Origin of the sequence: Flavobacterium sp. (assembly GCF_036759525.1) — a bacterium.
GTDB lineage: Bacteria > Bacteroidota > Bacteroidia > Flavobacteriales > Flavobacteriaceae > Flavobacterium.
The window spans coordinates 1-57,671 of the sequence record NZ_DAIOUN010000004.1; the positions used below are offsets into that span (position 1 = coordinate 1).

Below are 57,671 nucleotides of genomic sequence, written 5' to 3' on the forward strand. Positions count from 1 at the left end.
AGTTGCCTTTAAACAACGTACAAAGTCAGTTGGTTTTGGTACAGGTTCAAACGGTGGAGGGAAGTGTAAAAACGCATAAAGTTTGGGTTAATTCGTTTTAGTTATTCGTACATTTTTTTAAATCTATACTCAAATTAAATGATACTTCAGAAGCGAGTACTACTTTGGTACTCGTTTCTTTTTTAAAACTTATACTTATGTTTTCAAAACTTAAATTTTATACTCTAATGTTTGTTTTGTTTATGGGTCAATTAGCTTTAGCCCAACCGCCGGAAGGTAATGAAGAGATTGACCCGCCAGCAGCACGTTTAGATCTTTATCTGCTTGGTTTAGTGGTGCTTGGTGTTGTTTTAGCTTTTACCCTTTTTAAACGTGAAATCAAGGTACATAATGATTAAAACTTTTTTCAAATCTTAAAAAAAAGTTAAAATAAAAAGACTTATTTTTTAAGACTATCTCATTTTTTTTTAGTTTAAAAGTAAAAATTCTTCATATCACTGCCATTTGTTGATATTTAACACTTTACTTGTTTTTTGTTCAACTGTACATGGAACGTATTCAAAATAGTATTTCAGATTATGCAACACTTCCCACGCTAACCTTGAAGCGTAAAGAGGGTAATTTTTGGGTTACTGGAATTGCTAATTTTGATGCGGTTTGTTTGAAGCGGTTTTCCACCAAACCGTTTCTTTTAGAAACTTTACTAGCTACCGAAGAAGACAAACAACTGCTGCATCATATAATTGAATCTTTGCTTCCGGATACTTATGTCATAACCCGATTTATTCTCAACTCACAAGTTATGCCGTGTTCTTTAGGGAAGTCGGTTTTAGTGGTTTGCGAACTGGATGAAAATCTGGAGTTTAAATATACTTTAAAAATTATTCCAACGCGTTCTATTGAAGAGCTTTTGCTGCAGGAAACCCTAATACAGTTGCAAAATCAGAAAAATGTAGATTATGAAACGCTATTGGCCGTAAACTATGAAATTGCTTCTCTGTTTTTGGATTATGAAGATTGGTATCAGGTGTTAACTCAGGTCTTTGAGCTGGTTGGGTCTAATGTAAAAGCCGACCGTATTTATTATTTTGAGAACCATTGGGATACGGTTTCCCAACAGTACTTGTCGAGTCAGCGGTTTGAATGGGTTAAAGACGGAGTAGATCCTATGATAGACAATCCGGAACTGCAAAATCTTCCTTTTGATTTGTTTTATGAATTTATGGAGCCTTTGCTACAGGGCAGAGCTTTTGAAGCTATTGTTAGTAAGATGCCAGAATGCCAAACCAAAGTGATATTGGCCAGTCAGGAGATTCAATCTATTTTGGTTTTACCGCTTTTGATTAAAGGACATTTTTTTGGGTTTATTGGTTTTGACGATTGCCAAAGTGAACGCGATTGGACTTCTATAGAAATTAATTTTTTAAAAAGTATTACCTCCAATTTGGCTTCGGCCATATACCGAAGAAATGCTACCAAAGAAAAAGAAGCTTCTCTACTTGAAAAGAAAGTTATATTGGAAAGTATTGGAGATGCCTTTTTCTCGGTAGATGAAGATTGGAAAATCATTTATTGGAATTCTATGGCCGAGCGGATGTTTGGTTTTTCATCTCACGAAGTGGTTGGACAAAGCCTAACCCAGTTTAAACCTTTTTCCTTATCCAATAAAATCAAAGATCGGTTGTATCAAACCATTCAAACCGGCGATTCGTATAGTTTTGAACGTTATTATAAAGCCAAAAAACTCTGGTTGGAAGTTAGTGTTTATTCTTCCGGAACCGGATTCTCTGTTTATTTGAAAGACATAACCGACAGAAAAGCAGCCCATTTTAAATTGAAAGAACTCAACGAGCAATTGCATTTGAAAGCCAAAGAGTTGGAATTGAGTAATAGCGAATTGGAACAGTTTGCTTATATCGCTTCTCACGATTTGCAAGAACCCTTGCGAATGGTGTCGAGTTTTTTACAATTATTGGAAAAAAGATATACCGATATAATAGATGAAACCGGAAAAAAATATATTGATTTTGCCGTAAATGGGGCATTGCGAATGCGTCAGATTATAACCGATTTGCTTCAGTTTTCTCGTGTAGGAAAAACCAAAGAAACGGCAGAGCATATAGATTTTGCCGAACTCATTCAAGGTGTTGTGCATTTGTATGCCAAAAGTATTCAGGAGCATCAGGTACAGATTGAAATTTCCGAAATGCCTATTTTGCCCAGTTGGCGTTCCCCATTGCAGCAAATTTTCATCAATTTGCTAGATAATGCCATTAAGTACCGATCTAAAGATGTTGTTCCCTACATTCATTTTTCGGCTGTTAAAAAAGAAGGTTTTTGGCAGTTTTCGGTTACAGATAACGGAATTGGTATAGAAGCCGAATTTTACGATAAAATTTTTCTCATTTTCCAGAGATTGCACACGCGTGAGGAGTATGAAGGTTCGGGAATTGGATTGGCCGTTACCAAAAAAATCATTGAACATTTGGGAGGAAAAATTAGGGTAGAGTCGCAATTGGGGCACGGTTCTACCTTCCATTTTACATTGCCCTCAACTTAACTATAGTGCCCTAAAACTAAATATAATAAAACAAATACCACAAAACAAATGAAACCCACCGTACTCAAACCGATAAAGATAGTATTAATAGAAGATAATGAAGGCGATATTCTTTTAACCACAGAGATATTCAAAGAAGGTAAGTTGGCCCATTATTTGTTTACCCTAAAAGACGGTCAATCGGCCATTAAATATTTGGAAAAGAAAGATGAATATAGCCAGGCCGACACTCCGGATTTGATTTTGTTGGATATCAATTTGCCTAAAATAAACGGATTGGAAGTGCTGCAACACATCCGAAAATCTGACCATTTGCAGGGTATTTCGGTTTGCATGTTGTCGTCGTCAGATTCTGCTCAAGACATTCATACTTCTAAAACTTTGGGAGCCGATTTTTATTTTCAAAAACCCTTGAACTCGCAAGAATTGGTTAATGCCATTACCCAAAAAGGCCCTTTTTGGCTCAATCTGGTAAAAATAGAACGTTAAAGCCTATGCATTTACTATTGGTTGAAGATAATCCCGGCGATGTGTTACTTCTTACAGAGTACCTTAGGTTTTCATTTCCCGAAATTACCCTTTCCCAAGCGGCCACATTTGCAGAAGTAAAAGCCCAACTTAAGTCTAAAAAAACAAAAATAGATTTGGTTTTTTTAGATTTAATTTTGCCCGATCACCAAGGTAATGCTTTGTTGGAAGCCGTCATTCAGTTGGTTCCACGATCGGTTCCAGTAGTCATACTTACCGGTAACTCGAATGAATCTTTGGGACTTCAAAGTTTGCAATCGGGGGCTGCCGATTATTTGAATAAAAACGACATGAATCCCTACGTTCTCAAACGTTGTATCATGTATGCCTTGGAGCGAAAGAAATCCATTTTACGGCTGGAAGAATCCCATCAATGGCAAACTTTATTGTTTGAACAGAGTCCGCTACCTATGATTGTTTTGAGTGGAAAAAAGCAACAAATTATCCATGCTAACACGGCTGCTTTGGAAACCTACGGATATGCCAAAGAGGCTTTTTTACAACTCCAATTATCCGATTTGGTGGGTGTTCCTGATGGTAGTGAGCGGGAAACTTTGCACACGGTTTTGGATTTAATTCCTAAAACGGAATTTAACGGAATTTACATTCATCGAACCCGTTTGGGAAAAGTTTTGTATATGGGCATCAAAGAGCGTTCGATTTCTTATCATCACAAAAGTGCCAAAATTTTGGTTGCTACCAATTTGGGAGAGCGATTGCAATATATTGAAGAGATTTACCTGCAAAATAAAAAATTTAAAGAAATAGCTTGGTTGCAATCGCATGTAGTACGTGCCCCTTTGTCACGAATCATGGGCTTGGTTACTTTACTCAAAGATCGGGAACATTTGAGTGAAAAGGAAAACCATTATTTTTTTGAATCTTTATTGGCTTCGGCACACGAGATGGATGCTATTCTTCATGAAATAACCGAGAAATCTAGATTTTATCCCGATTTTTAAGGGTGGGATATTTTTGGGTAAACTAAAAATCATTTGAAGCTCTTCTTTATTTTCACGTACTTCTTAACTTAAGAATTGCAAATAAGCGTTGTATACTTTTGGTACTTCTTAAACTTTTTTAAGAAAATAGTTACTATTTTTGGATAATTGGATTCAAATACAGAGATATGTATGGCCTGTAAGTTGAAAAGCTTATCACTTTTGGTAAGCAATTCTCGGACTACTGATTGAGATTGGTTTTTGAGGGAACAGGAGCTTACCAGATGGTATTTGTGTTTTTCAGTATTTTAAATTGTAAAGCCCACGAAGGGATTACTTCGTCTGTTCGACTATTTTCTCGGGTCATAATCCAGAAGGCCTTTATTTTGTAAGTTTTACATCGCTCCGCAAAGTGTTTACAACAAATATCCTATGAAAAGCTCCGCGATCCCGAAAGCTTTCGGGACCTGACTTTGTGGAATTTTGGTGATGTTCCAAAGTTAGTAATGAAAAAAAAATCAACCATTTGCAATCACTACTGAAATAAAATTTAAACCCAAAAGGCAAGCGTAATAGTTTGCCTTTTTATACATTTGAAATATAAGGATTGATATGAAGTGAATTTCTCTGCTTAGAAAGTGATAAATTGCTAATTATTACATTAAATTGTAACTTTTTTGTACATTTGAGCGTACAATAATTGTATAATAAAAATTACAACTATGAAAGCAGTAACTATATCAACATTGAGAAAAAATATCAAAGGCTACTTTGATGAAGTTTCAGAGTCATCCGAAATCATTATTGTTCCTAGAAATGAGGAAGAAGATGCCGTTGTTATTATCTCACTCAAGGAGTATAATTCAATGACTGAAACACAACACCTCTTGTCAACCAAATCAAACAGAAGAAGACTTGCCGAATCTATTGAACAAGCAGAAAAAGGAGAAGTGATAAGTTTTGACTTAGATGAAGATTCTACCGGAAAAATTAAACTGTAGAAGTAAATTATGGATATAGTATTTACTTCACACGGATGGGAAGATTTCGAATATTGGTTGGAGAACGACCCTGATACAGTAGTAAGAATTAAAGACCTCATAAAATCGATAAAGCAAAATCCATTTCAGGGAATTGGAAAACCTGAACCTTTAAAGCACGATTTGAAAGGTTATTGGTCAAGACGAATTACAAGTGAGCATAGGCTTGTTTACAAAGTAACTGGCACTAAAGGAGACGACCAAAGATGTATTGTTATTCAATGCAAATTTCATTATGATGATTAATATTGCTGTCAGAAAATAGATTTTCAAAAAATAGATAAAATTTAAGCTCTCAAATCGAGAGCTTTTTTGTGCTTATTTAGTATTGAAAACTTAATCAACAATTTTTTTAAGTTATGTAGCTTTTTAACTACTTTCGTGATGAAGGAAATAATGTTGAGTGGACGTTCTGACTTTGTTGAGGTTTCAAAAAGGCGTATCAGTATAAGTACAATGGAAAGGAGTGGCAAGATGAGTTGGGGTTGAATGTTACAGCGATGGATTTTAGAATGTATGACAATGCATTGGGAAGATTTTACAACATAGATCCAATGACTGAAATAATGCCATCATTATCGCCGAATCGATTTGCTTTTAATAACCCAGTCGTTTGGAAAGATCCGAGTGGTCTCTTAGAGGTCAATGAAGATGAGATACCAGTAATTGCACTTGAAGAAGTTGTTGTTAGTGCTAAAGGGAAATCATCAAAATCTGTCCATGATACTGGATTGCCTGGTAATCATAATTATTGGATGATGCCCAAAAATTACAGAGCAGTCTCAACAGAATACTACAATAAAAAGTATGGAACAGATTTTAAAAGTTTTGATGATTGGTACTATCGAACGAAGTATTTGCCTTTCAAACAAGAAATGATATGCGAAATGCATGCAGCTCAAGCAAAAGCAGGACAAGCAGTCATGGCTTTAGTAGGCAGTGTTTTTGTATTACCTATTTTGGTGGCTTCGTCACCAGCAGCTATTTCAGCGTTTTCGGCAACTATTTCACATCCATTAACTCAATATTCTTTTTCAATGGGGTTGTCTAGTGCATTCAGTCAACAATTAGTAAATGGAGAAGTTGACCAAGCAGATGTAGCAGTTTCCATGATTCCCGGAGGTGCAGGGGTTCAGGCTTTAAAACCTATGTTTAGTGCAGCAATAGATTTTACCAATAGTAAAGGTTTTAATGTTGCTGGAATTAATAAGTCAAATACAAGTTTTTTTAGAGATGCGGCTACAGGGTATATTTTTCATGGACTAAGTTTTGGAGCGTCTCCGGCCAACGGTTTAAGAAATTTTGGAGAAGTTCCTTTGAATACCGTTTTAAACACAGGTTAGACAACTATGAGTAAAATGTTGGAAGAACAAGGAATCAAATAAGTTAACATTATGAAAAAAAAATATATTATTTTAATCCTGCTTTTTTTAATATGTTACCTTTTTTTTGGTTTCTTAGTAAAATATAAAATGAAAAATATTAAGACAAACGAAGTTTACACATTTGGAGAAGTATTAAAAATTTCTCATGTGCAAGGTAGTAGAGCTGCAGATTTTAGATATTTCATCGAAGGTAAAATTTTTACAGGTTCATCTATGGATTTTACTGATAATATTACTAAAGAAGGATCAAAATACTTTGTAATTGTCAATAAAAACAACTTAGAACAAGCATATATATTAGATTGTTGTCCTTATGATGAGAGCAAACATTTTGTTCCATCAGAAGGATTAGATAAAATACCTGATGCTGAACTTCAAAAGAAAGCAGATGAGGCTTTTGAAGAAATTTTTAATTCACCTTTGGGTAGGCTTTTGCCGCCCTATTGAATCTTTAACGCCCCGCTACCGCACGACCCGAGCGTAGCGAACAGACGAAGTAATCCCTTCGTGTGGTTGTAATAAATAAAGAAAGTTTTTTTCTACATTTGAATTAAAGCAAAATTATGAGTAGAAACTATAAATTTACTTCGTCTGTTAGACTATCGTCTCGGGTCATAATCCAGCAGAGGGTATTAGAGGAAGTGGTTATCATAGAATAGCAATCTTTCTTTAAGGTCATGGGAATGACTCACCTTTATTTGATATACTAGTTGATCAAATACAATTTAAAAAATTAAACAGATAATGAAAAGAATTTTAATTATAGTAGTAATTTTTTTTCAGTTTGGATGTTCTTCAGTGCATGAAGTAAAGGTACTCAATATAAAGTGTCAAGAGGAGGTTGATTTATGTGTTTTTCTTATAGAAAAAACGAAAAAAAACGAAAAAAAAGTTTATGAACTTGGAACGTTCCAATTTGATTCTTTTTCAATTCCAATACGAAAAATAAAAATTGGAGATGTTGTTAAATTAAAATTAGTTAAGGCTCCCAAACTTCGAATTTCTAAATATAAAATAGAAGAGGATAGATTTTATACTAATGAATCAAATGAATCTTTATTAATTGATGATAGCTATTATTCACCTGATATAGAGGGGAAGTATTATATAAGGATTCGGTAGTAGGGTAAAGTTTCAAATGTCATGGTTTATTATTTTTAAATACTTAGCCCTCAGCCCCCGCTACGCAAAGTGTTTAGAATAAATATCCTATGAAAAGCTCCGCACCCGAGCGAAGCCCAGCTACCGCACGACCCGAGCGTAGCGAACAGACGAAGTAATCCCTTCGTGTGGTTCTAGCAAATAAAAAAAGTTTTTACTACATTTGAAATAAAGCAAAAACATGAGCAGGAACTATAAATTTTATAACCCAGAAGGTCTTTATTTTGTAAGTTTTACTCATGCTTTTTTATTTGTTTTTGGTATTCGTGCATCCGCTTCGCTCAAGTGCCGTAGTGGGTTGGCTAGATGTTTTCACAAGAAATGAATACAAAGATTTGGTTTTAGAAAGTTTGGAATTTTGTCAAAAAAACAAGGGAATGGAAATTCATGCTTGGTGTATAATGACCAGTCATATTCATTTAATTTTCAGAAGTAGTACTAATCAAAAGCCTGAACTTTTATTAGGAGATTTTAAAAGATTTACAAGTCGAAGCGTTATTAATGCTATTCAAGAAAATCCAAAAGAAAGTAGAAAAGAGTTTTTATTAGATTATTTTAAAAAAGAGGCAAAAAAAACGTCAAACACAACAAATTATCAGTTTTGGAGACATGATAATAAGCCAATTGAATTGTGGAGTAATGAAGTTATTCAACAAAAGATTGATTATATACATAACAACCCTGTTGAAGAAGGAATTGTTTTTAGACCTGAAGATTACAAATATAGCAGTGCATTAGATTATGCCGGTGAAAAGGGTTTACTAGATGGTATTTGTGTTTTTCAGTATTTTAAATTGTAAAGCCACGAAGGGATTCGTGCGGCAGCGGGGGAACGTAATGAAGTTTCAGCGACTCCCATAGCTCAAGGCTTAGAGAATGCTGGTGCTACAGTTACAACAATTGACCATAGTCATCCTAATGGATATCCCACACCTTCAGGATATGACAGAGATTCTGGTTTGAATATTAGCACGAGTAATCCACAAGGGGATGCAAAGGGTGCTACAAAATATCCAACTAATTCTGCTGGACAACTTATTAACCGAAACGTATATGATCCAAAATCTAAAAAAGCTTACAGATATGATGCTACAAAATTTTACCCGCCTCAAGATTATTAGTATTTCATTATCTATGTTTTTCTTTGGTTGTTCTGTACAAAAGGAACCATCCGGAAAATCAGTAATATTTAATTATATTATAGAGGACTTTGTTTCAGAGTTTTCATCAAATACTCTGAAAAATCCAATTGCTATCCTTATTGCTAAATCTGATAGTTTAAAGATTACAATTAAGGATATTCCTGAAAGAGCATCTAATGGGTATCTCAAAATGAGTTTAGACGAAAATAATAATAATTTACGAGTTGGTATGATTTCAAATGTTATATGCATATATTACAGTGACGAATTTGCAATAAATGAAATTGAAATGAAAGATATTCCTCAACCCTTACTCGAAAAGGCAAAAACCATTAATAAACTCGTTCTAAATGGACAAGAGATACTAATCACGAATGATTTGATGGAGTGGCAGTCAACTTTTGAAATTGTTTATGATTTGCCGAATAATTCTAAAACAATTATTAATTATACCAATAAAGTTGAAAGAACCAAAGCCTTTTAATTGTATTTAAGAATCCCAGCTCCGCAAAGTGTTCAGCACAAATATCCTATGAAAAGCTCCGCACCCGAGCGAAGCAAACAGACGATGTAAATGTCTCCCGACTTTGCGGAATTTAAAAAAGAAAAAATAAAATAAGTAATAAACGAAATTTTACTATTTTTATTTAAAATTTACACGCCATGAAAGAAGGATATGTCATCAGAGACCAAAACTTGCCACATTTTTTACCTGCAACAATTGTTGATTGGATTGACGTTTTCTCCAGAAAATCATATTGAGATTCTGTTATTGAATGTTTAGACTATTGCATAAAAAACAAAGGAATGGTTCTATACAGTTATGTGATTATGACAAATCATATTCATATGATTGTGCAGTCAAAAGACGGGATGCTTTCAGATTTGATGCGTGATTTTAAGAAATATACATCCAAAACCATTTTAGAAAAAATTCAAAACGAACCAGAAAGTAGAAGAGAATGGATGTTAGAACGTTTTCAATGGGTAACAAAGACTCACAGCAGAAATAAAAACTTTCAGTTTTGGCAATTAGGGAATCACGCAGAAGAAATTTATTCCGAGAAGTTTATGTGGTCAAAAATTGACTATATTCATTTAAATCCTGTTCGTGCAGGATTAGTTGTAAAAGCGGCAGATTATATTTATTCAAGTGCTTCTAATTATGTTTATAGTACAGGAATAATTAAAATTGAGTTAGTTGACATTCCTTTAAATAGTGAAGTAAATCCCAATTCAATTATGAAAGATAATAGCTATGATTAAAATTCATTCCGCAAAGTCGGGAGACATTTGCGGAGCGTCGTACTGCTAAGAAGACTTTGCGGAGCGGGGCATATCAAATCGAAAGATGGTTTGGTAATGAAAAAAGAAATGAGAATTTATATCAATATTATTTGAAAATAGCTAATAAAAAAATTTAGTAATTATCAAATAAAAAGCTTTCCAGTTTTTTTTAATAATATTCAAAGAAAATAAAAATGAAAATATATTTCACAAAGAACATAACATTTAATAAGATTATTAACTTTTTTTTAATTTTCTTTTTATTTGTAAATTGTCAAAGTGATAAAGATGCGGATGTAAAGTTAGAAATTTTGAACAATGAAATTCTTTCTATAAATATTGACAGTGTTGATTTAAAAAGAAAATATTCTAATAATGAAGAAAGGATTTTAGCTTTAAATATTCTCAAGTATAGACTAACTAATAATTCAAATAAAAAGCTACTTTTTATAATTGATTTTGAAAATTTGAATGTTGATAATAGTTTCTATTTTAATGTTGTGGATTCTGTCAATTTAAAGAAATCATTAGTAATGCCAATAGTAAATTTTACAGATGAAGCAGTTCCATATTTAAATTTACTTAATTATCAAGATTCGATTAAGACATCAAATTATTTGAAATTAGGAATAAAAAAGGGGAATTTAGAAAAATATCTAAAATATATAAACTATTCGTTTGTTTTAAATCCTAAAGAATCAAAGACGATTGAATCATTTATATCTATGCCAATTATTGATGAATTAAATTTAACTACAGCATCTTACCCTGTATATTATGAAAATTTAGTTGATGGTGATCGTCTATTTTTGACCTACAATATGAATTTTTCAGATTATAAAAATATTCTTCAGAAATGGCAAATTGATGAGCTACAAGAAAATAATATTGAATTTTTTGAAGGTACTATTATTTCAAATTCATTGCCAATAAAGGTTCTAAGAGCTAATACCCAGTAATGTTCCATAATTATTGATGAAACAAAATTTGCAACTTAACCATTTGCAAAACCCAGCTCCGCAAAGTGTTTACAACAAATATCCTATGAAAAGCTCCGCACCCGAGCGAAGACATTTGTGGAGCGTCGTACTGCTAAGAAGACTTTGCGGAGCGGGGTTTCCTACCTATGCTAATTTTTATACTATACCAAAAGGACATAAAAAAGAAATAAGATCTGGTACATATGCACCTAAAGAGAATGCAATTAATAATTTAGGTAATTGGAGAGTCTTTACTCCAGATTCAAATCCTCCAACCATAATAAATAATTTGTATTTTACAACTTTAGGAAACATAAAATATTAAACTATGAAAAATAAAAATATAAAAACGCTTTTTTGTTCGATTGCTCTAACGACTATATTCATTTCCTGCAAAAATATTGAGGCTACTAAAAATGTCGAAAACTCTTTAAAAATTGAAAGCATCTATGCTGACATAAATTTATTTACTTTTCAACCTGTAAAATTTGATAAGATTGATAAAAATTATTATGTAACCATTGTTGATGGTGAGAATGAAAAAGCGATAACAGTTGTTAATGGTAAAAATAAAAACACAAGTGTGTATAAAAAAAATCTTAAAGGCTATTATTCAAATGTTATACAAACTAATACAGAAGAAAATAATCTAGGTTATAAAACCATGTCTTATTTTGTTTATAGCAGTAAAAGAATAGTTTGTTATAATTTACATGAATTTAGTGGAGAACCAATGAAGCTAATCAGTTATTGGATAATTCTTCCTTTAGAAAAAAATAATACTCAAAGGAAAATAAAATATCAAATAGAAGATAAATATATTAACAGTTTCGAAGAAATTGATTTCGAAAAGGACTTAAATATACCACTTACCGATAATTTTGAATATGAAATGATTTACGAATTTGATTTTAACAAGAAAACAGTTCATGAGTATTCTGTTCTTAGAGGAATAAAAAGTCTTAATGAGGTTTATGACATAAAAAATTCTAGAAATTTAGCAAGTCCGTTGAAAAATTATTGGAGGCCGTTAAAAAGGTAATTGGGGTAATGTTTCAAAGTTAGTGATACACCAAAACCCCCTGCTACGCAAAGTATTCAGAACAAATATCTTATGAAAAGCTCCGCAAACGTCTCCCGACTTTGCGGAATTTTTTTTATCTAATTTAAATTGTAATAGTATTTTTTTTTATTTCTTTTTGTTAAATTTATATCTCGCAAAGTCGGGAGACTTTTGCGGAGCGTTGTTGCTAAGAAGACTTTGCGGAGCGGGGGGCGTCGTACTGCTAAGAAGACTTTGCGGAGCGGGTTAGTTGACATTCCCTTAAATAGTGAAGTAAATCCCAATTCAATTATGAAAGATAATAGCTATGATTAAAATTCATTCCGCAAAGTCGGGAGACATTTGCGGAACGTCGTACTGCTAAGAAGACTTTGAGGAGCGGGGGCGTAAAAGTTCAAAAGCGGGTAGTCCAAAATGGAACTACAACTACAACCGATTATTTAAGCGGCTACCAGTATGTGGATGAAAAGCTACAATTTTTTCCGCATGCCGAGGGCTATGTAAAACAAAGCTTAACTAGATTTGAGGTTCCCTTTTTTAATTATGTGTATAATTACACCGATCATTTGGGAAATATCAGATTAAGTTATACTTTAGACCCACAAACCCACGTTCTTACTTTATTAGAAGAGAATCATTACTATCCGTTTGGGTTAAAGCATAAGAATTACAATACCACCAAGAAAAAATTTATAGACGAAACCGAGCTTAACCCCATTTTGATTGTAGAGACTCCTAATGCGGGGTATCAGTATAAGTTTAATGGGAAAGAATGGCAGGATGAGTTGGGGTTGAATGTTACAGCGATGGACTTCCGCCAATATGACAGTGCTATTGGGAGGTTTACATCAATTGATGTTTTATCAGAAATTTTCCAAGACATTACTCCCTATAATTTTGTATTAAATAATCCAAATGTATTTAGTGATCCAACTGGTTTATGTCCAGATTGTCCAGATCCTAAAAACGCGAAACAAGGCGATGTTTTTACCATTGAAAATGGTAGTGAATACATCTTTAACAATGGAGAATGGGAAAGAAAAACGGTAGAACAATTAGATGAAGTAGTTGTATCTGGTTCCAGTTCTTCAAATAGTGGTTCAACAGCTGGCGATGTTGCAACAGAAGTAGCTGATGTTGTGACGGACTTTATTCCTATTGTTGGATCAGTCAAAGATATTTACAACGGATTTGATAAGGGAGATGGTTGGCAAGTAGCAATGGGGGTTGGATTTTTAATAGTGGACGTAGCTACTTTAGGTAGTGGTACTATTGTAAAAGGAGCAGTTAAGCAGGGGATAAAACAAGGAACTAAACAAGCTGCAAAAAACTCTGTAAAAATTCACAAACATCATTTAATACCAAAAGCTACATTTAAAAAATATATGGAATTAGCAGATGTTATGAAAAGGGATGTTGGACAGAATCTAAAAAAATTACCAGCCGGATTTCATTGGAGTCACAAAAGTTATAATAAATATGTTGAAAAAAGAATTCAAGAAATGATTGATAATGGCACATTAAATGAACAAAACATAAAGGTTTTGCAACACAATTTATCAAAATTGATAAATCAAGCCTATGATAATTATAAGGTAACAGGAGAAAATTTAAATACATACTTTAAGGCTTTAAACGGAAATTAATATGCATAAAAAAATAACTGTTTCATCAGAACCAAAAATTATTGGGGTAAAAAATGGAATAATGCAAGTAGAACTTGATAGAAAAAATCTTTTAAACCAAGATGGTAGTCATAATAAATTTTACAAATACTTTGGAAGTTTTCCCTATTGGGCTAATCAAAACAATAAAATTGATTTTAATATCTCTGTTATTAATGCAAAACCACTAAAAAAAGCTAAAATGACAGACTTATTAGCCTACGGACCATACATAATGGCTTTTAAGTGGTTGATTAGTGAAAAGTTTTACAATATATTACAGGATTTTAATATTGGAGAACATACGTTATATGAAGTAAATATTGAAAATTGTGAAGAAAAATATTTTTTCCTAAAGTTAAAAACTATATTAAGGGATGAATTTGTTTTTAATAGAAATGTTTTAACTGTTTTAGAAAAGAATAGTTTTGTAGATTATACCTTTTTAAATAAAATAGAATATGATGATTTTATTTTAAATAATCCTTTATCTGAATACAAACATATTGCATTGAAACAAGAATTAGAAAAATATGACATAATTTACACACAAGGAGCTGGGGACTATTTTTCTGAAAGATTAATCAAAACATTCAATGAGAATGGCTTAACTGGTTTAAGTATTTATAATAATAGAAGTATTGAATTCGTTTAAATGAATGAGTGTTTTCATCAATAACCAAACCCCCGCTACCGCACGAATCCCTTCGTGTGGTTTTAATATATAAAGAAAGTTTTTACTAGATTAAATATACTAAAAGCATTAGTTGAAACTATAAATTTCATAACATCAGTCCCACTCCGCAAAGTCTTCGAGCCTAAAGTTTCTATGAAAGCTCCTCGATCCCGAAAGCTTTCGGGACCCGACTTTAAGGTATACATACAACAACAGACGAGCTACTCAAAGGTTTCAAAACCCGTACGAAGTAAAGCTTTATAGATTTCCGGAGATTCAAAAAACAAAGGGATAGTAGGGTAATGTCCTGAATTTGGAGTACGTTTTCATGTACGTTTTGTAAAAGAAGCCAATTTGCAGACCTAAAAAAAACGGATTAAGAACCTTAATCCGTTTCAATTCAAGACTTTAAATTTGTAGCGAGGACGGGATTTGAACCCGTGACCTTTGGGTTATGAATCCAACGCTCTAACCAACTGAGCTACCTCGCCTTTTTTTGCATTCCCCCTCTGGGTTAATGCGGGTGCAAAGATAGAAATAATACTAAATCTTCCAAATAGAAAACACTAAATTATTTTTATTTTTAGAAACCCTTTTTTTTTGACTTTTTATTCAATATATTTCCAAAAAATTTAGAATGGACACAAAAGTACGATACGAAATAGAGTTTCCTTTGAACTCTTCGCCGCAACTTCTTTACCAATACATTTCTACACCTTCCGGATTGTCGGAGTGGTTTGCCAATAATGTCAATTCAAGAGGAGAATTGTTCACATTCATCTGGGACGATTCGAAGGAACGTGCTCGCTTGGCCTCCAAAAAAACCGGAGAGCGTGTGAAGTTTAAATGGATAGACGATCAAGATAAAGACACCGATTATTTTTTTGAATTGCGAATCATGGAAGATGAAATAACAAAGGATGTTTCGTTGGTGGTTGTAGATTTTGCCTTTGAAGACGAGTTGGAAGAATCTAAGCTCCTATGGGAAAATCAAATTTCCGATTTAAAGCACGTTATCGGTTCGGTTTAATCTTGGAATAAACGTATATTTGCCCTGAAATTTCAGGGCTTTTTTTATGATAAATTGGAACGGAACATTGCAAGAACCTACAGAGGCTTTGGTTCATAATAGAGGTTTTTTATACGGCGATGCTGTATTTGAAACTTTAAAAGTGGTAGATGGTAAAATTCTTTATTGGGAAGATCATTATTTTCGGCTAATGGCTTCTATGCGATTGCTTCGTATGGTCATCCCCATGTCGTTTACTCTAGAATTTTTAGAACAAGAGGTAGTGCACGTTTTGGAGGCCAATAACCTCAAGTCATCGGCCCGTGTACGCCTTACTGTTTACCGTGAGGATGGCGGGTATTACACTCCGCAAACCCGAAACGTTGGGTATTTGCTCTCGGCCACAGCACTAGCTTCTCAAGCCTATGAATTGGCTACCGCACCTTATGAAGTTGAGTTGTACAAAGATTTTTATTTGCCAAAGCATTTATTGAGTACCTTAAAGACAACCAATAAAATGATTTCGGTATTGGCGGGCATTTATGCTTCCGAAAACGGTTACCAATCGTGTTTGTTGCTCAATGAATCCAAGAATATAGTAGAAGGAATTTCTGGGAATGTATTTATGTTGTCCGGAAACCGCTTGGTGACACCTCCTGTAACAGAGGGCTGTTTGCAGGGCATTATGAGAAAACAAATTTTGAAGTTGGCCTCAAAAATAGAGCATTTGGAGGTTGTAGAGCAGGAGATTTCTCCGTTTGATTTACAAAAAGCAGATGAATTGTTTTTAACCAATGTGATTGTGGGGATACAGCCTATTACGCAATACCGTAAGAAATCTTATTCGCATACGGTGGCGGCACAATTGGTGGCTTTGCTCAATGCCAATTTAGTTTAACATCGGATTTTCCGGAGCGTTGGACCATATGAGGTAATCGCCTCCCAGTTCTTTAATTTGGTCTTTCCAAAAATCGGCAGAGGATTTTTTGAGAATGGTTTGTTTGTAAATATTTTCAATTAAAATCCAAGAGTTGGCGTTCATCTCTTGTTCGAGTTGGTGGGCATCCCAACCGGTATAGCCTAAGAAAAACCGAATGGAGTCTTTAGCAATCCGACCTTCGTTTATCAAATCTCGTGTGGTATCAAAATTACCGCCCCAATAAATACCATTGGAAATTTCAATACTATCCGGAATCAAATCGGGAATGGTGTGAATAAAATACAAATTGTCTTGTTCAACCGGTCCGCCGTTGTAAATGGTAAACGAGGATTCGATTTCGGGAACCAAATCCATTAAGGTATAAGGTAAAGGTTTGTTGAGAATAAAACCTACAGAACCTTCGGTGTTGTGATCGGCCAGTAGAATTACAGATCTGTTAAAAGAAATATCGCCCAAAATGGAAGGTTCGGCGATAAGTAAATGACCTTTATTGATTTTTTCTGATATCATTTATGGGCAATTTTGAATAAATTTAACAAAATAGTTCCAAATAAACCAAATATTTTAACGTAAAAGTGAAAAAAAAGTCTTCCTTTTTGAGGAAGACTTCTTTTATATGGTTGCAATCAGATTAGTTTACAGTACCTTCTAATTCAGCACCAGCTTTGAATTTTACTACGTTTTTAGCAGCAATTTTGATTGTCTTTCCAGTTTGTGGATTTCTACCGTCTCTTGCAGCTCTTTTAGATACTGACCAAGATCCAAAACCTACTAATGAAACTCTACCTCCTTTTTTCAAAGTAGCTCCTACGTTTCCTAAAAATGATTCTAAAGCTAATTTAGCAGCTGCTTTAGTAATTCCTGCATCTGCAGCGATAGCATCGATTAATTCTGATTTGTTCATAATAATAGTTATTAATTGTTGGTTAAACATAAAGTTAATTATAACAAATTTAATAGGATTTCCTTACCGAGCAAGCATTTTCACTAGTTTTCGTTGTTTTTGTTGATAACTTGCGTGTTTTTGTTGATAAGGACGCTAAAAAGTTGCTATTTATCGATGCTTTTTCAGTGTTTTCAATGCCTCAGACTGCTTTTGTGTGTTCAGAAAAGGTCATTCCGTTGAGTAATTCGGCTGTCTTCATTTTCTTTTTACCTGGGAATTGCAATTCTTCAACGTTGAGGTATCCTTCTTTTACGGCTATTTTCATTTCTTTTTTGGTAGTACATACCGTTCCCGTTGTATGGCTATGTTGAAGCGGTTCCCATTGGGCTTTGTAAATTTTTACGCTCCATTCTTGGTTGCCGTCTTTAAATGTTGTCCAAGCGGTAGGGTAGGGTGAAAGTCCCCGGATGAGGTTGTAAATTTCTTCTCCTGCTGCATTCCAATTTATTTGACAGTTTTCTCTATGGAGTTTGTGTGCCATTTTTAGCGTTGGGGTATCTTCTTGTTTTTGTGGAAATGCTTTATGGTTGGCTATTAAATGTAGGGTTTCTATAACAGCTTCTTGTCCCAAAAGCATAAGTTTGTCATGCAATTCACCTGCTGTTTCATGAGGTTCTATTGAAGTTTCCTTGGCTAATATAATGGCACCGGTATCAATGTGTTCGTCAATAAAAAAGGTAGTTACACCGGTTCGGGTTTCTCCATTGATAATAGCCCAGTTTATGGGAGCTGCACCCCGGTATTGAGGCAATAGCGATGCATGTAAATTGAAGGTTCCCCATTGGGGCATTTTCCAAACGGCTTCCGGCAACATACGAAAAGCCACCACGACCTGACAATTCGCTTCTAAACTTTTTAATTCTTTCAAAAACGATTCGTCTTTTAAGTTTGTAGGTTGTAAAAGTTTGAGTTGGTGTTCTACGGCATAGTCTTTTACAGCAGAGGTGTTGAGTTTCATACCTCGACCGGCAGGTTTATCCGGAGCAGTGATAACACCCACTACGTTGCAATTGTTTTGTACTAAAGCATCCAAAATTCCCACTGCAAAGTGTGGGGTTCCCATGAATACAATTCTTAATTTTTCCATTTATAAGCACTTGTAGTTGCCATTGGGCAAAATTTCTATTTTTTCTTTTTCCAACAAAATTTGTAAAACCGAAATCAATTCGTCATCCGTAAGGTTTAGTTCTTTTTGAATAGTTCGGGAAGAAGCCGGATTTTTTTCTAAGAACAAAAGTATCTCTTTTTCCCGGGTTGACCAATGGTTGTTTTTTTTCTTTTGCGACAAACACGTGCTGCATTGACCGCAATTTTGATTGGTTTCTTCCCCAAAATAATGCAACAATAATTTGTTTTTACAAATTTCGGTGTTAGAAACATACCGCAAAACCTGTTTAACTTTGTTTTTTTTGTTTTCGTTTTGGGCTTCAAGGTATTTGCTAACTCTATTTATGGTACGTTCGTCTTCCCGAATTTCATGAAAACGGATGGAAGCATCGTTCCCTTTGGAAGTATAATCTACCAGTTCTCTTTGTTTGAGACGTTCCAATACTTGAAAAACTTCATCTTCGGTTGTATTGTTTTTTTGAGCCACCCATGCTGTATTTACAGCAATAGGCATTTCGTATAATCCCGGATAAGATCGCAAAAGTGTGAGTATAATTTCTTCATCGTTTGGATTCATACTCATGTAACGAATAATCTCTTTACTTTCGGCCAAAAATTGAACCGTCATTTTTTCTGAATATTCTTGAGTAAATGTGAGTATGCCTTGTCGGTCTAAAAATTGAATGGCCGCAAAAGTTTTAGCTACCGGGAGTTGGTATTGGCTGCAAAAATGATTTAAATGGATTGTAAAAAGTTCTTCGAGGCCTTCGCCATAAGCAATTTGAAGGTAGTTGCAAAGTTTTTTGAAAACCCAATTGAGGAAGTCTTTATCCGGAAGGCTGGCTAAAAACTGATTCTTCATTTGTTCCTCATCATTTTCTCCCAAAAGCAGAATGGCAAAGGCCGGATTTCCATTTCTTCCGGCTCTACCGGCTTCTTGGTAATAATTCTCTAAATTTTCTGGAAGTTGAATGTGAATCACTGTTTTTACATTGGCTTTGTCTATTCCCATACCAAAAGCATTGGTAGCTACCATGATGCGACTTTCTTCTCGCATCCAGCTTTCCATGTTTTTGATTTTGTCTTTTGCCGGTAAGCCGCCGTGGTAAAATTGGGCTTTAAAACCCAACTGTTTTAGTGTATGAGAAACTTCATGACACGCTTTTCGGTTGCGGACATAAATTATGGCGGGTTCGGGATTTTGGGTAAGCCAGTGTTCTAAAAAGTAAATTTTGTCTGTAGTTTTGTGAACCCAATAGGAAAGATTGGGTCTTTCAAACGAAACTTGAAATACTTTAGGTTGCTGCAATTGTAATAATTGCACGATATCTTCTTTTACTTTTGGCGTAGCGGTTGCGGTAACTGCTACAAATGGTACTTTAGGAAAGTATTCTTTAAGGCGAACTATTTTTAGATAGGCCGGTCTGAAATCGTGTCCCCATTGCGAAACACAATGAGCTTCGTCGATGGCAATAAGTTCAATGGGAAGGTTTTTTAGTTTTTCGATTACCCATTCTTGTTGCAATCTTTCGGGAGACAGATACAAAAATTTATAGTTTCCGTATTGGCAATTGTCCAGTAAAATTAGGGTTTCATCTAGGGTTAATCCACCGGTTAGAGCCATAGCTTTGATGTTGCGTTTCATCAAATTATCTACTTGATCTTTCATTAAAGCAATAAGCGGAGAGATTACCAAACATATACCCGGTTTGAGAAGGGCCGGAACTTGAAATGCAATAGATTTTCCTCCACCGGTAGGCATTATTCCAAGGGTGTCTTGGCCACTGAGGATGCTTTCAATAATTTCTTTTTGAGGGGTTCTAAACGAATCGTATCCCCAGTATTTTTTTAAAACAGATTCGGCGTTTACCATTTTTATTTGGATATGGCCTCTAAGATAAAAAGAATTCTGTTATCTAGCGTATCTTTTGGAACTTCAATAAGCTTGTACCCAAAGGATTGGTAAGTTTCTTTCAGGTGGTTGAAAATAAGGTTGGCTTGTTCAAAGTTTTCATAGCGTTCTTCATCGCATTTGTAAATTTCTTCCCAAGGGGGGAGCAAAAAAACTTTTGTGTACGTGTTGCTACGACATTCCTCTTCAAAAAAGGACGGATAACTATCGCCAATGTAATGCATGTAGGCCAAAATATCGGGAATGCCTCTATCTAGAAAAAGTATGGGGTTGGGGTGTTCCAGAGCTGCGGTGTATTGTTTTTTTCGGCCTTCAAGAAGGAGTTCACTAAAGAGCAAAGGATTTTCCAGAAACAATTGTTCGATTCCCTGTTTGCGGGCTTCGTTGATTATTTCACGGGAAATTTCGGGAAAACACGTATATCCTTTTTCTATTAATCCCTCGATGATAGTTGTTTTTCCGGTTCCCGGTCCTCCGGTTATGACTATGATATCTTTACTCAAACTAAAAAATTAAGGGGCAAATTTAGAGAATTCTTGGGTTTAAATACAAACTTTAGAACTTAAAATCAGAAATAGATTTTGGTGTTGTTTGGTTTTGTGAGTCTGTCGAATTGGTAAGGGGTTAAGCTGGTGCTCTTAAAAATTCTAAAATTCGGATATAATGTGTAAATATAAATTGCAATGCTGTATATTTGCCTGTAATAAGACGAATCATGGATAAAAGGACGGAAGAATTTTACGAAAGATTAAAAGAAGAACTACGCACCACATCAGAATGGCCTACGTTGTATTTGTATAAATTTATTGTTCCTACAGATGCTACCAAGATTTTGGCTGTAGAGGATGCATTTAACAATATGGGTGCTGTAATCCATACCACTCAGTCTCGTACCGGAAAATTTACAAGTGTTTCCGTAAATGTAAGCATGTTGAGTCCGGAGCATGTGGTGGCCAAATACCAAGAAGTTTCTACTATAGAGGGAATTATTTCACTGTAATATTCAATACGATGCAGAAATTAAACGCACAAGATGTGGTACATTTATTGGAATACAATGCCGAGCGACCGCATTTGATGATTCCCGAATATGGAAGACATCTACAAAAATTAATCGATCAGGCTACTTTAATTGCCGATCGCGAAGAACGCAATAAAGCGGCTCGATACATTATTAAAGTTATGGGAAGTCTGAATCCGCATTTGCGAGATGTACCGGATTTTCAGCATAAATTATGGGATCAATTATTCATTATGTCCGATTTTAAATTGGATGTAGACAGTCCTTATCCTACACCCACGCGAGAGGTTATCAATTTGAAACCGGAACGATTGGATTATCCGCAAAAGAATCCGAAATACCGCTATTACGGAAACAATATCAAGTATATGATAGATGTGGCCAATAGTTGGGAAGAGGGAGAATTGAAAAGTGCCTTGATCAAGGTGATTGCCAATCACATGAAAAAATCCTATTTGAGTTGGAATAAAGATACCGTAGACGATCAAGCCATTTTTGATCACTTATTGGAACTTTCGGATGGGAGAATTAATTTACATCAAAGTAGTGAAGAGCTTTTGAATACATCTGATTTGATGCGAACGAATAAAAAGTTATCCAATAAAAATACACCGGTTATTCAAAAGAATCAATCCAACAAAAAAAATAAAAACAAGATAAAGCCTTTTACCAAAAATAACAATTCAAAATAACCACATTAGTAAAATATGGGAACATTTAAAATAGAAGGAGGTCATCGTTTGCAAGGTGAAATCCATCCACAAGGAGCCAAAAATGAAGCCTTGCAGATTTTATGCACAGTATTGTTAACTCCTGAAAAAGTAACTATTACCAACATACCTGATATTATAGATGTAAACAAACTGATTACGCTATTGGGAAATTTGGGTGTTAAAATGCAAAAAAACGGCCCGGGTTCTATTACGTTCCAAGCAGATGAAGTAAATGTGGGTTATTTAGAAACGGAGGCTTTTAAAAAAGAAGGAGGCTCATTACGCGGTTCTATCATGATTGTAGGTCCGCTTTTGGCTCGATTTGGAAAAGGGTATATCCCTAAACCGGGTGGTGACAAAATAGGAAGACGTCGTTTGGATACTCATTTTGAGGGCTTTATTAATCTAGGGGCTCAATTTAGATACAATCGAGAGGATCATTTTTACGGCGTTGAGCGTACCGGACGTTTGAAAGGCACCTACATGTTGTTGGACGAAGCTTCGGTAACCGGAACGGCAAATATTGTAATGGCAGCCGTTTTGGCCGAAGGTACCACCACTATTTACAATGCAGCTTGTGAGCCTTATTTGCAACAATTGTGTAAAATGCTCAATTCGATGGGAGCCCAAATTACCGGTGTGGGTTCTAACTTACTTACTATTGAAGGGGTTGAATCGCTAGGGGGATGTACCCACCGTATTTTGCCGGATATGATAGAAATAGGAAGTTGGATTGGCTTGGCTGCCATGACGCGTAGTGAAATTACTATAAAAAATGTGAGTTGGGAAAATTTAGGTGTTATTCCAACAGTTTTCCGAAAGTTGGGCATTACATTAGAACGCAGAGGAGATGATATTTATATACCGGAACACAAAGACGGTTATGAAGTAAAAACAGATATTGATGGTTCTATTTTGACCATAGCCGATGCTCCTTGGCCGGGTTTTACTCCTGACTTATTGAGTATCGTTTTGGTAGTAGCCACACAAGCCAAAGGCGATGTGTTGATTCACCAGAAAATGTTTGAAAGTCGATTATTCTTTGTTGATAAATTGATAGATATGGGAGCTAAAATTATTTTGTGTGATCCACACCGAGCGGTTGTTATTGGTCATAATTTCAAATCGCAATTGAAAGCTACAACCATGTCGTCTCCGGATATCAGAGCCGGTATATCACTTTTGATAGCGGCATTATCTGCCAAAGGAACCAGCACCATTCAAAATATTGAACAAATTGACAGAGGTTATGAACGCATAGACGAACGTTTGAGAGCTATTGGAGCTCACATTGTTCGGGTTTAAAACCTGTGTATAAAAAAAGAGTCACCTTGGTGACTCTTTTTTTAGTTTATAATATTTAGAAATTTCAAACCTATGATGATTCCGTCACCGTTAAAGTGAGAGCCACTGTAACTTCTACTATAGTCTAAACGCAACACTTTAAATTTCCCAAAGCCTAATTTGTCCAGACCAATAGTAAACTCCTGATAGGGTTTTGTGTCCGGAATTGCGAGTTGATGGTACCCTAAAACCAAGGTAGATTTTAACTTGTTTAACAGCGGAATTTTATTCATAATGTATCCTTCAAAGTTGTGCTCCAGATGGGTTTCAAAATATTGATTGTTGGTGCTGTATTGGTAATACGGCATAAGATTAAAAACAGAAAGGTAAGCCTCAGAAGTTCCTATTCGGGTTTGATTGCCGTTGAAGTGTTTGAAATCTGCAAAGGAAATAGTTTCGGCATTAAAAAATTTACCGGCTTTAAGATTAAGAGCTAATGTCCCTTTGTTACCCAGTGTTTTTTCATAAAAAAGTCGAGACATAATCAAACTGTAATTCCATTGATCCTCGTTTCCGGCAAACCCTATTTCATAACCCAGCCAAAGGGTAGGATAGTCAGAGTTGGGGATGTTGAATTTTCCATCGGGTCTTGACAGGTATTTTTGACCCCAATTGATTCGGCTATTCAAGTTGAATTTAATTAGGTTGTGTTTTTCAAAAGGAATAGAACCTTCAACCGTTGGGTTTAAGGGATTGTTGGAGGTATAGGGTTTTTGTTTTTGAAACCAAGTTTGGTCAGTTGTATTTTGCAAGGGTTTTCGTTCGCTATATTCCAGCGAAGTGCTTAGGTAAAGACCATTTATTAGTTCTTGTTGGTAACCGGTCTTGATGAAGTTTTTTTCATAAAACTTAGCATAATTATCTTTAAAGAACAGGGTGCTCACGGTGTTTATCAGATCGCTAATGGGATTGTTTGGGTTAAATTGTTCTGTTTTACTCCCCCCGGATAAACTAAAGAAACTGTTGTTTTTAGAACTAATTCGGGTGTTGTAATATGCGGTAGCTCGCCATTTCTCTTCAGCAAAACCGTAGGTTACTTGTGTGCCAACAACCGAGAATTTACGGGTTTTTTCGTCGCGTTTGGAGTAGGAAATTCCGGTTGAAAGATTCCAACCTTGTACGGTATTGAATTGAGCAGATGTGAGTATCCCATCGTAATTGATTCTCCAGTTTTTGAAAGAATTGGAGTAGCTGTACCCCGTAATTATTTGAGACCAACCGAATTTATTTCTTTTTAAGTCCAGTGAGTCAAGGTATTTTTGAGACTTTCTTAAAGTTTGTAAACTGTCTTTCTTGATGTAATCCAGACTTTCTTCTTCGGTTAACGGAACGGGTCTGTTGCGATTCCAAAAGGTCGTATCTTTAAGGTTTGCCTTTTCTTCAAAACGTAAAATTTCTCGCGTAAAGGTTTTCTTATCAAAGGCATTTTTAAATTCGTAATTGCTGTAAACATAGGTAAATTTTCCGGTAAATGTTATGCCAAATGCTCCCGCATCAAAAGCAATGCTTTGGGTGTTTTTTGCCCAAATTCCGTTGTTTTTGTTGTAACTGAAATTTTGTTTGATGTTCATTGTATTAACAAAATCTTCTTTCATGCGGTATCCTTTGGTTTCCAAATCCATACCGTAAATTGCCCAAGAGTCCTCTACAATATACAGATATCCTTCAAAAACCGGTTCTGCATCTCGTTTTGGAGTAATTTTAATTTTATTTATAAGATTGTTATTTTCATCGTAAAAGGTACCTTCGAGATTGAATTTGTAGTAAAAAAAGGCATTGTCGGCAATGGGAGAAATCATGTTAATGCCCCATTCTACATTGTTTTCATAAAAATCATAGGATGTAGCTTGAGCGGTATTGTAACTGAAACCGTTATCGTTTCCACTAATTTTGGAAGCGATAATGTTTTCTTTCAGTTTGTTGGGCTTTTCAAAAGTAATTTTTGAAACGGTTTCGGAGAGGTAGAGTATTCCGGAACCTGTAGAGTCTAAAGCTCCATTGAAGTCACCCACTTCTTTTCCCAATATTTTTTTTGGTGCATTTTTAAGGCGAAATATTCCTCTGGAATAAAAATCGGCAGTAAAGCGGGCTGTTTTCTCACTGTTTTTAGTTTTGTGAGCTATAGCATTCCGAATGATAGCATGGGCCGGATTGTCTTTGGAACTTACAACTACTTCTTTCAGATTGTAATTTTCCTCCTGTAGTTTTACGTCTAAATAATAGGGAAATTGGGTAGCTGTTATGGTAATCTTTTGAGTTTTGTAGCCCAAATATTGGAAAATGATATGGAAAGGCTGTTTTTCTGAATTCGGAATGACCAATTCGTATTTGCCTTGCTCATTTGACGTTGTCCCAAAATAGGTGTTTTCGATATAAATATTAACAAAAGGAATGGGATTTCCGTTTGGGTCGGTTACAGAGCCTTTGATTTGTGCATTAAGTGAGTAAGCCCAAATCAAAAGAGCTAGGAGTACATGTTTTTTCATAGAATGGTTTTCTGGAATTTTTGAATTAGGGTAAGAAAGATGCAATAGCCAGTTGGTAACCTTTGAGTCCCATTCCAATAATTATACCCTGAGCATTTTTGGAAATATAAGAATGGTGTCTAAAATCTTCTCTGGCAAAAGTATTGGAAATATGAACTTCAACAACCGGAGTTTGAATAGCTTTTACCGCATCGGCAATGCCTACCGAAGTGTGGCTGTAAGCTGCTGCATTGAGAACAATGCCGTGGTATGAAAAACCAACCTCTTGAATTTTGGAGATGATTTCACCTTCTATATTGCTTTGAAAATAACTCAATTCAATGTTTGGGAATTTTTCTTGGAGTTCTTTAAAGTAGTTGTCAAATGAAGTGCTGCCGTAAACTTCGGGTTCACGAGTTCCTAAAAGATTCAGATTAGGGCCATTAATAATAGCTATTTTCATATTCTATTTGTTTTCGTAAAAATAGGAAATAACTTGTAACTCTTATGCATAGGCTAAAAAAAAGCCTTCTCTAAAGAAGGCTTTTGTAATGTTTATTTAGTAAGCTTAAAAACGGTATCCTAAAGAAACTTGGATAACTCTGTTTTTAATTTCGGCATCGCTACTGGTATCGGTAAGTCCTACGACATAGCGAGCTTGAGCAAAAATATTTTCTGTAATTTGAAATCCTAATCCTCCAACAGCACCAAAGTCGAAAGATTTAGTTTCAAATTGGTCTTTCACATTATCGTCAATCAAAAAAGAGAATTGTGGACCGGCCTCCAAGCTCAGCTTGTTTGATATCAAATAAAATTTGGCCAAAGCCGGTACTGTAATGTAATTGTAATTGATGTCGTTTAGTGCCACGCTATTGACCTTAGCTCCTTGTGATGAATATAAAAGTTCCGGTTGAATAGAAAAGTTTTCAAAAATTTTAAATTCAACGATAGCTCCAAAGTGAAAGCTGGTATAAGTGTCTAATCCACTCAAATCGTCACCGTCAAGACTTGCAAAGTTGGCTCCGGCTTTAACTCCAAATTTTACCATTTGTGCATTAGCTTGAGAAAATCCAATCAAACAAAATGCCATTAAAACGATTGCTTTTTTCATGTTTTTTAATTTAATTAAGTTTACTATTGTTTTTTTATCACATGTATACATCTTAAATAACACTCAAATATAGGAATTATTGTGTTATTTGATAGAATGTTTTCTATTTTGTCTGTAGAATAATTAGTACAAAAGGGTATAATAAGATGCTTTTTTGTAATTTATGTAGTAAAAAACTAACATTTTGAAGTGATTTTGTTTTATTTTAGGTGTATTAAATTGGGTTCTTGCTAAGACTTTTTAACAAAGTAGTTGCTTGTATTAGGTTTTTATTTCAGTTTAAAGCTTGTGAATTAAGTAATTAAAAGCCGATTTGGGATATTTAGAGTTATCAACAATTTTGTTAATAACTCCAAAGGAAGATGTTTTACACGTCTAAATATTTTATAAATTTGTTTATATTAATTCTAAAACAATTAAACATGAAAAAAATTATTTTATCATTAGCTGCAGTATTTGCATTTAGTTTTGCTAACGCACAAGAGTCTACTACCGATGGTGGTTTTGCTAAAGGAGATGTGTTTGTATCAGGAAGTTTTGGTTTTTCATCTGAAAAAACAGGTGATTTAAAATCAAATGGTTTTGAATTTTCTCCAGCTGTTGGTTTTTTCTTAACAGAAAACATAGCATTAGGAGGTAGATTAGGTATCATGTCTGAAAAAAATGAAAATGGTTCAGCTGAGACAAAAATGAACGGGTTTGGTGTTGAAGCTTTTGGTCGTTATTACATGACACCAGCTTCAAAATTCTCAGTTTTTGGAGAATTAGCTGTAGGAATTGGTTCTTTCAAAACAGAAGTTGGTCCAGCTGAGACTAAATCTAAAACATTTGGAGTTAATGCTGGTATTGGTGTTAACTATTTTCTTTCTAGTAACTGGGCTATCGAAGCAGGTTGGGCTGGATTAGGATATAATACAGATGATAACGGAGGTAATGGTGCAGACAAAACTAATACTTTTGGTTTAAATGTTGATTTAAGTTCAATTAACTTTGGTTTGATCTACAAATTCTAATTCAAAGTTTTTTTATTTTATAAACCACGCTTCGGCGTGGTTTTTTTTATGAAATAATTTCCGTAATTTGCTTTATGAACTGGTCTTTTTATATCAAAAGTTTTCAAGATTATCTCAAAATTGAGCGGAGTTTGTCTGCCAATACGATTGCAAATTATACTTTTGATTTGATGCGTTTGGTTCGATTTTTAGAAGAAAATCACTGTAGAGACCATCCCATTTCAATTGGCGAAGCTACGCTTCAACAATTTATATATGAGATTTCAAAAGAAGTCAATCCCCGTTCTCAAGCCCGAATCATCTCGGGATTAAAGAGTTTTTTCACCTATTTACTTTTTGAGGATTTTAGAACCGATAATCCCATGGATTTGATTGAATCGCCTAAAATAGGTAGGAAATTACCGGATACCCTTTCGGTGGCAGAGATTGACGCTTTAATTGGAGCCATAGATTTGTCTAAAGACGAAGGAGAACGCAATCGGGCCCTATTGGAAGTTTTATACGGTTGTGGATTACGGGTTTCCGAGTTGGTTACCCTTAAAATATCTGATTTGTTTCCCGAAGAAGGATTTGTCAAAATTACCGGTAAAGGAAATAAGCAACGATTTGTACCTATTGGCTCAACCGCTTTAAAATACATTACGATTTATCGTACTACAGTGCGGGCTCATCTTCCCATTCAAAAAGGTTTTGAAGATACCTTGTTTTTAAATCGCAGAGGAAAACAGCTTACTCGAGCTATGGTTTTTACAATTTTAAAAAATTTAGCAGTTTCCATTGGTTTGTCAAAATCCATTAGTCCGCATACTTTCCGACATTCTTTTGCTACACATTTATTAGAAAATGGAGCCGATTTGCGTTCCATTCAATTGATGCTCGGTCACGAATCTATTACCACTACAGAAGTCTATGTGCATTTGGACCGTAAACACTTAACCCAAGTAGTTCATCAGTTTCATCCTAGAAAGTAATTATTTGCGGACTTAACTTTTTTGAAATCGGCTGTAATAAAAAATGACTTGCATTACTGCAAGTCATAGTAATTGAATTTATAGTAATCGAATTTCAAAAACGGCTATAGAATCTTTGCTTATTTTGCAATATTCACCGCTCTGGTTTCACGAATCACGGTGATTTTTACTTGCCCTGGATAGGTCATTTCGGTTTGAATTTTTTGCGATACTTCAAAAGAAAGTTTTGCGGCTTGTTCATCAGAAACTTTTTCGCTTTCTACAATAACTCGTAATTCTCTACCGGCTTGGATGGCATAGGCACTTTTTACTCCGTTGAAACCAAAAGCTATAGATTCCAAATCTTTCAAACGTTGGATGTAGGAATCTAGAACTTGTCTTCTGGCACCCGGTCTGGCACCTGAAATAGCATCACAAACTTGGATGATTGGTGAAATCAAATATTTCATTTCAATTTCATCGTGGTGAGCACCAATAGCGTTGCAAACTTCTTCTTTTTCACCGTATTTCTCAGCCCATTGCATACCTAAGATAGCGTGTGGTAATTCGCTTTCGGTTTCAGGAACTTTACCAATATCGTGAAGTAATCCGGCACGTTTGGCCAATTTCACGTTTAATCCCAATTCTGCAGCCATTATTCCACAAAGTTTGGCTACTTCTCTGGAGTGTTGCAATAAGTTTTGACCATAGGAAGAGCGGTATTTCATACGTCCTACCACTTTAATAAGTTCGGGGTGTAAACCGTGAATTCCTAAATCGATAACGGTTCGTTTTCCTACTTCAATAATTTCATCATCAATTTGCTTGGTTGTTTTGGCAACAACTTCTTCAATACGAGCCGGGTGAATACGGCCGTCTGTAACCAATTTGTGTAAAGCCAAACGAGCGATTTCTCTTCTTACCGGATCAAAACAAGAGAGAATAATAGCTTCGGGCGTATCGTCAACGATGATTTCTACACCTGTAGCTGCCTCTAAAGCTCGGATGTTTCTTCCTTCACGGCCAATAATTCTCCCTTTCACATCGTCTGATTCAATGTTGAAAACGGAAACACAATTTTCAACAGCTTCTTCGGTTCCTACACGTTGAATTGTGTTAATGATTACTTTTTTGGCTTCTTGTTGAGCCGTTAATTTAGCTTCTTCAAGGGTTTCTTGAATGTGAGCCATGGCTTTTGTTTTGGCTTCGGCTTTAAGGCTTTCTACCAGTTGTTCTTTGGCTTCTTCGGCAGAAAGACCGGAAATCACTTCCAATTGTTCTACTTGACTTTTGTGTAGTCTGTCGAGTTCGATTTGTTTTTTTTCCAGAACTTCAATACGGTTGTTGTAATCGTTGATTTTGGATTCGAAATCCTCGGCAGATTTTTTGGCTTTGGCCAATTCGTTAGAAACTTGAGATTCTTTATCTCGTGTTCTTTTTTCAACTTCAGCTATTTTTTTGTCTTTGGATAAGATTTCTTTTTCATGTTCAGATTTCAGTTCCAAGAACTTCTCTTTTGCTTGAAGTAATTTGTCTTTTTTAATGTTTTCCGCTTCAATTTTGGCATCTTTCAAGATAGAAGCTGCTTCTTTTTTTGCGTTTTTTATAAGGTTTGAAACATTGCTTTTTTCGATCACTTTTGCGATGGCGAAACCGGCTGCAATGCCTACAATTCCTGAGATAATAATAAGTGTAATGTCCATTTTTGTTTTTAGGTTTATATATAAAAAAAGCCTACATTAGGAGATTGTATAAACTCGTAAAGACAAGTTTTGAGCTAACTCATTGTTCAAGGATCCCACTACAAGATGGGCATGCTATAGTAATGATGATTTGCTCATTCTAAATTGTTAGTGTTGAGTTTATCAAATAGAAACTAATGTAGGCAGTATCTTAATTTATGTGTAAGAACGTGGTTTGTTATAGATAATTGGCTAAATCTTCATTGATTTTTTTTAGTCTATTCAATGATTCTTCATGGTCTTCGGACTTCTCAATTTGTTTTTGTTCTACTTGAGAGGCGAACTGCAGGGCACACATGGCTAATACATCTTGTTTGTCCCGAACGGCGTAATTTTGCTCAAATTGTTTAATCATCATATCAATTTTTTTGGAAGCACTTCTAAGTCCTTCTTCTTGACTAGGGTCTACCGTTAGAGGGTAAACTCGGTCTGCAATTGATATCTTGATTTTAAGCTTTTCGTTCATGTTGTATTAGTCGGATAATTGTGCAATACAGTAATCAATTTCCCGAATTAATGAATTTATTTTTAGCTTTGTTTCTCTTTTATTTTCGTCACTGCCTAATAATGAATTTGCTATTTTGAGTGTTTCAAACTGTTTTTGTAAGTGGTCTAATTCTACCGCTTTTTTTTCCAGATTTTGATTAGAAACTTGTAATTCGTACTTCAATTGATGGGCTTTTTCTTCTAAAACTTTTATTTTATTTATAAGTTTTAGAATCTTAGCTTCAAGAGAATCAACAATTTCTACCATTTCACTCATAGGAGCAAGTATTCATTTCACGATTCACAAAGTTAGGTATCCTATTCGACTCTCACAAATAATTTATTTTTTTTTTGAAATCTATCGGAACAAAACGGTATACAAAAGATGGATTTGTATCCAATAAAGGAAAATCTTTTACGTTCTTTTTTTATATTAGCAAAAATATAAGCCATGAGACAATTTCTTTTTTTTCTTTTTGTTGCCGCAGTAGGGCATTCTCAATCCCCTTATCCTTCTGATTATTTTAGATCTCCACTGGATATACCGCTAAGTTTATCGGGTAGTTTTGGAGAATTGCGTTCCAATCATTTTCATTCCGGTTTGGATTTCAGAACACAGCAAAAGGAGGGCTTGCCGGTTTATGCAACTGCAGACGGATATGTATCTCGAATTAAGATCTCTGCTTTTGGTTATGGTAAGGCATTGTACATTACACATCCTAATGGGTATACATCGGTATATGGTCATTTGTTGGAAATGAGTCCGGTTATCGCTGCTTTTTTGAAACAAAAGCATTATGAAATGCAACAATTTGAATTGGATTTGTTTTTGAAACCCGGTGATTTGCCGGTTCAAAAAGGGCAACAAATAGCTTTGTCAGGAAATACCGGAGGATCGGGTGGTCCTCATTTGCATTTTGAATATCGAGATACGCAAACCGAAAAGATTATAAATCCGTTTTATTTTGGTCTTGACCAAATGGTAATTGATACCAAACCCCCTGTAGTAGCTGATATCCTTGTTTATCCTTTGAGTGATGATGCGGTTGTAAACCAATCTCAACAACCGGTTGCAATACCCATAACCAAACAAAAAGACGGCACCTATATGGCCTCTTCCATTGGGGCTCGTGGTGAAATAGGTGTGGGGGTGCACGCTTATGATGTTTCGGACCACAGTTATGGTAAAAATGGACTTTTTAAATTGAAAGCTACCGTAAATGGAGCTCCTTCTTTTGAAGTAGATTTTACCACCTTTTCGTATGATGAAACCCGATATATCAATGCCTATTTGGATTATTTTAGATATAAAAAAATGAATCAAAGAGTACAGCGTTTGTTTTACACCAAGCCTTATCCGCTAAGTTTGATTGCAAAATCTAAAACCAATGGAATTTTAAAAATTGAACCTAATGTAACTTTGCTTTACCAACTAGAACTTACAGATTTTCACGGAAACAAAGTGAGTGTTACCCTTCCTTTTAAATACAGTAATCAAGCCGTTAGTATACCTAAAAACACTACTCAGACCCCTTATTATATCAAATCAGAGAAAGAATACAGGTATGAAAAAAACGGATTTTCGGTTTATTTTCCTGAAAATACATTTTATGAAAATTTTTACCTGAAATTTAATGTAGTCAATCAAACTCTACAGTTGCATGATGATTCGGTTGCAGTTCATTCTAACTTTTCGGTATCCTATTTTAATGATTCGATTCCCGAGTCTGAACGGCACTATTATTTTTTGGCAACCAAAGTTGGTTCGAAGATTATGTACAATGCCACAAAATACAAAAATGGTTCATTTACAACTTGGACCCGAAATTTAGGTTTGTTTTATCTTGAAAATGATAAAGTTGCCCCTATTGTGAAACCTGTAAATATTGAGCCGGGCAAGTGGATGACTAAAGATAAGAAACTTATTTTTACTATTTCAGATGCGTTATCCGGTATAAAGACCTACCAAGGTTTTATTAATGGTCAATGGGTTTTGTTTGATTATGATTTCAAGACACAAACTTTGATACATGACTTTTCGGATGGTGTTGTAGTAGAGGGACGAAATGAATTAAAATTAGAAGTTACAGATAATGTCGGAAATTCAACTATATTTGAGACGCATTTTTTTAGAAGTCAGAAACCTTAATTCATCCCTTTGAAAACTAAATTTATACTATTTACTTGGTTGTTTCTTTTAACGGCCCTAGTGTCTGAAGCCCAAACGGCTCGAATAAAAGGAATTGTATTAGATAAAAATAACAATCCAATAGAAGGCGTAACCCTAAAATGTAAAGATAAAGGGGCAACAACAAACGCAAACGGATTTTATGTGATTACTGTTCCCGCAAATGAAAATCTTGTTTTGGTGTTTGAACATGTTTCATTCAAACCTGCCACTTTAAAAATTTTACTCAAGCCCAATGAAGATTTTGAGTACAATTTACGAATGAATGAAATTGAAGAAACCTTAGATGAAGTGGTTGTAACAGCCGGAAATCGAAAAAGAGCTACAGGTATTACTTCTATAGATCCGGCCGTAATTCGAAAAATACCCAGTGCCAATGCCGGAGTTGAAAACATTCTAAAATTGGCTCCCGGAGTTAATTCGAATAATGAGTTGAGTACACAGTATTCGGTTAGAGGGGGCAATTTTGATGAAAATTTGGTTTATGTAAATGAGATAGAAGTTTATCGACCTTTTCTTATACGTTCCGGACAGCAAGAAGGATTGAGCTTTACCAATACCGATATGGTTGAAAATGTTGATTTTTCAGCAGGTGGTTTTCAATCGAAGTTTGGAGATAAGATGTCTTCAGTATTGGATATTACCTATCGAATTCCTACCCGTTTTGGTGCTTCGGCTGAGGCTAGTTTCTTAGGTGGTAGTTTGGCTGTTGAAGGTGTAAGTAAAAATCAGAAATGGGCCAATATAACCGGTGTTCGTTACCGAGATAACAGTTTGTTGGTAAACAGTCAGGAAACCGAGTCGAATTTCAGACCCACTTTTGCAGATGTACAAACCTATTTAACCTTCACACCCAATAGGCAATGGCAATTTGGATTTTTGGGGAATATTTCTCAAAACAAATACCAATACGAACCTTTGTCCAGACAAACCAATTTTGGAACTATAGATGAGCCTATTGCGTTACAGGTTTTTTACGATGGTAGAGAAAAGAATCAATACCAAACCCTTTTTGGAGCTTTTAAAGTGGTTTATGATGTATCTGAAAACAGTAGTTTAAAGTTAATCACATCGGCATATCACACCCAAGAGCAAGAGTATTTTGATATTTTTGCGGCTTATTTTTTAGGTGAAGTAGATGGAAATATTGGTTCTGAGACTTTTGGAGATGTTCGTTTTACTCGCGGTATTGGTACCCAATTGAATCATGCTCGAAACGATTTGGATGCTTTGATTGTAAATGTCGAATTGAAAGGTTTTCATAAATTGAAAAAATCTACTTGGGAGTGGGGTATTAAAGGTACTCGCGAAGATATTCGAGACCGAGTAGTAGAGTGGGAGGTCATAGATTCGGCGGGCTTTTCGATTAATCCACCTCGAGATTTTCCGGTAAATGATCAACCCTACAATCCTTATGTAGGACCCTTAGTTCCTTATCAAAGTGTACGAGCTACAAATTTTAATACCCTTGATCGTTATTCTGGATATACACAATGGAGTATGAAAACCAAATTGGGAGTTCATGAGTTGTGGATGAATGCGGGAGTTCGATTCCATCAGTGGTCCGTTTCGGGCAGAAATACAGAGCAAACCAGTCAATTGGTTTGGAGTCCCAGAGCTCAAATTGCCTTAAAACCACAGTGGAAAAAAGATGTTCTTTTCCGATTGTCGGGCGGATTTTACCATCAACCTCCTTTTTACAGAGAATTACGCGGATTTGATGGGTTTGTGAACCCCGATGTTAAAGCTCAGCAATCAATTCATTTGGTTTTGGGTAACGATTATAGTTTTAAAATGTGGAACCGCCCATTTAAGTTGGTGAGTGAAGCTTATTATAAGAGTTTGTCAGATGTGAATACGTATACACTTGATAATGTTCGAATTCGGTATCGTGCCGATAATGATGCCGAAGCCTATGTATATGGTTTTGATGCCCGATTGAACGGTGAATTTGTACCGGGAACGGAGTCTTGGTTTACTTTTGGGTATATGCGAACTGAGGAAAATTACAAAAATCAAGGTTTTATAGCTCGTCCAACAGACCAAAGACTAAAGTTTGCTATTTTATTTCAGGATTATATTCCTACTTTGCCTAGTATGAAGCTCTATTTGAACTTAGTTTACAATACCGGATTACCCGGAGGTTCCCCTTCCTATGCAGATCCGTATGAATATCAATTGCGACTTCGAGATTACAGAAGAGCAGATGTAGGTTTTTCGTATGTTTTGACAGAAATGAACGATGAAAGACCCGATGGGCATTGGTTGAAGAAATTTAAAGATTTAGCAGTTGGTTTAGAAATTTTCAATTTGTTTAACAATCAAAATGCGATAACCAATACTTGGGTTCGCGATGTATACACTAAAACGCAATACGGTGTTCCCAATTACATGACAACTCGAGTTTTTAATCTTAAATTAACGGCCCGACTATAGTAGCAAAGTTGTAAATTTTATATCTTTGGTTAAATTTCAAATGATATGATTCAGCATTTCAAATATGTATTAGGTTGTTTTTTATTGCTTTTGGTAAGTTGTAAAGATCAAGAGCCTGAAAAGCCCAAAGTAATTTATGAGGAGCCTATGCCTAAATCGGACCCTAAACCCGATTCGGTAAAAATAAAAATTGCCGATTTACCTGTTCATATGGAGGGCACATCCTATTTTTTACATCCTATAGGTGATGTGCGAGTTTATGAAGGAAGATCCAAATCCAGCTATGGTTCGTCTAATGCCAATAAAATCAGTTATTCGGTATCCAATTACAATCGTTTTGAAATAACCGGTTTTTTAGAAAATATATATTTTCAGCATACTGATTCGATTCAAACCAAACCCTTATCTGACAAACCTGTTGTTATTCAAACGGCTACTTATTTGAATAAATTGGCTGATAAAACCAAAAAACAAATCTTGATTTATACACTCTCCGATTTAGACACCAATAAAGATGGAAAATTGGATTCAAACGATATTAAGTCACTTTACATAAGCGAAATCTCAGGACAAAATTTCTCTAAATTAACTCCGGATTATCAAGAATTGATTGATTGGAATGTGCTTGAGGTAAAAAACCGACTTTATTTTAGAACCATTCAAGATACCAATAAAAACGGAGATTTTGACAAAGACGATGCGGTGTTCTATTACTTTGTAGATTTATTGGATAAAGAATGGAAATTAAACGAATACAAACCGTTTAATTAAATCAAAATATCACTTTCTAAATCGGATTTTTCTATTGTAAAATTAAATCCGAGTTGTTCCATCAACTGAATGACCAAGTTTTTGTACCAGTTTTCAGATTTGGGGTGAATGTAAATTCGTTCAATTAATTGATGAATATCGACGTCAATTTTTAAACCATCATTAATAGATATATTGTTGGACGTAACATCCGAAATGATGCGAATTTCTCTTTCGTATTGAAAGCTTTTTCGCTTAAACAGAAACGGGAAAAAGGTATCGTCAAAAGGAATGTGTTCTTTTTTATAGTCGATATAGTTGACTTCGCCAATGTATTGTTCTGTATTCCTTTCGGGTTTTAAGGCTTCTTGTAATCGTTTAACAGTGGATTGAATGGCTAATCCTTCGTTGTTTTTGGTGAAAATTTGCCACATCGCAAACGATTCGTACTCGTTGATGTGCCAACTGCTAATTACAATTTTTTCGCGATGCGATTTGTAGTAATCCAAAAACTTTGGATTGTTTTCGGCTATTTTTCGAATTTCTTCATAAGTGGGTTCGCTAAATGTTCCTTCGTATTGGTCTTCAAATTTGTCAGACCGTGACATGAATAACTTTTTAGATAACAACAAATCCAAAAATTTAGACAAATCCAAATATTTCCAAACGATGGTGTTTGGGTCTTCCGGAAGAATAATGTTTGGATTGTGTATGTACATTTTTGATTCTTAAATTATTCGATTTTCAGATTTTGAGTTTTCCAATAACCCATTACCCATAACCCATTACCATTCACCCATAACCTACTCAAACGACTGCATCATTACCAATTTGGCATACATCCCATTTTTAGCCAGTAATTCGTCATGCGTACCTTGTTCTACAATTTCTCCTTTTTGCATCACTACAATTACGTCGGCTTTTTGAATGGTAGAAAGTCGGTGAGCAATTACAATTGATGTTCGATTTTGCATCATATTTTCCAGTGCTACTTGTACTAATTTTTCGCTTTCGGTATCCAGGGCAGAGGTTGCTTCATCCAAAATCATTATGGGTGGATTTTTTAAAACGGCACGTGCAATCGAAAGGCGTTGTTTTTGACCGCCCGAAAGTTTTCCACCGGCATCCCCAATATTCGTGTTGATTCCGTTTGGTAAATCTTTTACAAACTCATAGGCATTGGCAATTTTCAAAGCTTCAATGATTTCATCATCGGTTGCGTTTTGTTTTCCTATTAGAATATTGTTTTTAATGGTATCATTAAACAAAATGGAATCTTGAGTAACCAATCCCATCATATTACGCAAGGAGTTCATGGTAATCTCTTTGATATCCATACCATCAATTTGAATGCTTCCTTCTTTTACATCATAAAAACGCGTTAATAAATTGGCAATCGTGCTTTTACCACTTCCGGATTGCCCTACTAAAGCTACTGTTTTTCCTTTAGGGATTTCCAAACTAAAGTTTTTTAGAACATCTTCTTCGGCATATTTAAAATTAATATTTTTAAGTTGGATTGATGCTGTGAAATTGGTTTTTTCAATTGCCCCTATTTTGTCGGTTATGTGATTTTCTACCTCCAAAACTTCAAATACACGTTCTGCAGCTGCTAGTCCATTTTTTACTGCATAAGAAGCCTTTGAAATAGCTTTTGCAGGAGTTAAAATATTGTAAGCTAATCCTAAATATACGATGAATAATGCTCCATTTAATGATTGATCTACCAATACCAAGTTGCCTCCATACCATAGTAGAATTGCAATTACAACAATTCCCATAAATTCACTCATAGGAGAGGCTAGGTTGTTTTTCTTTCCTATACTATTGTTTAATTTCAAAAGGCGATCAATTGAATTGTTGAAAATTCCCTTAAAATATGATTCTGCATTATAACTTTTCACAACTTTTAATCCACTAAGACTTTCTTCCACTATGGAAATTAAATATCCGTTTTCTATTTGTGCATTCTGAGATTTAGATTTTAAACTTTTACCGATTTTAGAAATAATAAATCCTGATATGGGTATAAAAATAAAAACAAAGAGCGTTAATTTTAAACTTATGTTTAGCATAGCAATTATGGCAAATAATATAGTAAGCGGCTCTTTTACAATAAGTTCTAAAATCATAAAAAATGAATTTTGTACTTCGTTTACATCTCCAAGCATTCGTGCCATTATATCCCCTTTTCTTTTTTCGGAATAATATGAAATAGGCAATGCTATAATTTTTTCATACATTTTTTCTCTCAAATCATGAAGTACACCATTTTTTATTTTGGTTAGGTGTTGTGAGGCTAGATAATTGAATAAATTTTTGAACAAAAAAGTAGAAATTACCAATGCAACCGTAAGTAAAAGTGCATATTGAGGACCTTGTTCATCAGATAATTTAGTTACATAATATTGAAGATATTGTTTGCCATAAGATCCTAAATTTGTTATTCCATTGTATTTGGGAAGTGTAATAATCCTTTCGTTCATTTTAAAAAGAACTTCCATTAATGGAAATAATGCCACAAACGACAATGTGCTAAAAAGGGCATACAAGACATTGAAAGTTACATTCCAAAAGATGTGCCCATTAAATTTTTTAGCGAAAGGAATTATTTTCTTTAAATTTTCATCCATTAGTTGAGGTGCATTTCTGCGACGATGTTTTTAATTTTTTGGTCTAAATCAGCTTCTACTTTTTTGAAATTATCTAAGGAGTCCAGTGGCTCATTGACACTAAAATAAAATTTGATTTTAGGTTCTGTACCGCTAGGGCGAGCACAAATTTTGGTACCGTCTTCCAAATAATAAATCAACACATTCGATTTCGGAATATGAATAGGTTCTACTTCTTCTGTGATAAGGTTCTTGGCTGTCGAATTTTGGTAATCCTCTACACAAACCACACATTGGCCATTGATTTCTTTCAACGGGTTTTCACGAAGGTCAACCATCATTTGTTTGATTTCGTTGGCCCCTTCAATTCCTTTTTTAGTCAAAGAAATTAAGTATTCTTTATAAAATCCGTGATCTATATATAAGTTCAACAGTTCTTTATACAATGAACTTCCGGCTGCTTTGGCTTGTGCAGCAATTTCACAAACGAGTAAGGTAGCGGCTACCGCATCTTTATCGCGAACAGCATCACCTACCATAAAACCAAAACTTTCTTCGCCACCTCCCACAAATTTTTGATTCGGAAAATCTTTGATGAATTTGGCAATCCATTTGAATCCGGTCAAGCCAACTTTACATTCAACTCCATAGGCAGCTGCCAATTCCAACATCATGGGTGTAGAAACAATAGTTGAACCAATGAACTCATTGCCTTTGAATCGGCCTTCACGTTTCCACTGTTCTAACAAGAAAGCAGTCATGATGACCATAGTTTGGTTTCCGTTGAGTAAAATCATTTTACCTTCGGTATTGCGTACCGCTACTCCCAAACGGTCAGAATCAGGGTCGGTGCCTATTACAATATCTGCATTGGTTTTTTCAGCTAATGCAAGAGCCATAGTTAGAGCTTCCGGTTCTTCCGGGTTGGGCGATTTTACAGTGGGAAAATTTCCATCGGGCACTTCTTGCTCTTTTACAATGTTTACATCGGTATAGCCTGCTTTGGCTAATACGGCCGGAATGGCTTTTACAGAGGTTCCGTGTAAAGAAGTGTAAACTATTTTGAGGTTTTCTTTTGCAGAAGATGGCGTATTGAAACTGGCATTTTCAATCGTTGAATTGAAAAAAGCTTCGTCAACAGAATCACCAATATATTCAATCAAATTTTCATTGGCTTCAAATTTAATTTCGTCATACGCCAAATCTTCAATTACCTGAATGATTTCTTCATCTTGTGGCGGGACTAATTGCCCTCCATCTTGCCAATATACTTTATATCCGTTGTATTCCGGGGGATTGTGAGACGCGGTCAAAACAATACCGGCATGGCAGTTTAAGTGTTTTAAAGCAAATGATAATTCAGGCGTTGGACGTAATTCTTCAAAAAGATAAACTTTGATTCCATTAGCGGAAAAAACATTGGCAACCACTTTGGCTAACGTATCACTATTGTGACGACAATCGTAAGCGATCACCACTTTTAGTTGTTCGTTTGGAAAAGCTTTTTTCAAGTAATCAGAAAGCCCTTGGGTGTTTTTTCCCAACGTATATTTATTTATGCGATTGGTACCAACGCCCATGATTCCTCGCATTCCACCCGTTCCGAATTCTAAGTTTTTATAGAAACTTTCCTCTAATTCTTTAGGTGAAGAAGTCATCATATTTTTGATTTCTTCTTGAGTCGCATTGTCAAAAGTTGGCGTAAGCCACTCGTTTACTTTGCTTAAGATGTTTTCAGGAATATGCATATACTTATTTTTTGTATCCTATTTTATTACGTGCTAAGTTTCCGGGTATACTTTTTTTGTCCATTAAAAAATTCAAAATTTTATAAATGTCCGGAAACTGTTTTTCTATTTCTGTTATTTTGTCATTCAATTCTTTGTGTTGCAAACTAAAATGCCTTATCGATACAAATGTTCGCATGATGGCGATATGGATTGCAATAGCTTTATCAGAGTTTAACACACTTGAAAGCATGGCCACTCCTTGTTCAGTAAAGGCAAAGGGCATGTAACGTAAACCACCTCTTTTTGAGGTCACAAATTGTGACCTCAAACTTTTGAACTCCTCTTAATTGAGTTCAAACATGAAATCAGTTTGAAAACGATTTATGTTTCTTTTAACTGCTTGTTTAAGAACTTTTGTTTCGATTTCATATAAGTTAGCTAAATGAAAATCGAACATTACTTTTTGACCTCTAATTTCAATTATTTGGTGTTGAATAAATTCTGCTTTCATGATTTTGGCGTTTATTAATTTTTTGTAGTGGCATATATTTTTTATTTCAGATTTAATTCGGTTGCTATTTTATAATTTTCACTTGCATTTTTACTTCGTAGAATTATTTCTCCTAAAAATCCGGCTAAGAATAATTGTGTTCCAATAATCATAGTAGTTAAGGAAATATAAAAATACGGACTATTGGTTACCAAATCATAAGGTAAATCGTTATACAATCGGTATAATTTTGAGACACCTATATAACCGGCAGTAGAAAATCCTATCATAAACATGACTACACCCCAAGCTCCAAAAAGATGCATGGGTCGTTTTCCAAAGCGAGACAAAAACCAAATGGTGATTAAATCTAAAAAACCATTAATAAAGCGTTCCATACCAAATTTGGTTTCGCCATATTTTCGGGCTTGGTGTTTTACGACTTTTTCGCCAATTTTTGAAAAACCGGCATTTTTAGCCAAAACCGGAATATAGCGGTGCATTTCGCCGGATACTTCAATGTTTTTGATGACCAAATTTTTATAGGCTTTTAAACCGCAATTAAAGTCATTCAATTGCACACCGGAAGTCTTTCTGGCTGCCCAATTGAATAATTTTGAGGGTAAATTTTTGGATACTACCGCATCGTATCGTTTCTTTTTCCAACCGGAAACCAAATCAAAATTCTCTTGCACTATCATGTTGTACAATCCCGGAATTTCTTCGGGGTTGTCTTGCAAGTCGGCATCCATGGTAATAACAACATCACCTTGAGCTTTGGCAAATCCGGCATGAAGAGCTTGCGATTTTCCGAAATTTTTTAAAAACCGAATGGCTTTAACATTGGGATTTTCTTGAGAAAGTTGGGTTATGCTATGCCATGAATTGTCTGAGCTACCATCATCTATAAAGATGATTTCATAACTGTATTGGTTTGTATTCATTACCTGAACAATCCAGGAATGGAGTTCTATTAAAGATTCTTCCTCGTTGAGTAGTGGAATAACTACTGATATATCCATAAAATAGTTCTAAAAGAGTTCAAAAATACGAAGAAGTATCTTAAAATTACTCTTTTTTCAATGCCAAACCGGTAATTAAGGAAATAATAAAGCCCAAAAATAAATTTACAATTATAATTCCGCCATAAAGCATAGGCATTACCAATCCTTTTCCTAGCTCTTTTCCTTTTTCCAGCTCGGCAGTAGAAAGATTCGGATTTTGTCTTAGGGCTTCAGACATTTGGGCATCCAAAACATCATTTGCAAAATTAGGCTCTATGAAGTTGGCAAATATTACAAAGTAAAAAATAGAAAGAACTCCGGAAATGACAGCCACTCCCAATCCAATCTTAAGGGCCTGACTAATTGATAATAAACCATTATTGCTCTTTTTGAGTATTCTGATGGGTTGAACAATTAAGATAATCATCAAAGCAATTCCGATCATGCTTTCCCAAGCATTTCTCTCTAAATGATTTCCCAAAACATATTTCACAACAGAAATTAAGATAGTTATAACGGCTAGGATGGTTCCGTATAAGAGAATAAGGCTTTTTAGCGTTGGTTTGTTTTCCATATTTTTTGAGTTTTAATTTCTAAAATTAGTATAAAAATAGGTAGTAATGTTACAAAAAGGTTTTAAAATTAAGCATCACTAAATAATTTGAAAAAATACGTTGGCGATTTGAATAATTTGATTAAATTTGCACCTCAAAATTAGTATAAACAAAAAGTTGTGTGGCGTTTATACCTTTTCACTCCGAAAAGCCGCAAAATGTAGCACAACCATTAATAGAAAAAGATTTACAAAAATGAAAAAAGGAATTCACCCAGAAAATTACAGATTAGTAGCTTTCAAAGATATGTCAAATGAAGATGTATTTATTACCAAATCAACTGTAGAAACTAAAGAAACCATTGTACACGAAGGAGTTGAATATCCGGTGTTTAAAATGGAGATTTCAAGAACTTCACATCCTTTTTACACTGGTAAATCGAAACTTATTGATACGGCAGGTCGTATTGATAAATTCAAAAACAAATATGCAAACAGAGGAAAATAATCTTTTGTTTACTTCATACAAAAAAATCCCGAGCAATCGGGATTTTTTTTTACAAACACAATTTCTATTTAAACAATCCTTCAAGAGGTTTTAGATGTTCCTGATTGATGTCCGATTTTTGTAAAGCACTCAGAAGTACCATAAAATTTTCGGGATTCATTTTGTCACCCAAAACACGCACTACAGCAAATCCGGTCTCAGATTGGGCTCCGTATAAAATGAATTCCTCAATAGCATCTTCTTTTCCGGTAAAGTAAACCGCCGCTCCACTTTTACCGGAACCAAATTTCATAAGCTCTTGGTATTTTTCATTTTTTAGAATTTCCTTGAGTTTAGCGTTTTCGGTTTTAAATTTTTCTTGGTTGGTTTCATTCCTTTTGAATGCTAAAATATTCATCTTTTTAAAGGTTTTTAAAGCCTTTTTTTGTTCATCCGATAATTGAGTAGCATCTGCATTTAAAATATCAGGAGAAATGTCAACCGCTATAAAGTCGGCGGATTCGGTCTTTTCAACGAAATATTTCTGCAAAGAACTTTCGTTGCTACATCCCGCTAGGGTTAGAATTAGAATTAAAAAAATATAGTTTTTCATAATTGATGTTTTTTAAGAAGTAGATTCGTTTTTCATGTGAAAGCTTTTTGCACTTCGGTTTTCAGATGATGTAGATCAAACTGAAATTATTTTTTTCCTTTTGAAGCTTTTTTCAAATCTTCTCCTCCGGGTAAACTCATTTTATCGGTAAGTAACGAGATTTCGTTTAAATCAAAATCGCCGGTTAAAAGTAGGATAATGGTTTCTTTATCTTTTGGTCCACCTTCTATAAACATAAAGAGTTCTTTAATTTTAGTGCCATTTGCACTGGAACGAATGTGTATTTTCACGCTTTTTCCTCCGTCATTAACTCGCATGAGTTCTTCCAAACCCGGTGATTTGATGTATTTTTCTGCGGTAGCTTTCATATCGGCAGCCATTTTGGTATTTGAGGTAACAAATACTTTAAGGTTTTCCAGTTTTTTTACCAGATTAAGATATTGTTGGGTTTCTTTGTCTGTAGTGTTTGATTTGACTTTACTCATCATTTCAAACATTTTTTTGTTTACGGTGATTGTTGTGATGTCTTCCGGACCGTCAAACTTGTCAAAAACGGTTTGAGCCAAAAGAACATGGGAAACAAGTGCAAGTACTAAAGTGGTTAAAAATTTTATCATGATTTCTAGTTTTTGAAAATTAGGGTTGTTGTTTTTTGATATTCGTTAATGTAGGTAACTCCTTCGAGTCCTTGATTTAATTTTTGAGATACTAATGCCAAAGCTTTTTGAGTTTCCAGAAAGGCCTCTTCCGGATTGTCAAAAGTACCCAAATCGGTTGAAGCAATAGTGTTTTTTTGCTTTTCTTGATTTGTAATTATAAAAAAGGATAAAACTCCGGCAAAAAAGATTAAACTGGCAGCGATTCCTATTTTTGAGAGCGAAAAAAATGTTTTGGCTGTGGCTTTAGTTTCATAAGGCAATGTACTTTCCCAAACGGAATCTTTTTCAGATTCAAAATACCCAAACATTTGTTTGTATGGCTCTAATTCGGGGGCACAATCCGGATTGGAGAAATAGTTTCTCAATTGTTTTTCTTCTGCAACAGAAGTTTCACCTTCAAAATATTTTTCCAGTAAAGTTTTAATAGTTTCCAATTCCATATTGATGCGTTTTAATCATTTTTTCTTTTATGGTTTTTCGAGCTCGGGATAAAGCAACTCGAACAGCGGTTTCATTCATATGCATTATCTCGGCTATTTGTTCAAATTCATAACTTTCTATGTCTCGCAATTGAATTATCATCCGTTGTTGTTCCGGTAAATCCCTCATAATTTTCTCTACCCATTGCCAACTATCACGGTCTTCAACTTTTTGATCTAATCCCGAAGCATTGTCTCTATAGTTGGAATGTACTAAGGTTAAATTTGAGGCTCTTTTCGATTTCAATTGATCCAAACAATGATTTTTGGTCATTGTCATTGCAAAAGCTTCTACACTGGAATAATTTTTCAAATTCACTTTTTTATCCCAAAGTTTTAACAATATGTCTTGAGTAGCATCTTGTGCTTCATCTGTACTTACCAATAACCGCTTAGCCAAACGAAAGACTTTATCTTTAAAAGGCGAAATAAGCTCTACAAATTCAAATTGGGTCATTCGTTTGCTTTTAAGTTAGGTTATACAGTCAAGACGATTTACTTTAATTTTTGTTACAAGGGTTCTAAAAATTAATCTAAAGTTATTAAATTTACGTTATTAAAATAAAAGCTATGAAGTATTTGAATCGTTTTTTTGTGGGACTGATTCTCACATTTGGAGTTTTCTACTCTTGTGAAGATTTAGATGATAATCCGGTTCCTTCTGCATTGGAAGTAAAAGATTTTATTTGGAAAGGGTTGAATTTGTATTATTATTGGCAAGCCGATGAACCCAATTTAGCCGATAATCGTTTTGCCAATCAGCGTGAACTCAATTTATTTTTAGAAACCTACAACTCACCAGAGGCCACGTTTGAGGATTTATTGGTTGACCGAGCAACAGATCGATTTAGTGTAATTTTTAATGATTACCGCGTTCTGGAAAATTTATTGCAAGGGAGTTTTAAAACCAACGGAATAGAGTATGGTTTAAAATTTAAGGATGCTTCGCAAACCGATATTTATGGATGGGTACGCTATGTATTGCCCAATACCGATGCGGCAAATAAAAATATTACGCGAGGGATGATTTTTTATGAAGTAAATTCCATTCCGATGACTGCGGCAAATGAGGCCGATTGGAGAAGAGAGTTAGCCCGAGACTCCTATACGCTTAAGTTTGCAGATTATAATAATGGGGCTATAACTCCAAACGGAATTTCCGTAACCCTCCAAAAATCTGAGTATACCGAAAATCCTGTTTTTGTAACCAATGTTGTTGAAGTTGGACCCCATAAAATTGGCTACCTCATGTACAATGGATTTTATGCCGGTTTTGAACAACAATTGAATCAGGCTTTTGCACAATTTTCCGCAGCGGGAGTTACGCATTTGGTTGTTGATTTGCGTTATAATTCAGGAGGTTCTGTTAACACAGCAACCCGTTTGGCTAGTATGATTACAGGACAATTTTCGGGACAAATTTTTGCCAAACAAGAATGGAATGCCAAAGTAGAAGCCTTTTTTAATGCCAATAATCCCAGTGCCCTTTTGAATCGGTTTACTACAACTTTATCCAATGGTACAGCAATAAATAGTTTGAATTTATCTAAAGTTTACATCTTGACTACCGGAACTTCTGCATCGGCTAGTGAATTGGTTATTAATGGTTTAAAGCCGTATATTGATGTGGTTCAGATTGGTTTGACTACCAGTGGTAAAAATGTGGGTTCAATAACATTGTATGATTCTCCGCAATTAACCAACAAACAAAATATCAATCGCAATCATACCTATGCTATGCAACCTATTGTTTTGAAGATTGTTAACCGAGATGGTTTTGGCGATTACCAAAACGGAATTTCTCCTCTAATTCAACAATCTGAAGATATTGGAAATTTAGGAGTTTTGGGTCAGCCTGAAGAACCTTATTTTGCGACAGCTATTGCTCATATTCTTGAAAATGGACGAATGCGACAGCCTTATGTGGGTAATTTGAAACTAGATTACAAAGATTCCAAAACATTTAGACCCTTGGGTAATGAAATGTACTTAGATGATGTGCCGGAAGATTTATTGGAATTGTTGAAATAAAAAAGGGCTCGATAATTCGAGCCCTTTTTGTTAAAACATAAAATTCAATCCTATTTTGACATTTCTACCTCTAGTATTGTATCCAACAGTTTCCACAAATTCTTCATTTAAAATATTGTTCACCGCTCCAAAGACAGACATGCGGTTTTTCAATACTTCATATTTGAGCAATCCGCTAAGAAGTTGATAAGAACCCAAGAATACATCCGTAGTAGCAAATGTTCCCCCGTCAAAAAATGCGTCTCTTCTGTCATCAACATATTGGTAACTGATGCTGGCAAAAGTTCTTGCATTCATTTGATAATCCAACGCTATATTTCCTTTATGTTTGGGAATCAAACGATTCAATTCTTCAGGAATATCTGTAAATGAATAATTTCCGGTTACTCTAACTTTAGAAGAAAAGTTGTAAGTTAATGTAGTTTCAACACCACGCACGCGATTTTCGCCTTCCACATTCACATAATAGGAGGCAAACGTTTCCGGGTCAAAGAAAAAACCAATTGAATTCGACTCTTCTCGGTAAAAACCAACTGCATTAAGTGTCATTTTCTTATTCCAAAAAGTAGCTTCAAAACCTACTTCTGCGGTTGCGTTTTCTTCCGGTGTTAAGTCTAAGTTTCCATAGGGCGAATACAACTGATATAAACTAGGTGTAATATAAGCTGTACTGTAAGAGGTAATTATTTTCAATGGCAATTCTTTAAAATGATAGGACGGATTGACATTATAAACCCATTGATTATCATACACCGAATGTAAATTCAGTCGTGCTCCGGCATTAATATGCAATCCAAAGGGTGTATTGTAAACCGCTGTTATGTATGGATCAACCAAATTAAATTTGGCATTTTCTCGATTGATCACATCAAAAGGCGTTTGCGTATTCATGTCGTGAAACTGAAACTGCGTTCCCACTACCATAAAAAAGGAAGAATTGAAATTGTATTTGTTCATCGCATCTGCCACCACACTTCTTGAGGTGTAAACATAATTATCTAAACTGCCCGACCATGAATTCAGTTCGTTATAACTTCGCTCCAACAAAGTAAAACCCGAATTGATTTTAAACTCACCATTTCTGTATTTGTATTTCGGATTAAATCCAAATCGAAATTGCTCCGAAAGCGATACATTCTCCAAAACATCCGGACTATTTACATTATCAAACGGGCCATCATAATCTGTTTTCATGCGGTCGTAATTGCCAAAGAAATCCAACTTTAATTTTGAGGTAGCTTGAAATCCAATTTTAGCCAACGCATTCACTCGTGAAAATTGGTCTTCTTCAAAGTTTTCGCCTGACGCCTGCGAAATCCCTTTGGTTTCCGTACTGTTCAATGAAGCATAATAATCTACTTTTTCTAAAGTGCCATTCAATCCAAAACCTTGATTAAAATCTTGCGGATTGCCTCTAAAGTTTTCACTTGTGTTTTGTGTCCCTAAATGCATATAGGCATTTCCGGAGATTTCTTTTTTAGCCGCTTTTTTCAACGTAATATTAATCACCCCCGAAGCCGCTCCGGTTCCATACAACGTACTGGCTGCACCTTTCATAATCTCAATGCTTTCCACTTGCTCTGCCGGAAGCAAACGCAAGTCGTATTCCAAATTAATTCCTGAAGCATCCGTCATCGGAATCCCATCAATCACAATCAAAACCTGACGATTTCTTCCACCTCGAATAAAGTAACTGAGGTTTTTACCATTGGCACTTTGGTTTCCGTTGACTTCCAAACCTAAGGCTTGACTTAATACCGCAGCCACCGATTGTCCGGAGTTTCGCTCCAAATCTTTTGCCGTGATTTTTTCAATAATTTTACCTGATTTTTCTTTGGACTGCTCAAATTTGGTGTCCGAAATCACCACTTCTTTCAATGAAATGGTGTCTTGTTGTGCCATGGCACACGTTCCCCATAACGCTACAATAGCGGTACAGTACCTGAATTTTTGATTCATTTTAAGTTAAAAAATAAATTGACTAAAATGGGAGAAAAGCATAGAATTTACCCATACCCAAACCTTTTTTCCCGAAAGTTTGTTACTCAATGTATCAGGCAGGTCTCCTGGCTTGCGTCTTGTTGTTGGCCTTCTCATTCGCCTAGGCGAACAATGGCATGAAAGTGAACAACAAGCTAATTAGCTCACAGTTGCGGGTACAGCTCAGGATTTTGATTGAAGCGTCTTGTTTTCTGCTTACTGAAAACTGTCACTGCCAACTTTTTCACCTGATTCCCTTTTAATGCTCGGCCCAAAAAAGGCGTTGCAACCCAAATACGGAGCAAAAGTAAACATTTTCAGTAAACATTTCTTAATTTTTTTCAGAAGCTATTCCGGCTTTTCGTTCCAAGCTTTTTTGTCTTGTTGCTTTTTTCTAAGGCACAAAAAGAGCTCGCTTTGGTCGCTTTTTTGTACCAAGAAAAAAGGCAACAATCCCGTAAAAGGCTTTACACTACAATCCGGGCTAGGGGAGCGTGCTTCAATGAAGACGGAATTAAGATTTGTCATTTTTTCTTTTTCATCTTCACCCACAACCAGATAAAACCCACTATAAAATGAAGCAAAACAATTCCTCCAACGATGTACATAAAGGTATTGGAATCTCGCATGTTTTATTTTTCTGTAAAGGTAAATAGTCAATTAATTTCCCAAGATAACATTTGTTACAAACCGTTACCTTTGCAAAAAATTGTTCCATGAAAAAGCTCATTTTATTTTCAATATTTTCTTTTTTCTTTATTTCCTGTCAACAAAAAGAGAAAAAAAATACAGAAATCCAATCTCAAGAAAATTACATTCGCTACGCCACCGGACTTTCCATTCAAAAACATGACGATTTTTCCATCGTAACCGTTTCCAATCCGTGGCCCACATCCGATAAAAAGTACACGTATATTTTACACAAAAAATCAGCCAAAATTCCCGATAGTTTACAAAAATACGCTGCGATACAAGTTCCAATAAAATCAATAGTCGTTACATCAACCACACATATTCCGGCTTTAGAATTATTAGGGGTGGAAGACAAATTGGTCGGCTTTCCTAACACCGATTATATTTCTTCCGAAAAAACCAGAACCTTAATCGAAACCGGAAAAATCCGTGAAATCGGCAGTAACCAAAGCTTAAACACCGAAGTTTTACTCGATATGCAACCCGATGTAATCATCGGTTTTGGCGTAGATGGCGAAAAGAAAACCTATGATAATTTGCAACAAAACGGTTTGAAAATTCTTTATAACGGCGATTGGACCGAGCAACATCCGCTTGGTCGAGCCGAATGGATTCAATTGTTTGGCGTTTTATTCGGACTCGAAGAAAAAGCGGATGAGGTGTTCAAAACCATCGAAAAAGATTATTTGGCAGCCATAGCATTAGCCCAAAAAGCTACTTTAAAACCAACCATTTTGAGCGGAGCCATTTACCAAGACCAATGGTATTTACCCCAAGGGAAAAGTTGGGCAGCACAATTTTTAGACAATGCAAATGCCAATTATCTGTGGAAAGACTCCAAAGGAACCGGAAGTTTATCTCTTTCTTTTGAAACCGTTTTTGAAACCGCTCAAAATGCCGATTTTTGGATTGGTCCAGGGCAATTCACTTCCTTTGAACAACTCGAAAAAGCCAATCCCAACTACAAACATTTTAAAGCCGTTCAAAACAAAAATGTCTATTCGTTCAGTTCCAAAAAAGGAAAAACGGGTGGAGTTATTTATTATGAATTAGCCTCTAATCGACCTGATTTAGTGTTAAAAGATTTAATTAAAATTATCCATCCCGAATTGATGAAGGATTATGAATTGTATTTTTTTGAGAAATTGAAATAGTTTATCAATCACATTTTAATTCGAGTCTTAGTATATTTACACCTTACTTTAGTTCATTAAATCCTAAATGGTTTAAATTAGTGTTCACTCAAAAAAATAAAATACTATTCCTTTTTTTATCTTTCGCTTTAATCGGAACGTTTTTGCTTAATTTAAGTTTAGGTTCCGTTTCAATTCCAACAACCGAAATTTTTAAATCCATTTTTGGCAACGAAATCAAAACTTCTTGGGAAATCATACTGTGGAATTTCCGCTTACCAAAAGCTATTACAGCTATTTTAGTGGGAATGGGCTTGTCTATTTCCGGATTGTTAATGCAAACGTTGTTCAGAAATCCATTAGCCGGACCTTATGTACTCGGATTAAGTTCGGGTTCAAGTCTAGGAGTCGCTTTTGTGATTATGGGAACCGGATTTTTACCTTCTTTTTTAGTCTCCGATTACGGAATTGTTTTGGCTTCATCGTTAGGAAGTTTTTTAGTTTTAATGGCGGTTTTAGTCGTTTCCCAAAAATTACGTGACACGATGGCGATTTTAATTGTCGGACTCATGTTTGGCAGTTTTACCAGTGCTATTGTGAGTGTATTGAGTTATTTCAGTACTGCTCAAGAACTCCAAAAATTCACCTTTTGGTCCATGGGAAGCTTGGCAAATTTGCCGTGGAATTCCATCCTGATTTTAGCTATTTGCTGCGGTGTAGGATTGGTCTTGAGTATTTTCAGCATCAAACCTTTAAATGCGTTGTTATTAGGGGAAAATTATGCCAAAAGTCTCGGACTAAATTTCAAAAAAACGCGTTTCATTATCATCTTTGCCACCAGTATTTTAGCCGGAAGTATCACCGCTTTTGCCGGACCCATTGCTTTTGTAGGATTGGCCGTTCCGCATTTGGCTAAATTGCTTTTTCAAACTAGTAATCATTTTATCTTATTTTGGAGTACCTTATTAATTGGAGCCATTTTAATGTTGGTCTGCGATAGTATTGCTCAACTTCCCGGAAGTGATTATACGTTACCTATCAATGCCATTACTTCCATGGTTGGAGCTCCGGTTGTGGTTTGGCTTTTAGTTCGAAAACGGAAAATAATGATATAGTATAAACCACATAGAAACATAGCCTATGATAACGTAAAAATATCTAGATGAAGTGACTTATGAAGTCGTTGGTTCAGCAATTGAAGTTCATAAATTTATGGGTAGAGGATTACTGGAAAGTGTTTATCATCAATGTTTAATTGAAGAGTTGAAACATAGAAAAATAAATTTTTTAACAGAGATGAAAGTTCCTGTAATTTATAAAGGAAAATCATTAGATATTAATTTTAGATGTGATTTATTTGTTGAAAATTGTTTAGTAGTTGAAATTAAATCTGTTATTGATATTCATAAAATAACTGAAACTCAACTTTTGAATTATATGAATTTACTAAAAGTACCAAAAGGAATTTTAATTAATTTTAATTGTAGAAATATTTTTAATGAAGGACAAAAAACCTATGTAAATGAATATTTTAAAAAGCTACCCAAAGAATAATTCTATCAATAAAGCTTGCTTTATTAACTATGTTTGGACGCATAGAAATTCCTATGTCACTATGTGGTTGAAATAGTAAAGTATAAACTCAGCACCTCAAAAAAATGATTCTCCAAACCCAAAACCTCTTCATTCTATCAATAAAGCTTGCTTTATTAACTATGTTTGGACGCAAAGAAATTCCTATGTCTCTATGTGGTTGAAGTAGTAAAGTATAAACTCAGAACTTGAAATATGATCCTCCAAACGCAAAACCTCTCCATCGGCTACACTTTAAAAACAACAACCAAAACGGTTGCTTCTGAAGTTTCCATTCAATTGGAACAAGGAAAATTAATCGGTTTGGTAGGAGCCAACGGTATTGGAAAATCAACTTTATTGCGAACCTTAACCGGAATTCAGAAACCACTTTCAGGAACCGTTTTGCTAAATGAAAAATCAATCGAATCTTTTGATTCCATAGATTTAGCTCAACAAATCAGTGTGGTGTTAACGGAAAAATTGCCACCCAGTAATTTGACGGTTTATGAGTTGATTGCTTTGGGAAGACAACCCTATACGAATTGGCTTGGAAAATTAACAGACGATGATAAAATTCAAATTGAAAAAGCCATTGCATTAACCGAAATTTATCATTTAATCCATCAAAAGCACTACGAAATCAGTGACGGACAATTGCAAAAAGTTTTAATAGCCAGAGCATTAGCCCAAGATACGCCTTTAATTGTTTTGGATGAACCTACTACGCATTTGGATTTATTGCATAAAGTTTCTTTGTTTAAACTCTTGAAAAAATTGACAGATGAAACCCAAAAATGCATCTTGTTTTCTACGCACGATATTGATTTGGCTATTCAATTGAGTGATGAAATGATTGTGATGAATGAAAGAACCATCATACAAGATCAACCGTGTAATTTAATTTCAAAAGGTGTTTTTTCTTCGCTTTTTAATAATGAATATATTCAATTTGATGCAACCAAAGGGAAATTTGTTATCATTTGAGATTTAACCATTTCTTTACATTTGTTAAAGTAACAAAATAAATTTATACCTAACTTATTACTAAAGTTATAAAAAAGTAGAGTATGGATGCTAAATTTTACAGATTTTTATACGGTGGTTTTGTTTTGTTCGGATTGTATTACGCTATTTTTTCTCAAAACTTTGGTGATGCCGGAATGATGTTAGGAATTGCATTAGCATTTGATCCATTTGACCAAAAACAACCTTTTAATGAAAGACCAACTTGGCAAAAAGTTTGGCTCGTGGTGCATTTGGTTTTGGTTTTTACTTTTTTTGGACTTTCATTGTTTAAAATTTTTTCTTGATATCATTTTGTTTTCCCTTCAACAAATTAATACTCACCGTGGCATACTCCGTATTTGGGAATTTATGAAATAATTTTTCATCCGGCTGCAATCCGGCTTCGGCTGCAATTTTATGCAATACCTCAATTTCAACAATGTATTGATCTGAAAAACCATGCGTTGCATCATAAGCAGTCGCTGCAGTTTTACCTAAATTTTTAGCGGTTAATTCCGGTGAAATCGTATGCAATTCAATTAAAAGCAAACCATATTTAGCAACATAAGGCGACCATTTTTTCAAATGTTCCAACAGATTATCTTCCACCTCATTATTGGTGATTCGTTGCCCTCGAAAAGCAAAAGCTCCGGTAGATGTACTCAATCGATTGGGTGTTTTTGTTTTCGGATTTTCCCAAATGCGGTTGTGGTCCAAAAAGGTTCGAACGTTCAATAAATCATTCAACTGAATTCCGTAATTTTCGTTTAAATCTTTCGCTAATAAATCGGGCTGACCAATATCGCCCCAAATCACTTTTGCCCAAATATCTGCATTAATCAAATTGGCTCGGGTGACTTTCAATGCCGCTTGATTGTAATCGGCACCCACCAAAAAAAGCGGGTAATCATCCAACATTTTTCCACGTAACGTTTGTCTGTCAATGACTTCAAAAATATGCTCAATGAATGCACCGTTACCACATCCCATATCCAAAATTCCTTTGGGCTGTTCTTCAATCGGGCGGTTGAAAAGTTCAATAATAATGTCGTCAACCACTTTAAAATAAGTTACGTGAGCACCGCCGCTTCCCCAAACGTTCATTTCGCGATCTACGTGCAATTCGTCTTCGCCCATGCCAACGTTACGCAATACATTCGGATTGCCAAAAATCAGTTCCTCAACTTTTCGAAACATCGGTAAATAGGAAACCGTAACGCCATAAGCGGCCACTTTTTTAGCAAAAAATAATCCGTTTTCGGTAAATTGATAAAATCCGTTCTTCTCAGTAAACCATCCCAAATGGACAAAAAAGTTCAGAATTTGTGTAAAATGTTCCGGTTGTTTGTGAAATTCTTCCGGTTTAAAACGGGTTTCCATAAAATATTTATGAAACATACCGTTCATTCCCAGACGAACTAGTGTTGAGCCTACTAAGTTTCCTTCAATATGCGTTAATATTTGTTTTTGAATGGAAAGTGTTTTTTCGTCCTCCGAAAAAGTGATTCCGAAATGATTTTTATATTTTTCAAACAATGGTTTTAAACGCAAAAATGGTTCTTCTTGAAAAATGCGATTGTGAAAATTTCCGGCAAATTTCGATGCTTCCACTACTTCTTTGTATAGTGGAATCAAATCAAAAGCTAATTTACTTTTTTCGTTTATCGAATAGGTAATTTCATCAGAAGCATTATCCACTTTAAAATCTATAAAACCTTGTGAAGCCATAACCCGCATGGCCACATTAAGGTAACCTTCATTAGATTTAAATTGTTTTGACAAATCCTTTAGTGCAACCGATTTTTGGGATAATAAATAATCCAACACGCCTTTTTCCCATAAAGCATAAGCCACGGGTGCGGTTACCAATCCATCAAGATGTTGAAAAAGCTGGCTTCGGAGTAACGATTTGTCATGCATAGCAAGTGATTTTGGTTAAAGGTAAAAATAAATTCATTCAAAATGAAGAGATCTTTGGATATGCATTTTACTTTTACGTATTTTTACTTTTCTAAAAATTACCGCCAAATGTCAGATATTATTCTTTTTACGATTGTATTTATTATTGCTTTAGCCATTGGGATTTTTATTGGAAAACAACTGTTTTTCGCTCAATCCAAATCCGAAAAATCAAGTCTGGAAGAACGTATTAATGGACTATTAACCCAAATTGACCAATTGAAAATTCGTTTTCAAGAAGAGCAGAATCAATTTACCAAAAATTTAGAACTGGAAAGAAAAGAAAAAGAAGAAATTCGTCGCGAAAAAGATTCTTTATCGATGCAACTCACCAAAAAAGAAGCCGATTTTGAAAATCTTTGGCAACGCAATAAAGAACAAAAACAAGAAGTTGAAGAATTGCAGGAAAAATTTACCAAAGAATTTGAAAATTTAGCCAATAAAATTCTCGAAGAAAAAACCGTAAAATTTACGGAGCAAAACAAAGAGAATTTGAAAACTATTTTATCGCCTTTACAAGAAAAAATTCAGCATTTTGAAAAGAAAGTAGAAGATACGCACAAGGAAAGTATTGACTATCATGCCGCTCTTCGTCAGCAAATTGTTGGGTTGAAAGAAATGAATGAGCAAATGAGCAAAGAAACGCTCAATTTGACCAAAGCTCTCAAAGGAGACAGTAAAATGCAAGGGAATTGGGGCGAATTAATTTTAGAACGGGTACTTGAAAAATCAGGTTTAGAAAAAGGTCGGGAATATGAAGTACAGCAAAGTTTTATGACGGAAGAAGGCAATCGTGTACAACCCGATGTAGTGATTAATTTACCCGACGGCAAAAAAATGATTGTGGATTCTAAAGTTTCGCTAACGGCGTATGAACGTTTTGCGAATGAAGAAGATGAGGCTCAAAAAGTAGGATTTTTAAAAGACCATATCAATTCCATTAAACGTCATGTAGAGCAGTTGAGTGATAAAAATTACCACGATTTGTATCAAATGGAAAGTCCGGATTTTGTGTTGCTCTTTATTCCAATAGAGTCCGCTTTTGCTATTGCTTTGAATGAAGATAATTCGTTGTATAACAAAGCCTTTGAGCGTAATATTATCATAGTAACGCCAACTACATTGTTGGCTACATTACGAACTATCGACAGCATGTGGACGAACCAAAAGCAACAAGAAAATGCGTTGGAAATTGCCCGTCAAGCCGGAGCTTTGTATGATAAATTTGAAGGTTTGGTTTCGGATTTAATCAAAATCGGTAAAAAAATGGAAGAAGCCAAAACGGAATACGGTAATGCTATGGGTAAATTGGTTGAAGGAAAAGGCAATCTAATCGGAAGCGTAGAACGATTGAAAAAAATGGGAGCGAAAGCCAAAAAAGCATTACCGGATGCTATATTAAAAAGAAGTCAAGAGACTGATAATTTAGAATAATTCTATTTTTTTGACATAACCCTTAGGTTTTTGGCTAAAAAATTAAAACTTATGCTTTTAAAATGTAAAACCTATTGAAAATTTGTTATTTTTGGTGACCCAATAATCCAAAAATTACGAATGAAAAAGTATTACGCCCTAGGTTTAGTATCCCTTTTTACTTTTCTAACCGTACTGGTTAGCATTTCATGCTCAGATAATGACGATTCTGATTATGAACCCATTTCTCCCGTGACAGTTGATTTGTCTGCTGTGCCTTATCCAAAATTATCCGATTACAAGTTTTTTGTGGGAGAAATGAAAAATCAAGTGCCGGCTTTGGGCGTTTTAGAGTATGAACCCATAAGTTCTCTTTTTACAGATTATGCCTTAAAAAAGCGATTTGTTTGGATGCCCAAAGGTGTCAAAGCAACTTACAACGGAGACCATGAAGTATTTAATTTCCCTACAGGTTCTGTTATAATAAAGACATTTTACTACAACAATGTATTGCCTTCAAATACGACTCGAATTATTGAAACACGTTTGTTAATCAAAAAGGAAACGGGTTGGATTTTTGCAGAATATGTTTGGAATGCCGAACAAACCGAAGCAACACTTCAAATGGGCGGTTCGTTTACGAATGTACAATGGCAAGACGAAAATAATGAAGTTAAACAAACCAATTATCGCAT

At 35.0% G+C, this 57,671-nt stretch carries 56 protein-coding genes, 1 tRNA gene, 1 other RNA gene, 2 pseudogenes and 1 riboswitch (1 of these 61 running past the window's edge); of the genes and pseudogenes, 35 read left to right on the forward strand and 25 right to left on the reverse strand.

From position 1 onward, the window contains the following. The first annotated feature begins 197 nt into the window (after nucleotides 1-197). The 16 genes and pseudogenes from V7M80_RS04550 to V7M80_RS04625 all read left to right on the forward strand — a co-directional run bounded on the left by V7M80_RS04550 (nucleotide 198) and on the right by V7M80_RS04625 (nucleotide 14,406). Nucleotides 198-398: a hypothetical protein gene (locus tag V7M80_RS04550; RefSeq protein WP_333694354.1), complete on the forward strand. Its 201-nt coding sequence runs from the start codon at nucleotides 198-200 to the stop codon at nucleotides 396-398. A 149-nt stretch (nucleotides 399-547) separates the two neighbouring features. Then, on the forward strand, nucleotides 548-2,560 hold the full coding sequence (locus V7M80_RS04555; RefSeq protein WP_333694356.1) for an ATP-binding protein: 2,013 nt from the start codon (nucleotides 548-550) through the stop codon (nucleotides 2,558-2,560). Nucleotides 2,561-2,608: 48 nt separating this feature from the next. Continuing rightward, nucleotides 2,609-3,049 (forward strand): response regulator, encoded by a 441-nt coding sequence (locus tag V7M80_RS04560; RefSeq protein WP_333694358.1) that lies wholly within the window; start codon nucleotides 2,609-2,611, stop codon nucleotides 3,047-3,049. Beyond that, nucleotides 3,019-4,050 (forward strand): response regulator, encoded by a 1,032-nt coding sequence (locus V7M80_RS04565; protein ID WP_333694359.1) that lies wholly within the window; start codon nucleotides 3,019-3,021, stop codon nucleotides 4,048-4,050. The genes V7M80_RS04560 and V7M80_RS04565 overlap by 31 nt, the downstream gene beginning before the upstream one ends. Before the next feature lie 701 nt (nucleotides 4,051-4,751). Next, nucleotides 4,752-5,030, forward strand: a complete 279-nt coding sequence (locus tag V7M80_RS04570) for a type II toxin-antitoxin system Phd/YefM family antitoxin (RefSeq protein WP_333694361.1) — start codon at nucleotides 4,752-4,754, stop codon at nucleotides 5,028-5,030. A gap of 9 nt (nucleotides 5,031-5,039) precedes the next feature. Next, a complete protein-coding gene (locus V7M80_RS04575) occupies nucleotides 5,040-5,315 on the forward strand; it encodes a Txe/YoeB family addiction module toxin (RefSeq protein WP_333694363.1) in 276 nt (91 codons plus the stop codon). Between the two features lie 206 nt (nucleotides 5,316-5,521). Beyond that, a pseudogene (locus V7M80_RS04580) lies at nucleotides 5,522-6,412 on the forward strand (RHS repeat domain-containing protein); the annotation flags it as partial. 51 nt (nucleotides 6,413-6,463) lie between these two features. After that, complete coding sequence (locus V7M80_RS04585; protein WP_333694364.1) at nucleotides 6,464-6,901, forward strand: hypothetical protein; 438 nt, start codon at nucleotides 6,464-6,466, stop codon at nucleotides 6,899-6,901. Nucleotides 6,902-7,198: 297 nt separating this feature from the next. Then, nucleotides 7,199-7,576: a hypothetical protein gene (locus V7M80_RS04590; protein ID WP_333694365.1), complete on the forward strand. Its 378-nt coding sequence runs from the start codon at nucleotides 7,199-7,201 to the stop codon at nucleotides 7,574-7,576. Nucleotides 7,577-7,854: 278 nt separating this feature from the next. Beyond that, the gene (locus tag V7M80_RS04595; RefSeq protein WP_333694366.1) at nucleotides 7,855-8,415 is read left to right on the forward strand and encodes a transposase; all 561 of its coding nucleotides are present in this window, start codon (nucleotides 7,855-7,857) and stop codon (nucleotides 8,413-8,415) included. A 253-nt stretch (nucleotides 8,416-8,668) separates the two neighbouring features. Further along, nucleotides 8,669-9,241 carry a hypothetical protein gene (locus tag V7M80_RS04600; RefSeq protein ID WP_333694367.1) on the forward strand — a complete coding sequence of 191 codons (573 nt, stop codon included), beginning with the start codon at nucleotides 8,669-8,671 and terminating at the stop codon, nucleotides 9,239-9,241. Between the two features lie 323 nt (nucleotides 9,242-9,564). Next, the gene (locus V7M80_RS04605; RefSeq protein ID WP_442902339.1) at nucleotides 9,565-10,023 is read left to right on the forward strand and encodes a transposase; all 459 of its coding nucleotides are present in this window, start codon (nucleotides 9,565-9,567) and stop codon (nucleotides 10,021-10,023) included. Between the two features lie 215 nt (nucleotides 10,024-10,238). Next, nucleotides 10,239-11,003, forward strand: a complete 765-nt coding sequence (locus V7M80_RS04610; protein ID WP_333694369.1) for a hypothetical protein — start codon at nucleotides 10,239-10,241, stop codon at nucleotides 11,001-11,003. 349 nt (nucleotides 11,004-11,352) lie between these two features. Continuing rightward, complete coding sequence (locus V7M80_RS04615) at nucleotides 11,353-12,066, forward strand: hypothetical protein (protein ID WP_333694371.1); 714 nt, start codon at nucleotides 11,353-11,355, stop codon at nucleotides 12,064-12,066. A 479-nt stretch (nucleotides 12,067-12,545) separates the two neighbouring features. Further along, nucleotides 12,546-13,733, forward strand: a complete 1,188-nt coding sequence (locus V7M80_RS04620; protein WP_333694373.1) for an RHS repeat domain-containing protein — start codon at nucleotides 12,546-12,548, stop codon at nucleotides 13,731-13,733. A gap of 1 nt (nucleotide 13,734) precedes the next feature. Continuing rightward, complete coding sequence (locus V7M80_RS04625) at nucleotides 13,735-14,406, forward strand: hypothetical protein (protein ID WP_333694374.1); 672 nt, start codon at nucleotides 13,735-13,737, stop codon at nucleotides 14,404-14,406. Nucleotides 14,407-14,844: 438 nt separating this feature from the next. On the opposite strand, the gene V7M80_RS04630 is transcribed toward V7M80_RS04625, so the two are convergent. After that, nucleotides 14,845-14,918 (reverse strand) — tRNA-Met (locus tag V7M80_RS04630). A gap of 146 nt (nucleotides 14,919-15,064) precedes the next feature. On the opposite strand from V7M80_RS04630, the gene V7M80_RS04635 reads away from it, so the two are divergent. After that, nucleotides 15,065-15,457, forward strand: coding sequence for an START-like domain-containing protein (locus V7M80_RS04635; protein ID WP_333694375.1), 393 nt, complete (start codon nucleotides 15,065-15,067; stop codon nucleotides 15,455-15,457). A 46-nt stretch (nucleotides 15,458-15,503) separates the two neighbouring features. Further along, on the forward strand, nucleotides 15,504-16,334 hold the full coding sequence (locus V7M80_RS04640) for an aminotransferase class IV (protein ID WP_333694376.1): 831 nt from the start codon (nucleotides 15,504-15,506) through the stop codon (nucleotides 16,332-16,334). Here V7M80_RS04640 and V7M80_RS04645 read toward each other — a convergent pair. The 5 genes from V7M80_RS04645 to V7M80_RS04665 form a co-directional block, all read right to left on the reverse strand. Beyond that, the gene (locus V7M80_RS04645; RefSeq protein WP_333694378.1) at nucleotides 16,326-16,886 is read right to left on the reverse strand and encodes a YqgE/AlgH family protein; all 561 of its coding nucleotides are present in this window, start codon (nucleotides 16,884-16,886) and stop codon (nucleotides 16,326-16,328) included. The genes V7M80_RS04640 and V7M80_RS04645 overlap by 9 nt on opposite strands. Before the next feature lie 121 nt (nucleotides 16,887-17,007). Then, nucleotides 17,008-17,280 carry an HU family DNA-binding protein gene (locus V7M80_RS04650; RefSeq protein WP_112084759.1) on the reverse strand — a complete coding sequence of 91 codons (273 nt, stop codon included), beginning with the start codon at nucleotides 17,278-17,280 and terminating at the stop codon, nucleotides 17,008-17,010. A gap of 181 nt (nucleotides 17,281-17,461) precedes the next feature. Further along, nucleotides 17,462-18,409 (reverse strand): methionyl-tRNA formyltransferase, encoded by a 948-nt coding sequence (gene fmt / locus V7M80_RS04655; protein WP_333694385.1) that lies wholly within the window; start codon nucleotides 18,407-18,409, stop codon nucleotides 17,462-17,464. After that, complete coding sequence (locus V7M80_RS04660; RefSeq protein ID WP_333694386.1) at nucleotides 18,410-20,302, reverse strand: RecQ family ATP-dependent DNA helicase; 1,893 nt, start codon at nucleotides 20,300-20,302, stop codon at nucleotides 18,410-18,412. A 2-nt stretch (nucleotides 20,303-20,304) separates the two neighbouring features. Beyond that, on the reverse strand, nucleotides 20,305-20,844 hold the full coding sequence (locus V7M80_RS04665) for an ATP-binding protein (RefSeq protein WP_333694388.1): 540 nt from the start codon (nucleotides 20,842-20,844) through the stop codon (nucleotides 20,305-20,307). Nucleotides 20,845-21,056: 212 nt separating this feature from the next. Between V7M80_RS04665 and V7M80_RS04670 the strand changes: the two genes are divergently transcribed. From V7M80_RS04670 to murA, 3 genes are read left to right on the forward strand one after another with little or no spacing between them, the layout of a single operon-like run. Then, on the forward strand, nucleotides 21,057-21,341 hold the full coding sequence (locus V7M80_RS04670; protein WP_333694390.1) for a DUF493 family protein: 285 nt from the start codon (nucleotides 21,057-21,059) through the stop codon (nucleotides 21,339-21,341). Between the two features lie 11 nt (nucleotides 21,342-21,352). Continuing rightward, nucleotides 21,353-22,054: a DUF4290 domain-containing protein gene (locus V7M80_RS04675; protein WP_333694392.1), complete on the forward strand. Its 702-nt coding sequence runs from the start codon at nucleotides 21,353-21,355 to the stop codon at nucleotides 22,052-22,054. A gap of 15 nt (nucleotides 22,055-22,069) precedes the next feature. Then, on the forward strand, nucleotides 22,070-23,380 hold the full coding sequence (gene murA, locus V7M80_RS04680) for a UDP-N-acetylglucosamine 1-carboxyvinyltransferase (RefSeq protein WP_333694394.1): 1,311 nt from the start codon (nucleotides 22,070-22,072) through the stop codon (nucleotides 23,378-23,380). 41 nt (nucleotides 23,381-23,421) lie between these two features. On the opposite strand, the gene V7M80_RS04685 is transcribed toward murA, so the two are convergent. From V7M80_RS04685 to V7M80_RS04695, 3 genes are all read right to left on the reverse strand, one after another. Then, a complete protein-coding gene (locus V7M80_RS04685) occupies nucleotides 23,422-25,905 on the reverse strand; it encodes a DUF5686 and carboxypeptidase regulatory-like domain-containing protein (protein WP_333694395.1) in 2,484 nt (827 codons plus the stop codon). 25 nt (nucleotides 25,906-25,930) lie between these two features. Further along, nucleotides 25,931-26,347, reverse strand: coding sequence for a type II 3-dehydroquinate dehydratase (gene aroQ / locus V7M80_RS04690; protein WP_333694397.1), 417 nt, complete (start codon nucleotides 26,345-26,347; stop codon nucleotides 25,931-25,933). Nucleotides 26,348-26,452: 105 nt separating this feature from the next. After that, a complete protein-coding gene (locus V7M80_RS04695; RefSeq protein ID WP_333694398.1) occupies nucleotides 26,453-26,995 on the reverse strand; it encodes a porin family protein in 543 nt (180 codons plus the stop codon). A gap of 422 nt (nucleotides 26,996-27,417) precedes the next feature. Here V7M80_RS04695 and V7M80_RS04700 point away from each other — a divergent pair, with 422 nt between their 5' ends. Then, the gene (locus tag V7M80_RS04700; RefSeq protein ID WP_333694399.1) at nucleotides 27,418-28,008 is read left to right on the forward strand and encodes an outer membrane beta-barrel protein; all 591 of its coding nucleotides are present in this window, start codon (nucleotides 27,418-27,420) and stop codon (nucleotides 28,006-28,008) included. A 74-nt stretch (nucleotides 28,009-28,082) separates the two neighbouring features. Then, nucleotides 28,083-28,979, forward strand: a complete 897-nt coding sequence (gene xerD / locus V7M80_RS04705) for a site-specific tyrosine recombinase XerD (RefSeq protein ID WP_333694401.1) — start codon at nucleotides 28,083-28,085, stop codon at nucleotides 28,977-28,979. Nucleotides 28,980-29,098: 119 nt separating this feature from the next. On the opposite strand, the gene rny is transcribed toward xerD, so the two are convergent. The 4 genes from rny to V7M80_RS04725 all read right to left on the reverse strand — a co-directional run bounded on the left by rny (nucleotide 29,099) and on the right by V7M80_RS04725 (nucleotide 31,463). Beyond that, nucleotides 29,099-30,661: a ribonuclease Y gene (gene rny / locus V7M80_RS04710; protein WP_333694402.1), complete on the reverse strand. Its 1,563-nt coding sequence runs from the start codon at nucleotides 30,659-30,661 to the stop codon at nucleotides 29,099-29,101. A gap of 50 nt (nucleotides 30,662-30,711) precedes the next feature. Continuing rightward, a non-coding RNA gene (ssrS, locus tag V7M80_RS04715) (6S RNA) lies at nucleotides 30,712-30,820 on the reverse strand. 58 nt (nucleotides 30,821-30,878) lie between these two features. Next, nucleotides 30,879-31,166: a cell division protein ZapA gene (locus V7M80_RS04720; protein ID WP_333694404.1), complete on the reverse strand. Its 288-nt coding sequence runs from the start codon at nucleotides 31,164-31,166 to the stop codon at nucleotides 30,879-30,881. Between the two features lie 6 nt (nucleotides 31,167-31,172). After that, nucleotides 31,173-31,463, reverse strand: a complete 291-nt coding sequence (locus tag V7M80_RS04725; protein WP_333694405.1) for a hypothetical protein — start codon at nucleotides 31,461-31,463, stop codon at nucleotides 31,173-31,175. A 174-nt stretch (nucleotides 31,464-31,637) separates the two neighbouring features. On the opposite strand from V7M80_RS04725, the gene V7M80_RS04730 reads away from it, so the two are divergent. From V7M80_RS04730 to V7M80_RS04740, 3 genes are read left to right on the forward strand one after another with little or no spacing between them, the layout of a single operon-like run. Continuing rightward, nucleotides 31,638-33,335 (forward strand): M23 family metallopeptidase, encoded by a 1,698-nt coding sequence (locus tag V7M80_RS04730; protein ID WP_333694407.1) that lies wholly within the window; start codon nucleotides 31,638-31,640, stop codon nucleotides 33,333-33,335. 9 nt (nucleotides 33,336-33,344) lie between these two features. After that, a complete protein-coding gene (locus V7M80_RS04735) occupies nucleotides 33,345-35,810 on the forward strand; it encodes a TonB-dependent receptor plug domain-containing protein (protein WP_333694409.1) in 2,466 nt (821 codons plus the stop codon). Nucleotides 35,811-35,855: 45 nt separating this feature from the next. After that, nucleotides 35,856-36,581, forward strand: a complete 726-nt coding sequence (locus V7M80_RS04740; protein ID WP_333694411.1) for a hypothetical protein — start codon at nucleotides 35,856-35,858, stop codon at nucleotides 36,579-36,581. On the opposite strand, the gene V7M80_RS04745 is transcribed toward V7M80_RS04740, so the two are convergent. The 6 genes and pseudogenes from V7M80_RS04745 to V7M80_RS04770 all read right to left on the reverse strand — a co-directional run bounded on the left by V7M80_RS04745 (nucleotide 36,578) and on the right by V7M80_RS04770 (nucleotide 42,970). Then, on the reverse strand, nucleotides 36,578-37,279 hold the full coding sequence (locus V7M80_RS04745) for a hypothetical protein (protein ID WP_333694412.1): 702 nt from the start codon (nucleotides 37,277-37,279) through the stop codon (nucleotides 36,578-36,580). The two genes, V7M80_RS04740 and V7M80_RS04745, sit on opposite strands and share 4 nt — an antisense overlap. An 84-nt stretch (nucleotides 37,280-37,363) precedes the next feature. Beyond that, nucleotides 37,364-39,193 (reverse strand): ABC transporter ATP-binding protein, encoded by a 1,830-nt coding sequence (locus tag V7M80_RS04750; RefSeq protein WP_333694414.1) that lies wholly within the window; start codon nucleotides 39,191-39,193, stop codon nucleotides 37,364-37,366. After that, the gene (locus tag V7M80_RS04755; RefSeq protein ID WP_333694416.1) at nucleotides 39,193-40,920 is read right to left on the reverse strand and encodes a phospho-sugar mutase; all 1,728 of its coding nucleotides are present in this window, start codon (nucleotides 40,918-40,920) and stop codon (nucleotides 39,193-39,195) included. The genes V7M80_RS04750 and V7M80_RS04755 overlap by 1 nt, the downstream gene beginning before the upstream one ends. Nucleotides 40,921-40,924: 4 nt before the next feature. Then, a pseudogene (locus tag V7M80_RS04760) lies at nucleotides 40,925-41,413 on the reverse strand (ORF6N domain-containing protein). Between the two features lie 41 nt (nucleotides 41,414-41,454). Then, the gene (locus V7M80_RS04765; RefSeq protein WP_333694418.1) at nucleotides 41,455-42,414 is read right to left on the reverse strand and encodes a glycosyltransferase family 2 protein; all 960 of its coding nucleotides are present in this window, start codon (nucleotides 42,412-42,414) and stop codon (nucleotides 41,455-41,457) included. Between the two features lie 46 nt (nucleotides 42,415-42,460). Beyond that, nucleotides 42,461-42,970, reverse strand: a complete 510-nt coding sequence (locus V7M80_RS04770; protein WP_333694419.1) for a DUF4199 domain-containing protein — start codon at nucleotides 42,968-42,970, stop codon at nucleotides 42,461-42,463. Nucleotides 42,971-43,205: 235 nt separating this feature from the next. Between V7M80_RS04770 and V7M80_RS04775 the strand changes: the two genes are divergently transcribed. Next, nucleotides 43,206-43,457 carry a type B 50S ribosomal protein L31 gene (locus tag V7M80_RS04775; protein ID WP_333694420.1) on the forward strand — a complete coding sequence of 84 codons (252 nt, stop codon included), beginning with the start codon at nucleotides 43,206-43,208 and terminating at the stop codon, nucleotides 43,455-43,457. Between the two features lie 64 nt (nucleotides 43,458-43,521). Here V7M80_RS04775 and V7M80_RS04780 read toward each other — a convergent pair whose 3' ends face one another. From V7M80_RS04780 to V7M80_RS04795, 4 genes are all read right to left on the reverse strand, one after another. Beyond that, a complete protein-coding gene (locus V7M80_RS04780; RefSeq protein ID WP_333694421.1) occupies nucleotides 43,522-44,049 on the reverse strand; it encodes a DUF4252 domain-containing protein in 528 nt (175 codons plus the stop codon). Nucleotides 44,050-44,135: 86 nt separating this feature from the next. Then, nucleotides 44,136-44,666 (reverse strand): DUF4252 domain-containing protein, encoded by a 531-nt coding sequence (locus V7M80_RS04785; protein WP_333694422.1) that lies wholly within the window; start codon nucleotides 44,664-44,666, stop codon nucleotides 44,136-44,138. A 5-nt stretch (nucleotides 44,667-44,671) separates the two neighbouring features. Then, nucleotides 44,672-45,148: a hypothetical protein gene (locus tag V7M80_RS04790; protein WP_333694424.1), complete on the reverse strand. Its 477-nt coding sequence runs from the start codon at nucleotides 45,146-45,148 to the stop codon at nucleotides 44,672-44,674. Next, complete coding sequence (locus V7M80_RS04795; RefSeq protein WP_333694425.1) at nucleotides 45,129-45,644, reverse strand: RNA polymerase sigma factor; 516 nt, start codon at nucleotides 45,642-45,644, stop codon at nucleotides 45,129-45,131. The genes V7M80_RS04790 and V7M80_RS04795 overlap by 20 nt, the downstream gene beginning before the upstream one ends. A 113-nt stretch (nucleotides 45,645-45,757) precedes the next feature. Between V7M80_RS04795 and V7M80_RS04800 the strand changes: the two genes are divergently transcribed. Beyond that, on the forward strand, nucleotides 45,758-47,218 hold the full coding sequence (locus tag V7M80_RS04800) for a S41 family peptidase (protein ID WP_333694426.1): 1,461 nt from the start codon (nucleotides 45,758-45,760) through the stop codon (nucleotides 47,216-47,218). A gap of 30 nt (nucleotides 47,219-47,248) precedes the next feature. Here the strand turns inward: V7M80_RS04800 and V7M80_RS04805 are convergent, their stop codons facing one another. Continuing rightward, nucleotides 47,249-49,177, reverse strand: coding sequence for a TonB-dependent receptor plug domain-containing protein (locus V7M80_RS04805; protein WP_333694427.1), 1,929 nt, complete (start codon nucleotides 49,175-49,177; stop codon nucleotides 47,249-47,251). A gap of 80 nt (nucleotides 49,178-49,257) precedes the next feature. Next, nucleotides 49,258-49,508, reverse strand: a riboswitch (cobalamin riboswitch). Between the two features lie 406 nt (nucleotides 49,509-49,914). On the opposite strand from V7M80_RS04805, the gene V7M80_RS04810 reads away from it, so the two are divergent. From V7M80_RS04810 to V7M80_RS04830, 5 genes are all read left to right on the forward strand, one after another. Then, nucleotides 49,915-51,045: an ABC transporter substrate-binding protein gene (locus tag V7M80_RS04810; protein WP_333694428.1), complete on the forward strand. Its 1,131-nt coding sequence runs from the start codon at nucleotides 49,915-49,917 to the stop codon at nucleotides 51,043-51,045. Nucleotides 51,046-51,146: 101 nt separating this feature from the next. Next, nucleotides 51,147-52,139 (forward strand): iron ABC transporter permease, encoded by a 993-nt coding sequence (locus V7M80_RS04815; RefSeq protein ID WP_333694623.1) that lies wholly within the window; start codon nucleotides 51,147-51,149, stop codon nucleotides 52,137-52,139. Between the two features lie 52 nt (nucleotides 52,140-52,191). Next, the gene (locus tag V7M80_RS04820; protein ID WP_333694430.1) at nucleotides 52,192-52,578 is read left to right on the forward strand and encodes a GxxExxY protein; all 387 of its coding nucleotides are present in this window, start codon (nucleotides 52,192-52,194) and stop codon (nucleotides 52,576-52,578) included. 234 nt (nucleotides 52,579-52,812) lie between these two features. Next, nucleotides 52,813-53,583 (forward strand): ABC transporter ATP-binding protein, encoded by a 771-nt coding sequence (locus V7M80_RS04825; protein WP_333694432.1) that lies wholly within the window; start codon nucleotides 52,813-52,815, stop codon nucleotides 53,581-53,583. Between the two features lie 83 nt (nucleotides 53,584-53,666). Beyond that, nucleotides 53,667-53,909: a hypothetical protein gene (locus V7M80_RS04830; RefSeq protein WP_333694434.1), complete on the forward strand. Its 243-nt coding sequence runs from the start codon at nucleotides 53,667-53,669 to the stop codon at nucleotides 53,907-53,909. On the opposite strand, the gene V7M80_RS04835 is transcribed toward V7M80_RS04830, so the two are convergent. Continuing rightward, a complete protein-coding gene (locus V7M80_RS04835) occupies nucleotides 53,893-55,524 on the reverse strand; it encodes a class I SAM-dependent methyltransferase (protein WP_333694435.1) in 1,632 nt (543 codons plus the stop codon). The two genes, V7M80_RS04830 and V7M80_RS04835, sit on opposite strands and share 17 nt — an antisense overlap. Before the next feature lie 108 nt (nucleotides 55,525-55,632). On the opposite strand from V7M80_RS04835, the gene rmuC reads away from it, so the two are divergent. Next, the gene (gene rmuC, locus V7M80_RS04840) at nucleotides 55,633-56,997 is read left to right on the forward strand and encodes a DNA recombination protein RmuC (protein WP_333694624.1); all 1,365 of its coding nucleotides are present in this window, start codon (nucleotides 55,633-55,635) and stop codon (nucleotides 56,995-56,997) included. Nucleotides 56,998-57,117: 120 nt separating this feature from the next. Next, nucleotides 57,118-57,671, forward strand: partial view of a hypothetical protein gene (locus V7M80_RS04845; protein WP_333694436.1) — the 5' portion only. It continues 532 nt past the right edge of the window; 554 of the gene's 1,086 nt are visible here — the first part of the coding sequence; its start codon is at nucleotides 57,118-57,120; its stop codon lies off the right edge, out of view.

Excerpts from the sequence above, each read along its gene's own strand:
- fmt (WP_333694385.1), bottom strand. The coding sequence starts at position 18,409 with ATGGAAAAATTAAGAATTGTATTCATGGGAACCCCACACTTTGCAGTG.
- V7M80_RS04695 (WP_333694398.1), bottom strand. The coding sequence starts at position 26,995 with ATGAAAAAAGCAATCGTTTTAATGGCATTTTGTTTGATTGGATTTTCT.
- V7M80_RS04770 (WP_333694419.1), bottom strand. The coding sequence starts at position 42,970 with ATGGAAAACAAACCAACGCTAAAAAGCCTTATTCTCTTATACGGAACC.
- V7M80_RS04830 (WP_333694434.1), top strand. The coding sequence starts at position 53,667 with ATGGATGCTAAATTTTACAGATTTTTATACGGTGGTTTTGTTTTGTTC.
- V7M80_RS04790 (WP_333694424.1), bottom strand. The coding sequence starts at position 45,148 with ATGGAATTGGAAACTATTAAAACTTTACTGGAAAAATATTTTGAAGGT.
- V7M80_RS04785 (WP_333694422.1), bottom strand. The coding sequence starts at position 44,666 with ATGATAAAATTTTTAACCACTTTAGTACTTGCACTTGTTTCCCATGTT.
- V7M80_RS04775 (WP_333694420.1), top strand. The coding sequence starts at position 43,206 with ATGAAAAAAGGAATTCACCCAGAAAATTACAGATTAGTAGCTTTCAAA.
- V7M80_RS04640 (WP_333694376.1), top strand. The coding sequence starts at position 15,504 with ATGATAAATTGGAACGGAACATTGCAAGAACCTACAGAGGCTTTGGTT.
- V7M80_RS04625 (WP_333694374.1), top strand. The coding sequence starts at position 13,735 with ATGCATAAAAAAATAACTGTTTCATCAGAACCAAAAATTATTGGGGTA.
- V7M80_RS04685 (WP_333694395.1), bottom strand. The coding sequence starts at position 25,905 with ATGAAAAAACATGTACTCCTAGCTCTTTTGATTTGGGCTTACTCACTT.
- V7M80_RS04560 (WP_333694358.1), top strand. The coding sequence starts at position 2,609 with ATGAAACCCACCGTACTCAAACCGATAAAGATAGTATTAATAGAAGAT.
- V7M80_RS04755 (WP_333694416.1), bottom strand. The coding sequence starts at position 40,920 with ATGCATATTCCTGAAAACATCTTAAGCAAAGTAAACGAGTGGCTTACG.
- V7M80_RS04595 (WP_333694366.1), top strand. The coding sequence starts at position 7,855 with ATGCTTTTTTATTTGTTTTTGGTATTCGTGCATCCGCTTCGCTCAAGT.
- V7M80_RS04645 (WP_333694378.1), bottom strand. The coding sequence starts at position 16,886 with ATGATATCAGAAAAAATCAATAAAGGTCATTTACTTATCGCCGAACCT.
- V7M80_RS04635 (WP_333694375.1), top strand. The coding sequence starts at position 15,065 with ATGGACACAAAAGTACGATACGAAATAGAGTTTCCTTTGAACTCTTCG.
- V7M80_RS04550 (WP_333694354.1), top strand. The coding sequence starts at position 198 with ATGTTTTCAAAACTTAAATTTTATACTCTAATGTTTGTTTTGTTTATG.
- V7M80_RS04800 (WP_333694426.1), top strand. The coding sequence starts at position 45,758 with ATGAAGTATTTGAATCGTTTTTTTGTGGGACTGATTCTCACATTTGGA.
- V7M80_RS04740 (WP_333694411.1), top strand. The coding sequence starts at position 35,856 with ATGATTCAGCATTTCAAATATGTATTAGGTTGTTTTTTATTGCTTTTG.
- aroQ (WP_333694397.1), bottom strand. The coding sequence starts at position 26,347 with ATGAAAATAGCTATTATTAATGGCCCTAATCTGAATCTTTTAGGAACT.
- rny (WP_333694402.1), bottom strand. The coding sequence starts at position 30,661 with ATGGACATTACACTTATTATTATCTCAGGAATTGTAGGCATTGCAGCC.
- V7M80_RS04745 (WP_333694412.1), bottom strand. The coding sequence starts at position 37,279 with ATGTACATACACAATCCAAACATTATTCTTCCGGAAGACCCAAACACC.
- murA (WP_333694394.1), top strand. The coding sequence starts at position 22,070 with ATGGGAACATTTAAAATAGAAGGAGGTCATCGTTTGCAAGGTGAAATC.
- V7M80_RS04730 (WP_333694407.1), top strand. The coding sequence starts at position 31,638 with ATGAGACAATTTCTTTTTTTTCTTTTTGTTGCCGCAGTAGGGCATTCT.
- xerD (WP_333694401.1), top strand. The coding sequence starts at position 28,083 with ATGAACTGGTCTTTTTATATCAAAAGTTTTCAAGATTATCTCAAAATT.
- V7M80_RS04765 (WP_333694418.1), bottom strand. The coding sequence starts at position 42,414 with ATGGATATATCAGTAGTTATTCCACTACTCAACGAGGAAGAATCTTTA.
- V7M80_RS04805 (WP_333694427.1), bottom strand. The coding sequence starts at position 49,177 with ATGAATCAAAAATTCAGGTACTGTACCGCTATTGTAGCGTTATGGGGA.
- V7M80_RS04600 (WP_333694367.1), top strand. The coding sequence starts at position 8,669 with ATGATCCAAAATCTAAAAAAGCTTACAGATATGATGCTACAAAATTTT.
- V7M80_RS04555 (WP_333694356.1), top strand. The coding sequence starts at position 548 with ATGGAACGTATTCAAAATAGTATTTCAGATTATGCAACACTTCCCACG.
- V7M80_RS04825 (WP_333694432.1), top strand. The coding sequence starts at position 52,813 with ATGATCCTCCAAACGCAAAACCTCTCCATCGGCTACACTTTAAAAACA.
- V7M80_RS04610 (WP_333694369.1), top strand. The coding sequence starts at position 10,239 with ATGAAAATATATTTCACAAAGAACATAACATTTAATAAGATTATTAAC.
- V7M80_RS04575 (WP_333694363.1), top strand. The coding sequence starts at position 5,040 with ATGGATATAGTATTTACTTCACACGGATGGGAAGATTTCGAATATTGG.
- V7M80_RS04650 (WP_112084759.1), bottom strand. The coding sequence starts at position 17,280 with ATGAACAAATCAGAATTAATCGATGCTATCGCTGCAGATGCAGGAATT.
- V7M80_RS04795 (WP_333694425.1), bottom strand. The coding sequence starts at position 45,644 with ATGACCCAATTTGAATTTGTAGAGCTTATTTCGCCTTTTAAAGATAAA.
- V7M80_RS04750 (WP_333694414.1), bottom strand. The coding sequence starts at position 39,193 with ATGGATGAAAATTTAAAGAAAATAATTCCTTTCGCTAAAAAATTTAAT.
- V7M80_RS04660 (WP_333694386.1), bottom strand. The coding sequence starts at position 20,302 with ATGGTAAACGCCGAATCTGTTTTAAAAAAATACTGGGGATACGATTCG.
- V7M80_RS04780 (WP_333694421.1), bottom strand. The coding sequence starts at position 44,049 with ATGAAAAACTATATTTTTTTAATTCTAATTCTAACCCTAGCGGGATGT.
- V7M80_RS04725 (WP_333694405.1), bottom strand. The coding sequence starts at position 31,463 with ATGAGTGAAATGGTAGAAATTGTTGATTCTCTTGAAGCTAAGATTCTA.
- rmuC (WP_333694624.1), top strand. The coding sequence starts at position 55,633 with ATGTCAGATATTATTCTTTTTACGATTGTATTTATTATTGCTTTAGCC.
- V7M80_RS04810 (WP_333694428.1), top strand. The coding sequence starts at position 49,915 with ATGAAAAAGCTCATTTTATTTTCAATATTTTCTTTTTTCTTTATTTCC.
- V7M80_RS04700 (WP_333694399.1), top strand. The coding sequence starts at position 27,418 with ATGAAAAAAATTATTTTATCATTAGCTGCAGTATTTGCATTTAGTTTT.
- V7M80_RS04720 (WP_333694404.1), bottom strand. The coding sequence starts at position 31,166 with ATGAACGAAAAGCTTAAAATCAAGATATCAATTGCAGACCGAGTTTAC.
- V7M80_RS04670 (WP_333694390.1), top strand. The coding sequence starts at position 21,057 with ATGGATAAAAGGACGGAAGAATTTTACGAAAGATTAAAAGAAGAACTA.
- V7M80_RS04570 (WP_333694361.1), top strand. The coding sequence starts at position 4,752 with ATGAAAGCAGTAACTATATCAACATTGAGAAAAAATATCAAAGGCTAC.
- V7M80_RS04585 (WP_333694364.1), top strand. The coding sequence starts at position 6,464 with ATGAAAAAAAAATATATTATTTTAATCCTGCTTTTTTTAATATGTTAC.
- V7M80_RS04605 (WP_442902339.1), top strand. The coding sequence starts at position 9,565 with ATGGTTCTATACAGTTATGTGATTATGACAAATCATATTCATATGATT.
- V7M80_RS04590 (WP_333694365.1), top strand. The coding sequence starts at position 7,199 with ATGAAAAGAATTTTAATTATAGTAGTAATTTTTTTTCAGTTTGGATGT.
- V7M80_RS04615 (WP_333694371.1), top strand. The coding sequence starts at position 11,353 with ATGAAAAATAAAAATATAAAAACGCTTTTTTGTTCGATTGCTCTAACG.
- V7M80_RS04675 (WP_333694392.1), top strand. The coding sequence starts at position 21,353 with ATGCAGAAATTAAACGCACAAGATGTGGTACATTTATTGGAATACAAT.
- V7M80_RS04835 (WP_333694435.1), bottom strand. The coding sequence starts at position 55,524 with ATGCATGACAAATCGTTACTCCGAAGCCAGCTTTTTCAACATCTTGAT.